The sequence below is a fragment of the Pseudomonas fluorescens genome, from assembly GCF_002837185.1.
GTDB lineage: Bacteria > Pseudomonadota > Gammaproteobacteria > Pseudomonadales > Pseudomonadaceae > Aquipseudomonas > Aquipseudomonas fluorescens_AM.
In genome coordinates this window covers 1-56,277 of the sequence record NZ_KZ478019.1, presented here as the reverse complement: position 1 = coordinate 56,277, position 56,277 = coordinate 1, and the positions used below count along the sequence as shown (strand labels likewise).

The following is a 56,277-nucleotide window of genomic DNA, read 5'->3' as shown; positions in this document are numbered from 1 at the left end:
GAACCCGAACGGCTGGTTGAACAGCAGTAAGGTCGGCACCGCGCCGATCAGCCCCAGCGGCGCGGTGGCGAAGACCATCAACATCACGCCGAAGGAGCGCACCTGGAACATGATCACGGTGAGGGTCAGCAGGATCATGATCGGGAACAGCGCCGCCAGGGCGACGTTGGCCTTGGCGCTTTCTTCCACCGGGCCGCCGATATCGATGTGGTAACCGGCAGGCAACTTGGCGATCAGCGGCTGCAGGTCCTTGTACACGGCCATTTCCACATCGGGCGGTTGTACGCCGTCGACGATGTCGGCGCGCACTTCCACCGTGGTCGCGCGGTTGCGGCGCTTGAGGATCGGTTCTTCCATCACCGCCTGGAAATGCCCGACCTGGGCCAGCGGTACCGAAGTGCCGGCGCTGTTGGTCAGGGTCATGTTGTTGAGGTTGCCCAGGTCCTCGCGTTGACTGCCCTGGGCGCGTGCCACCACCGACACCGTGCGGTTGCCTTCACGCACTTCGGTGATCGGGTTGCCGCTGAGCAGGGCGTTGAGCTGGGACTTGACCTCGTCGGGCGTGAAGCCGAGCAGGCGCAGGCGATCCTGATCCAGCACCAGGCGGTAGCCGCTGGCGCGCTCGCCCCACTCAAGGAAGGCGTCGCGGGTCAGCCTGTTGGCGGCCACCACTTGACGCACTTGCTCGGACAGCCCGCGCAGCACGTCCAGGTCCGGTCCGGACACACGGAACACCACCGGGAACGGCACCGGGGGGCCGAACACCAATTGTGTGACGCGCACCCGTGCCGCTGGAAACTCACCGGCGGCGATGCGCTCGCGCATGCGCACTTTCAACGCATCGCGTGCGTGGGAGTCCGGGGTTTGCACGATCAACTTGGCGAACGCCGGGTCCGGCATCTCAGGGTTCAACGACAGGAAAAAACGCGGAGCGCCGCCGCCCACATAGGTGTCGACCATGCTCGTCTGCGGTTCCTGCAGCAAGGCTTTCTCTACTTGCGCCGCCACCGCTTCAGTGCTTTTGAAGGCGCTGCCAGGGGGCATGTACACCTCCAGGATCAGCTCCGAACGGTCGGAGTCGGGGAAGAACTGTTTCTTCACCACTGCCATGCCCAGGCCGCACAGCACAAACGCCGCCACCACCAGCGCGGTCACCAGCCAGCGCCCGCGCACACAGGTCTCCACCAGGCTGCGCAGTTTCTGGTAATAGCGCCCGGCGTAAATCGCATCGTGCCCGCCGGGCACCGGCTTGATCTGCGGCAACAGCTTCACGCCCAGATAGGGCGTAAATACCACCGCCACCAACCAGGATGAAATCAACGCAAAGCCGACGATCCAGAAGATATTCCCGGCGTACTCGCCGGCACCGGAGCGCGCGAACCCCACGGGTAGAAAACCGATGATCGTTACCAGCGTGCCGGTCAGCATGGGCGCCGCCGTGGAGCTCCAGGCGTAGGTGGCCGCATGGATGCGGTCGAAGCCTTCTTCGAGTTTCACCACCATCATTTCAATGGCGATGATCGCGTCGTCCACCAGCAGGCCCAGGGAAATGATCAGGGCGCCGAGGGTCACGCGGTCAAATTCACGCCCGGTGACCAGCATGATCACGAACACGATCGACAGTGTCAGCGGCACTGCCGCCGCCACCACCAGCCCTACACGAAAGCCCAGGGCCAGCAGGCTGATCAGCATCACCACGGCCAGGGCGACGAAGAACTTGAGCATGAACTCGTTCACCGCCAGGCTGATGTTTTTTGCCTGATCGGACACCTTGGCGAAATTCACGCCCAGGGGCAGGTCGGCCTGGATCCGGGCTTCCTGGGCCTGCAGGCGCTTGTCCAGTTCCAGGCCGTTCCAGTGCTTCTGCATGATCACCCCGAGCATCAGCGCCGGGTCGCCCTGGTGGCGGATGCGGTAGCTGGGCGGGTCTTCATAGCCACGCCGGACCGTCGCCACATCGGCGATGCGCAGCACGCGGCCATTGACTTGCAAGGGCACGTTCTCGATCAGCGCCAGGCTGTCGAAGGCGCCATCGATACGGATATAGGCGCGGGCGCCGGCGGTTTCGACGAAGCCTGAGGGCGCCACGGCGTTTTGCGCGGCGAGGGCGGCGAAGATCTGTTCGGGTTTGATGCCCAGGGTCGCCAGGCGCTCATAGGAGAACTCGACAAATACACGCTGGGCCTGTTCGCCGAGGATATTGACCTTCTTCACCCCCGGCAGGTTGAGCAGGCCCTGGCGCAGCGCTTCGGCCATTTGCACTTGCTGGCGATGGGGCAGGTGTTCGGCCTCCAGGGCGTACAGCGCAAAGTACACATCCGAATACTCATCGTTGAAAAACGGCCCGATCACGCCCTTGGGCAGGTTCGCGGCTTCGTCGCTGAGTTTTTTACGGGTCTGGTAGAACAGGTCCTGTATCTCGCTCGGCCGGGTGGATTCGAGGAAGGTCATGCGCATCGAAACGAAACCCGGCTGGGCGATGGTCTCGACGCGGTCGTAGTAATCGAGTTCCTGCAGGCGCTTTTCCAGGCGGTCGGCCACCTGTTCCTGCATTTCCTCGGCAGTGGCGCCGGGCCAGGCGGCGGTGATGGTCATGACCTTGACCGTAAACGACGGGTCTTCGGCGCGCCCCAGTTTGCCGAACGCGAAGATCCCGGCGGCGATGATCGCGATGATCAGGAACAGCGTGACGGCGCGGTGCTTGACCGCCAGTTCCGAGAGGTTGATTCCACGCATGCTCATTGGTCCTGTTTACGGTTGAGGGCCAGCGCCTGGGCGGGCAGCAGGCGTACCCGGTCACCGCTGTGCAGCAGGTGCGCGCCGAGGGCGACGATGGTTTGGCCAGGCGTGACGCCGCTGTCGAGCAGGGCTTCTTCCTGGCCGAGACTGGCGACTTTCACCGGGGCGAAGCTGATCGTGTTGTCGTCACCGATCAGCCATACGCCGGTGCCTTGCCCCGCATCCTGCAACGCACCGATGGGCACACGGGTTTGCTGGGCCTGGCCGTCACCTTGCAAGCGCACGGTGATGGTGGAGCCGAGGGCGAAACGCTCGACCGCGCCGTGCAGCACGTAGCGCGCGCGGTAGGTGCGGGTGGTGGGGTCGGCGCTGGCGGACAGCTCGCGCAGAGACGCGGTAACGGCCTGGTCCGGCGCACCGAACGGGAAGGCCAGGGCGTTTTGCGCGGCCCGGGCGCGTTGCTGTTCCGGCAGGTTGACGATGGCTTCGCGGGCGCCGTCATGGGCCAGGCGCGCCACGATCTGCCCTTCGGCGACCACCTGGCCGCGATCGGCCAGCACTTCGGTGATGATGCCGTCGCCATCGGCCTTGAGCACCGAATAGGTGCGACGGTTCTCGATCTGGCTGGCATCCGATTGCGCCGCCGCCAGTTCCGCTTCGGCGACGCGCAGGTTGGTCGCCGACTGGTCGAATATCTGCCGCGATACCGCGCCGGTACTGGCCAGACGCTGGTAGCGGTTTTCGTCGTCACGGCGCTGGCGCAATTGTGCCTGGGCCGCGTTGACGCGGTTTTTCGCCGAGCGCAACGCCAGTTCGAAGTCGCCGATATCCAGCACCAGTAGCGTGTCGCCACGGGACACATGCTGGCCGGGATCGACCTTGCGTTCGATCACTTTGCCGCTGACCCGAAAGCCCAGGTTGCTTTCAGTGCGGGCCGCCACCACGCCGGTATACGCGCTTTGCTGGGTGCCGCCAGCCTCGACCTTGGCGGCCAGCACCGGACGCGGCGGCGAGACCTGGGTGGCGTTGTCGGCCTGGCTGTTGCAGCCACTGAGGATCATCAACACAGCCAGGGGCGTGAAAAGGCGCAGGTGCAGAGAGGGCATGACGAACTCCTGGGGGACCATGGGAAAAAATTATGGACATAATTTTTTGCTCATATTATGGTCGAAATATAAATTAATCCAGCCCCCGGATATTCCCCATGGCAAACGCCCCGGCACCTTCACGCAGCTTGTTGTTCTTGCTGGTCGCCCTCACCGCATTGGGTGAAGTGTCAACGCAATTGATCATCCCCGGTCTGGGTGCCATCGAGCAGACGCTGGCGGCGCCGCAAGGTTCGGCGCTGATGGCGCTGTCGGCGTTTGTCGTTGCGTTTGGCGTGGGGCAACTTGTGTTCGGGCCGCTGTCGGACCGTATCGGCCGCCGTCCGGTATTGATCGCCGGCCTGACGCTGTACGTGCTGGCGACGCTGTCGATGCTGCTGGTCACTGACATCCAGCAATTTATCGCCGCCCGCGTGCTTCAAGGCCTGGGCGCGTGCGCCGCGCTGGTTCTTGCGCGCACCGTGGTGCGTGACGTATGGAAAGCCGAGGCAGGCCCGGCCCTGGCGCTGACCATGATCGGCATGCTCTATGCCATCGTCGTGGCGCCGATGGCGGGCGGTTTGCTGATCAAGCTGTTCGGCTGGCATGCGCCGATCATTCTTGCCCTGCTGATCGGCAGCGTTGTGTGGCTGCTGGCGGTGCTGTTCTTTCGCGAGAGCAACCATTACCTCGATCCCGGGGCGGCGCATTGGCGCACCCTTGGCGGGCAGTACCTGGATTTGCTCAAGGGCCGCCCATACCGCGCCTATGCTGTGGCCCTGGCCTGTACCTACGGCGCCATGTTTGCGGTGATTGCCGGTTCGTCGGCGGTGTTTATCAACCTGCTGGGCCTGAGCAGCCTGGAGTACGGCATCAATTTCGGCCTGATCGTGTCGATGCTGATCGTCGGTTCCACCTATACCCGGCGCAACATCCTGCGCCTCGGGCCGCAGCGGATTGTGACCATGGGCGTGACGCTGGTGGCCGCAGGTGGGGTGTTGGCACTGCTGATTTATGCGCTGTTCGGGCTTTCCGTGGTGGGCCTGGATATTCCCATAGCCCTGGCCACGCTCGGCGGCGGGCTGGTATTGCCCGGCGCGGTTACGGGCGGGGTGATGCCCAATGCCCATCGTGCGGGGCTGGCGGCCGGGTTGATGGGCTTCGCGCAGATGTTCGGCGCCACCTGCAGCGGCGTGCTGTTGAGCCAACTACGCGATGGCAGCGCGACGCCGATGATCGTCATCCAGGCCGCCTTTGCCGTCACGGCCTTCGTCGCATTTCACCTGTTGCGTCAGCGCGCGCCCAAGGCACTGTCCTATACATAGGACGATCAAGGCCGCTTTTGCCGGCTAGTGCTCTGCGGCCTGGGGACTTATGGTGTAGGCACTTTGGAGGTACACCATGAAAAAACTGATCGGTCTCTACACCAGCCCTCGCGCTCACTGGGTCGGCGACGGCTTTCCGGTGCGCACGCTGTTTTCCTACGACACCATGGGCAAACACATCAGCCCATTTCTGTTGCTGGACCACGCCGGGCCGGCCGATTTCACCCCCACCGAAACCCGTCGCGGCGTGGGCCAGCACCCGCATCGCGGCTTCGAAACGGTAACCATCGTCTATGACGGCGAAGTCGAGCACCGCGATTCCACCGGTGCCGGCGGAAAAATCGGCCCGGGTGATGTGCAATGGATGACGGCGGCCAAGGGCATTCTCCATGAAGAATTCCACTCTGAGGCTTTCGCCCGCACAGGCGGGGCGCTGGAGATGGTGCAATTGTGGGTCAACCTGCCGGCCAAGGACAAAATGGCCGACGCCGGCTACCAGACCCTCGTCGATGGCGACATCCCGGTGCTGCCGCTGGCGGGCGATGCGGGGCAACTGCGCCTGATCGCCGGTGAATTCGCCGGTACTCAAGGGCCTGCCCGCACCTTCACGCCGATTGACGTGTGGGACTTGCGCCTCAACCCCGGTAAGGCGGTGACGTTGGACTTGCACGCCGGGCGCAACACCGCGCTGGTGATCCTGAGCGCAACTGTGCAGGTCAATGGCGAGGACGTCGCGCGCCAGGGGCAGTTGGCGTTGTTCGAGCGTGACGGTGACCGCCTCACCCTGGAGTCCAACGACCACGCCAAGGTGCTGCTGCTCAGCGGCGAGCCGATTGACGAGCCCATCGTCGGCCACGGCCCGTTCGTGATGAACACCGAGCAGGAGATCCACCAGGCGTTTGCCGATTTCCAATCGGGCAAGTTCGGGCGGATGCAGGCCTGAAGGCCGGTGGTTGAATAACCCCTTGTGGGAGGGGGCTTGCCCCCGATAGCGGTGGGTCAACCAACATCAGTGTTTGCTGGGCTGACGCCATCGGGGGCAAGCCCCCTCCCACATTTTGCTCTGCGCTATACCCGCCATCTTCATTTCATGCGATCTTTCTCGGCATTCGCCCTGGAGTCGCCTGGATGCCCTCATTTATCGCTGAAAACCCGATGGTGTGCGCCCTGGCGCTGATCCTTATCGACATTGCCGTATGGCGCCTTATCACCCCCGCGCTGGCCAACTGGAAACTCGCGGCGCGGCTGGTGATCTTTGCAGTGTTCAGCGCGGTGTTGTTCAACGACGGCATGAACCCCATGCAAGCGGCGCCCTATGTCGACGACACCGCCCGGCACCTGGCGGCCACGGCTTTGCAGATCGGCTGGTGGCTGTTCGCGGCGCGCACCCTGACGGTGTTGCTCGGCGCGGTGATGATGCAGCGGGTCGGTCACACCGGGCGCTTGTTGCAGGACCTGATGGGCGCGGTGATTTTCCTGATCGCCATCATCGCCGCCATGGCCTACGTGCTCGACCTGCCGGTCAAGGGCGTGCTCGCCACTTCCGGCGCCGTGGCGATCATCGTCGGCCTGGCGCTGCAAAGCACCCTGAGCGACGTGTTTTCCGGGATCGTGCTCAACACCACCAAGCCTTACCAGATCGACGACTGGATCTCCATCGACGGCACCGAAGGCCGCGTCACCGATATCGACTGGCGCGCCACGCGCCTGCAGACCTCCCAGGGCAGCCTGGCGGTGATCCCCAACTCCCTGGCGGCCAAGGCCAAGATCATCAACTTTTCGCGCCCGGCGGACATGTTCGGCCTGGCGGTCAGCCTGCAAGTCAGCCCCCATGCGCGCCCGCAAACGGTGATCGAGGCCCTTGAGCGGGCCATGCAGGGCTGCCGCGCGCTGTTGGCCAAGCCGGCGCCCAGCGTCGCGTTCAAGGCTTCGGTCAGTGGCGGCGTGGAATATGAAATCAGCGGTTTCGTGCCGGCCATGGGCCTCAAGCGCGAAGTGCGCAACCAGCTTTACGACCTGGCCTTCCGGCATTTGCAGGCGGCGGGCGTGGGGCTGTTGTCCGCCACCGAAGGCAGTACGCCCGCCACGGTCTCCGGCGCGCGGGCACTGCTTGAGCGGTCGTCGATCTTCTCCACCCTGCGTCAGGAAGAAAAAGACACCTTCAGCCAGAACATGACCCTGCACACCTACCGCGCCGGCGACATGATCCTGCCGGCGGGGGAGGTCAGCGATCACCTGTTCATCATCGAGTCCGGCGTGGTCTCGGTGATGCTGGTCAAGGGCGGCCACACGTTCGAGGCCGGGCGCATGGGGCCGGGTGAAGTGATCGGCGAATCAGGCATCCTGACCGATCAGGCCACGCTGGCGGATTTCACCGCCAAGACCTACTGCACGCTGTACCGCATCGAAAACGAATACCTCAAGCCCTGCCTGGACGCGCGCCATGACATCGGCGAAGCCATGAAGGCGCTGCTGGACTTCCGTGTGCATGCCGCCCAGGCGCTGACCGAAGACGCGCCGGTGGTGCCGGTGAAGAAAGGTTTCCTGCAGTGGTTGAGGAGCCGTGGCCTGTAGATTGGTCACCTGTTCTTCGCCCGGATTGGCTATTTCTCCAGACCGCCCAGGTGACTAATCTGCGCACCAATCCCCACCGTTCTGGAGTTCCACCATGCAAACCCGTACCGATTTCTACAGCGCTTCCCCGGACGCCATGAAGGCCATGCTGGCCCTGGAGGCGGCAGTCGGCAAGCTGTCCATCGAACTGCCACTGCTGGAACTGGTGCGCCTGCGCGTCTCGCAAATCAACGGCTGCGCATTCTGCCTGGACATGCACACCGCCGATGCGCGCAAGGGCGGTGAAACCGAGCGCCGCCTCTACACCCTGTCGGCCTGGCGTGAAACGCCGTTCTTCACCCCGCGTGAACGCGCCGCCCTGGCCTGGGCCGAAAGCCTGACCCTGCTCAGCCAGACCCACGCCCCCGATGAAGACTTCAACGCCCTGGCGGCCGAGTTCAGCGCGCAGGAACAGGTCGACCTGAGTGTGGCGATTGCCACCATCAACAGCTGGAACCGTCTGGCGGTGGGTTTTCGCAAGATGCCCCAGTAAGCGCTCAGCCGGATTTGAAATAGCCACGCGGCGTGGTCCCGGTCATGCCTTTGAAGAAGGCGATCAACGCACTGTCGCTGGCAAAGCCCAGTTCAAAGGCGCAGTAGCCCAGGCTGCGCCCGGTAGCGAGCAGTTCGATCACCCGCATCAGACGCCACTGTTGGCGCCACTGCTGATACCCCAGGCCGGTTTCCTTTAGGAAAATCCGGCCTATGGTCTTGGTGCTGGCGCCAATGTGCTTTTCCAGCGCCTGCAATGTGGGGGGCAGGCGGTCGAGCCGGGCCAGCAGCGGGGCCAGGCGCTTGTCCCTTGGCAACGGCAGGAGCAGCGGCTGTTCGGCGGCGTGGCGGATTTCATCAAGGCACAGGCCGAGCAAATGCGCGTAGCGGCCCGCGTGCCAATCGGTCTCGAACGGGGCCAGAGCCATCGGCTCCAGCACTGCCCTGAGCAGGGCACTCACTTCGATCACCCGCACCTGGGCCGGCAACTGCTCGGCCAGGGCTGCGCTCACATACACCGAGCGGTAATCCACGGCCTGCTGCATCACCGCGCGATGGGGCAAGCCGCCGGGTATCCAGGCCGCGCGCGTGGGTGGCAGCAGGCACAGTTGATTGTCCAGGGTGATCCGCGTGCAGCCTTGCTGGGTGAACAGCAGTTGCCCGCGCTGGTGCCGGTGCAGCCCGGAGTCGTGGTTGCCCAGCACCGCGGCGATGCCGATCACGGGCGCCGCGAATGCGTCGGGGTTGAACGATGCGGCGGCCTCAAGCCAAGCCATGGGATGTCCGATTTCAGGGATAAAGTGTCGAAGTCCGGATAATACCCCAGGCGGGGCGCTCTAGAATCCCTGCGGTGTATTTACGGATGGATCTGGTGATGAAGTCGAACAATCTGCTGATGCTGACCATGGCCCTGCTGATGTTCCCGCAATTGGCGCAGACCCTGTACAGCCCGGCCCTGGCTGATATCGCACGGGCTTTTGCGGTCGCGCCTGAACGGGCGGGGCAGACCCTGTCGGTGTACTTCCTGGCCTTCGCTGTGGGCGTAGTGGTATGGGGCCGTTTGAGTGATCGTTGGGGGCGGCGGCCCGTCATGTTGGCCGGGCTTGCGATCTATGTGGGGGCCATGGCGCTGGCGTTGAACGTGGCAACGTTCAACGCCTTGCTGCTGGCCCAGGCCGCTGCCGCCTTTGGAGCAGCCGTGGGGTCGGTGGTCACGCAGACGGTGCTGCGTGACCGTTTCCACGGTGCCGAGCTGGCCCAGGTATTTTCCGCGATGGGGATTGCGCTGGCGGCAAGCCCTGCCATCGGGTTGTTCAGCGGGGCGAGTCTGGTCGAGTATTTCGGTTATCGCGGGGTGCTCGGTGGGCTGTTGCTGCTCGCGCTGCTGCTGTGGGGCTGGAGCCTGTGGGCCCTGCCGGAAACGCGTCCGGCCTCGCTGCCCACGGCCGCCCTTGGTCAAACACTCGGCATGATGCTCAAGGACGCCGGGATCTGGCGCTCGGTCGGGTTGGTCGCGGCGTTCAATATCGCGTTGTTCAGCTATTACAGCGTGGGGCCGTTTATCTTCGCACAACAAGGGCGCTCCACCGCCGAGTTCGGCTACAGCGGCGTGCTGCTGGCCCTGGGTTCCGGGTTGGGAGCGTGGCTGAACAGAATCCTGCTTAGACGCGGGATGGACAGCGATCAGTTGGTATTCGTCGCTGCGGTGGTGGCGGTGCTCGGCAGCTTGTTAGTGTTGGGCCTGCAACACAGTGGGCTGCTGGTAGGGCCGATGCTGCTGGTGGTACTGGCATTCGGCATGGCAATTCCCAACGTGCTCGGGGCGGCGCTGGTCGATTATCGCGATCGCCTCGGCACCGCCGGCGCACTGTTGGGTTTGTTGTACTACCTGGTGATTGGCAGCGGTCTGAGCCTGGTGGCATGGGTTCAGGACCTGGGCTGGAGCCTGCTGGTGTGCGGTCTGGCGGCGCTGGGGCTGGCAACGCCGCGGCTCTTCAGAAGTTGACCGATGCACTCAAGCGCGCCGTCAGCGGCGCACCCTGGAACAGGTAGTCATCGCCCATGTATTCGCCCGCGTCGCGCCAGTAGCGCGTGTCGAACAGGTTGTCGACGCTCAGGCGAAACACCGTTTCATAGCCATCGACTTTAGTGGTGTAGCGGCTGCCGATATTGACCACGGCGTAATCCCCCACTTGCACATTGCCGGTGCGGTTGGCGTACTTTTTGGCGCTGTATTGCACGCCGCCGAGCACCGCCAGGCCATTGACCCATGGCAGCGCATAGTCGGCGTACAGGCTGGCGCGCAGTTTGGGCACGTTGATCGCCTGGTGGTCTTCGTAGCTCGGCGTGCCGCTGCCGCTCACCCGTGCCCGGATGGCGGCCACGCTGGTGGCGATCTGCAGGCGGTCGGTGGCCCAGCCGTTGGCGGACAGCTCCAGGCCGGTGTTCTTCTGGTGACCTTGCTGCACGTAGGTGAAGCCGCCACTGTCGGGCTTGGCGTACTGATAAGCCTGGCGTGTCTGGAACACGGCGGCGGCGAAGCTGATACGGCGCCAGTCGTATTTCACCCCGGCTTCGAGCTGGCGCGAGAGCGTTGGCGCCAATGTTTCGTCTGCGTTCTCAGCGAACCACGGCGCGGTGCCGCCCAGGGACAGGCCCTTGCTGTAACGGGTGTACAGCGACACGTTGTCCACCGGCTTGTAGATCAATGAGGCCTGGGGCAGGAACACGTACTGTTGGGTGTGGCGTGTCGGGTTGCCGGTGAAGCCGTCGAAGGCTTTTTCATCCAGGCGCACTTCGCGGCCGCCGAGGAGGGTTTGCCATTGCTCGTTGAAGCGGATGCGGTCGGTGACGAACAGCCCGTACTGGCGGCTGTCGAGGTTGCGGTGGCTGTCATTCAACCGTTTGTCGGTAGGGGTAAAGCTCGGCACCTGTTCGTCGATATTGGCGGTGCCGATGAATTCGTTGACCGACTTGCGCTTGTCGATCACTCGGCGAAAGGCGCTGGTGCCGAATGTCAGTTCATGGCCTAAGCCTGCGGTGTCGAACAGGCCGGTCATGGCCGCCTGGATTTCATCGTCGCGGCGCGTATCGTCGGGGCTGCGGTAGTCGTAGACGTCGTAATTGCCTTCGGGGCTGAAGTAGTTCGGCACGCTTGCCGAGCTGCAGCTGGTCGACCCGTAGCAGCCCCACGCAAATGAGCTGTAATCGTCAATCACCACTTTGCTGCGCGCCGCGCTGACACTGCCTTTCCACTGGTCGCTGAAACGGTAGTCAAATGTGCCGTTGAGGTTCAGCGAATCAATGCCCACCTGCTTGCCTCCGGTCTGATGCCCCAGCAGTTTTTTCGGCGAAGCGTCGTGAGGCACTTCAGTGCCGCCCAGCAATTGATAACCCGGCACCGAGCGCTGTTGTTTGTTCTGGTATTCGGCATCCAGTTGCAGCACCGCGTCGGGGCTGATGTTCCAGTCAAAGGCCAGGGACATAAAATCGCGCTGGCCGTCGGCATGCTCCACATAGGCATTGAGGTCTTCATGGGCGACATTGGCGCGCAGGCCAAATTGTTGCTCGCTGCCGAACCAGCCGCCGACATCGGTGGCGATATAACCGCTGCCGCGATCATCGGTGGACACCGTCACCGAACGCACATCCTCGGGGCGCTTGGTCACGTAGTTGATCACGCCGCTGGGCTCGGAAATGCCGCTCTGCAACCCGGCCAGGCCCTTGAGCACTTCGACCTGTTGCTTGTTTTCCAGGGCGACGTTCTGCTCGCCGGTGATGGTGCGCCCATTGATCTTGTAGCTGCTCGCCGCATTCAGCGAAAACCCGCGCACCACGAAGTTTTCGTAGTAGCCGATGGGCGCGTAGCTGTCGCCCACCGAGGCGTCGTTGCGCAGCACCTCGCTGAGCAGGCGGGCTTGCTGGTCCTTGATCAGTTCAGCGTTGATCACCGTTATCGAGGCCGGGGTATCGAGCAAGGGGGCTTCATTGAAGCTGCTGACGGAGGCTGTATCGGTTTGATAGCCGCCGCGCTCTTGGCCTTGAACCCTGATGGGCGTCAGTTCAATTTCGGCGGCCTGACCGACCTCCATTCCACAGCCGACAAGCAGGGTCGCGGTGAACAGCTCAAGCGCGCAGCGTGAGGCTGGCTTGCTGCGCAGGGAAGGTCGAGAACGATTAGCCATCAAGGGTTCCGTTATCAGAAAGAAGGTCGGATGCCAAAGGTGCATAAAGGGCGGGCGCGATCCTACCCTATTTGGCCAGGTCTTCATCGGCTGTCGGCTGAGGTTTCCGATTTTTTAGGTAGTCGGCCGACGATAGATTCGAGCCTCTTTCAAATCGCAAATGGAACTGCACACTATGACAGAGCAATTAATGGGTGCCGGACGCGCCTCATTGAACGAGGCCGTACAGGCCGGCGTTCCCCTGACTCCGAGCGCTCACGGCGCAAAACTGATCCGGCAGAAGTGGGGGGCGCATGTCGACCCGATGACTGCGCAGCTGGTCACCCTCGATTACGACTACCACGGTCATCCACCCATCGACGGTGTGCATCAAGGCAAAATTCGATTCCAGCAGTCGCTGGTGCAGGCCCTGCTCAGTGACTACCAGGCCGTAGCCGATGATCGATTCGGTGAGACGGCATTCGGTGTATATACCCCCCCTGCGGTCGGGCCGCGAATCAAACTTGTCGAGCATGTCGATGAGTTCGCCTATCGGGGCAGTGGCAATCACACCGACTATGAAGGCATCTACCGCCAGACCATCCCGCAGACCTACGGGCCTGAAACACAGATAGCCATTACACCGGCGGCGTTCAAGAAGTGGGTGTGGGCGCTCGAGTACAAGGATTTGTACAGAGACTACCTGGACGGCGTACTGCCCTCTGATGCAACGATCAAGGGCGTAGCGCCCTATGCTTTGCGCACCACCGTAAAGACGGCTTTCGTCATGGCCGCTTTTCTTCAAAAACGTGAAGGCAGTCTGTCGCTCCAAGGCTTGCAGCTCGCGCTGTCGTCGGCCGGGTTGGGGGAGGGGCAGATCGAGTTTGGTTTCGTCAACAACGCGCAACTGGAACACAGCACTCATCCCATGGCCCATGTCGAAGCCTCTCTACTGATGATTTATCGCTACACCGCAACGGATATCTGGGTGTTTCGTCATCGAACCAGCGGGCTGATAGTGCTGTATGTGCCGGGTAACTCGTCACCGTTGCATGAGTTTTCCAGTCTGGATGCAATGAGGGCATGGGTGGTGCAACAGGGCCAGGATTCAGTAAAGAGGAAAGCCCTCGCCCTGCATTTCGCCAAAGACGACCGCTTCGATACAACGTGGCACGCAGGCGTCATGACAGCCCTGACGGGAATGACCGAGTATCCGCGCATGCATCGCCTGAACCGTGATGCCGGCTTCTTCAATAACGACGGCTATTGGAACCCGGCCGATTACATCAGCCTGGATACTGTAGCTGGCAGCACCGACCCGTTCGTGGCGTTGGTCAAGGCGACCAAACAAGCTAACCTGCACGCCGCTGAAGAGGCGATCCGTGACGATGCGGATGTCAATCGTGCCAACTTGAGTGCGGTGATAGAGCCCGTGGTGGGTTGGCTTAACCGCTGGGGGGCCTTGGCGATATTTTTCCCCGGTGGCGAAGGCTTGCTGGGTCTGGCCGGGCTTATCGAGGCGGGATACGGACTCAACGAAATAGACAGCGCCGACAACCATGCTCAGGTGTCTGAGGGCATCACACGTACGGTCTTCGGTTTGCTCAATGCCTTGCCTTTGGTAGTCAAGGCCGGCCTCGGTGGGGCAGTGATCAAAGGCGAAATCGAGGTGACGACCAGCGCCGTAGATCCAGCACTGACTGTGGCTGAGGGCGCTCCCGATCCCGTTCCTTTACCGCGTGTGCCGGTCACTCGCCCCGCTGGCATCCTGCATCCGCCGCCCGGCACCGAGGGGCTTGCATTGACTGAGTGGACCCGTGCGCAATTGATGCGTGGTTTCGGCCCGCAGGTCGAAGCGTTGACCGATGAAACCCTGGAGCAAGTGCGTCAGGTCAGCGGTGTGTCTGACGATCACTTGCGATATTTGCATGCCGAAGGCCTCCCTCCCCAAGGGGTGTTGGCGGACACGCTGACCCGCTTCAAGATTGATCGTCAGATTCAGACGTATATCACGCAGTTGGCCACCGATGAGTCGATCCATGCCGACTTGCATCTGGTGCAGTGGTTGACCTCGGATACCGACTGGCCGGCGAGCGTGCGCATGGAATGGGTGAAGGGCGATCAGGCGATCTGGTCGTCTCAGGCAGCCACTGAGCCGGGTAAGGTGTTGCGGGTCGACGAGGACACCACGCTGTTCCCGGAGCTGGCCAGGGGCCTGGATGAGCAGCAGACGCGTGCGTTCCTGGGAAGCCAACTGCCCGTCGACCAGCCTTACCCGGACGTTTATACCCGTGCCCGGTTATTGCGCCAAAAAGCGCTCGGGATTGCCAAGGAACGGCGCACCGATCTGTTCGAGGAACATTATCAGGCGGCGGTAAAAACCGATAATGAGCTGCTGCTGGCGTTAAAACAGCAACACCCGACATTGCCTTACGTGGTACTTGAGGAGATGTTGAGTCGCCAGAAAATTGATCCGAACATCCCCCTGACACTGGCACAGACCAAGGAGGTTTTTCAGCGGCTGGAGCCTCTGGCTGAAGGTTACGGACAGGAAGTACGCCTCGCCAGGGCCTACGAAGGGGTATTCACAGATTCGGTGCGCAATCCCGACAGCGATGCCTTGTTGTTGCACAGCGTCCAACAGATGCCCGGATGGCCCACGGACGTTGCGATCGTCGTACGTGAAGGCAACATCAGCGGGCCGGTGCTGGATCGGATCGGATCCGCCAACTTATCCAACCAGCGCGTGCTGATTAAGACCGGTGAGCATTTCCAGGTCTACGCTGCGCTGCAGCCGCCTGGCTACACCCACGGTGACCTTGCCGACATGATTCTGCACAGTTTGACCGATGATGAGCGTGGCGCGATGAATGTGCGTGTCGATCAGGGACTGGAACATTTCAAATTCAAAATCCGTCGTAACTTGCTGCGTCGACCACAACTCTCAAGCGTATTGCATCGGCAATCATTGAGAACGCCGTTTTATGAGCCTGAGGAGGGCGGGCTGGCGGGTGGCAGCGCATCCTCGACGATAACCGAGCAGGGAACGCTGCTCCCGCGCATCACCCGAGGGCATGTCAAAGCCTATTTCCCTGACTCCACCGATCAACAGGTGGATGATTTGATTGCACGCTTTGACCATCTGGATGACCTGCAACGGGAGCTTGAACGTATCAGGCAGGCGTTCGTCGAGTTTGACCGCACCTTGAGCACGTGGGAGATGGTCAATGAGCAAGACGTGATGGAAGCTTTCGATCTGGTTGATATCGATTTGGCTGCTGACGGCGTGGATCCGGAGATCAGCAAGTGGGTGGAAGAAGAGCGCAGTCGGCGTACTGAGGTCGGGGCCACGTTACGCCGGTTGTTTAAATGGCAGGGTGAAGGCTCGGAAAATATTTACCGTGACGGCAAGTTGGTCGGCTTGCATCTGCAACTGGACGGGTCGCCGCAGACACCTTTCCCCTATGTCCACCCTCCCATGGATTCGGTGATTTCTCTCACGCTGTCAGGTGGTGCGCAAAGTGTTGACGGTATCCTGTCGGATTTCAGGCATGTTGAATCGCTACAGATGCAGATGCCTGAAGTGCGTGAACTACCCCGTGCCCTCGAGGGGATGACGAAGCTCACACACCTGAATCTGAGCGAGTGCCAAATCACATTGACCACTCATAATTCGGTCGAACGCCTTGCCCGGCTCACCCAGTTGGAGGAGTTGGACCTGGATTACAATCCACTGATCGTTGCGCCGGACGTGAGCCGTATGACGCGGTTGCGCTGGCTGAGTCTATCCGATACGCAACTCAGTGAGTTCCCTCGCGGTGTGACAGGCGAGATCCCACTAGGGCGGTTGGATCTCACGGGCAATCGAATCCAGTCAATCCCGACATCCGTCAGACTGCGCGCCGATATTGAACTGTCTGGGAATCCTATTTCCGATCCTGATTCCCTGAGTCGCCTGATCAGTTACCGCCGGCGCACCGGCAACGATCTCTGGCTCAATCCTCAAACCCAGCATTTGCCTCAACCAAGTGTTTGGCTGGCTGATTTACCGCCTGCTCAAATTGCCGGCAAAACGGGGCTGTGGAATCGATTGCTGAGCGACTCCGACACCAGCCTCTTCGCCAGGCGCTTCAGCGATTTGCCCCGCGCTCCCGAATATGCGTTAAACCGCCAGAGTCTGCAGGCGCGGGTGTGGAAGCTACTGGAAAAAATCACAAATGCCGATGGAGTGCATCGCGCCCACCTGTGCAAATTAGCCGCTCTGGACCCTAACGGGAGCGCGCCTGGGTTGCTGGAGACGCTGGAACATGAAACGTTGATGTATGAGGCCTGGCGCAAGGGACAGCCGGTGTATCAACTGCCCAAGCGTGCGCGACTGGAGTAGGGCGTTGCGTGAATATTTCGCTGGGCAGTTCGTGCAACAACGCCCGACAGCTATGCAGTGCGCTCTCCGCTGCTGGCGTTGGAGATGTTGTGGTATCGGTTGCGGGAGATGCTCTGATTCTTGATCCAAACGTGGGAGCATCCGTTAGATAGCGTCAGGATCAGTCAGTACCTTGCGAAACGTCTCCACCAGCGGCCGCAAGTTGATCCGATGCCATGCCGCCCACAGCGGTGTGGTGTAACTCAGCCACGGCAGTTCGCGCAGCACCACGCCGGGCGGTGCGTTGCGGCTCAGGCCTTTTTGCACCATTGCCACGCCCAGCCCGGAGGCCACCAGGCCCAATGCAGTGAAGGGCTCGCTGGCTTCCATGGGGATCTGGGGAGTGAAACCTGCGCGGATGCACGCGGCCACGAAGTCGTCAGCCGGGTTGGCGCCGGGTTTGCGTTGCACGCCGATCCATTGCTGGTCGGCCAGGTGCTCGGGCAGCAACTCGCGCTGGCGTGTCAGCGGGTGGTGTTCCGGCAAGGCCAGCAGCATCGGGTCATCGAGCACTTGCCGGGCGGTCAGGTCCGGGTCGTCGACCGCAGGCGGTTCGCCTACCAGGGCAATGTCCAGGCTGCGCTGGCGCAGGCCTTCCAGTTGTTCGAGGGAGGGCAGGTTATACAACTTGATATGCACGTTGGGCCGGTCATCGCGCAGAACGCGCAAGGCGTTGGGCAGCATACCGGCGTGCATGGCGTTCTCGATATAGCCGATGCACAAACCGCCTTCTTCACCCCGGCCCAGGCGCTTGCCCAGGGACTCCAGGCGGTTGGCGTGGGTCAGCAGCGCCCTGGTTTCGGCGAGGAAGGTCTGGCCGTCGCGGGTCAGGCGGATACGTTGCTGGCTGCGTTCGAACAGCGTCAGGCCCAGGCGTTCTTCAAGCTGGGCGATCTGCCGGCTCAAGGGCGACTGGGAAATGTGCAGGCGCTCGGCGGCGCGGCCGACGTGTTCCTCTTCGGCGACCACTTCAAAGTAGCGCAGTTGGCGTAGATCAATCATGTCAGACCTGCTGGGACTCAAGTTGGTCCCAGTATGTCTTGGACGGTCCGACCTAGGCAATCTAGGATCTGCTCAACGGTCGACGCGACCTTGAACCGATTGAGGAACCATCATGAGCTTGAAAGACAAACTACCCGGCGTATTGGGCTTTGGTACCGCACCGCTGGGCAATATGTTCCGCGCCATTGCCGAAGACGAAGCCCGGGCCACTGTCGAGGCTGCCTGGAATCATGGCGTGCGTTATTTCGATACCGCGCCGTTCTACGGTTCGGGGTTGTCGGAAATCCGCCTGGGCCAGGCGCTGTCGCACTACAACCGTGACGACTACGTGCTCAGCACCAAGGTCGGCCGGGTGATTCTGGACGAAGTCGAAGACAGCGCCCGTGACCTGGGCGAGAAAAGCGGTGTGTTCGAACATGGTCGTCCGAACAAAATGCTCAATGACTACAGTGCCGACGCCACCCTGCGTTCGATTGAAGACAGCCTGCAGCGCCTGCAGACCGATCGTCTGGACATCGTGTGGGTTCACGATATTGCCCAGGACTTCTACGGCGACCAATGGCTGGAATACTTCAACCAGGCTCGTACCGGTGCCTTCAAGGTGCTGACCCGCTTGCGCGAAGAAGGCGTGATCAAGGCCTGGGGCCTGGGGGTGAACCGCGTCGAACCGTGCGAACTGACCCTGGACCTGGCCGAAGCCCAGCCCGACGGCTTCCTGCTGGCCGGCCGCTACACATTGCTGGACCACGACCGCGCCTTGCAGCGCCTGATGGAGGCGGCACTCGCGCAGCACGTTGAAATCGTCGTCGGTGGTCCCTACAGCTCCGGCATCCTCGCCGGCGGCGCGCACTTCGAATACCAGCAGGCGAGCCCGGCGATCATCGCCAACGTCGAGCGGATCAAAGCGATTGCCCTGGCGTTTGGCGTCAGCATCAAAGCCGCTGCGCTACAGTTTTCCCTGGCGCACCCGGCCGTGGCGTCAGTGATTCCCGGTGCCAGTCGTCCGGGGCGTATTGCCGAAGACGTGGCGGCGTTGTCAGAGCAGATACCAGCAGCCTTCTGGCAGGCGCTGCGCGATGCGCAGCTGATTTCGCTTCGCGCGCCTCTGCCGCTTTGACTTCAGGAGTTCAACCATGAAAATCGATGTAAGCGGCAAAGTGGCGATCGTCAGCGGCAGCACGGCCGGGATCGGCCTGGGCATCAGCCAGGCCCTGGCGCAGTCCGGCGCCACCGTGGTGGTGATCGGGCGTGATACCGGGAAAGTTGACGATGCGTTGGCGAGCATTCGCCAGGCGGTGCCGGGCGCCCACCTGCGTGGGCTGGTGGCCGACCTGGGTACGGCCGAAGGCGCCGAGACACTGTTCGCCGCCGAACCTCGCGCCGACATCCTGGTCAACAACCTGGGCATCTTCAATGATGTGGATTTCTTCGAGGCCCCGGACAGTGAATGGACGCGCTTCTATGAGGTCAATGTGATCTCGGGCGTGCGCCTGGCGCGGCATTATGTGCCGGGCATGGTCGAGCAGGGCTGGGGGCGGGTGATCTTCGTGTCATCCGAATCCGGCGTGGCGACTCCGGCGGACATGATCAACTATGGCGTGACCAAAAGCGCCAACCTGGCGGTGTCCCACGGCCTGGCCAAGCGCCTGGCAGGTACCGGTGTAACGGTGAATGCGATCCTGCCGGGGCCGACCTTTACCGACGGGCTGGAACACATGCTCAGGGACGCCACGCAAAAATCCGGGCGCACCGCGCGGGACGAAGCTGACGTGTTCGTGCGCAGTGCACGGCCGACGTCGATCATCCAGCGTGCGGCGAATGTGGATGAAGTGGCCAACCTGGTGGCGTACATTGCTTCACCGCTGTCGTCTGCCACCACCGGTGCCGCGTTGCGGGTCGACGGTGGTGTGGTCGACAGCATGGCGATCTGAATTTTTTAATGCTCTGGAGTATTTACCGTGGCAACAGCCTCTTCTGTGATTGAAATCCCTGCGTCCGCGGACCAGGTCTGGAACCTGATCGGCGGCTTCAACAGCCTGCCCGACTGGCTGCCCTTTATCGCCAAGAGCGAGCCGGGCGAAGGCGGCCGCGTGCGCCACCTGCATACCGCCGATGGCGGTGAGATCGTCGAGCGGTTGCAGACTTTCGACAATGTGGCGCGCACCTACAGCTACACCATTGAACAGTCGCCGTTTCCGGTGAGTGCCTATCTGGCGACCGTGCAGGTTGAAGCCTTGACTGACGCGTCGGCGAAAGTGACCTGGTCCGGGGTGTTCACGCCGGCTGCGGGCACTACGGATGCGGCGGTGGAGGAACTGTTTGCCGGCGTGTACAGCGGTGGCCTGGAGGCCCTGCGCGGCAATTTTCCCGGCTGATATCTATCGGGGGCGGGAGCTGCGCTAACGCTCAACAGCTCCCATACTCGACAGATAGGCATGGGCTGCGGTGCCGGCCTGTTCGGGCGTCAACGCTGCCGTATCGAGCGTGAATGGCGGCGTGTCCCAGGCTTCATACTCATGCGCCAGCACCGATGGCCACGTCGGCGGCAGCAGGCCTGGAATATCGCCCTCACGGCTCTCCACTCGGCGCCGATGCGCCTGCTGATCAGAACACACCACCTGAATATCGATCAGTTCGACGCCCGCCGCCAGCGCCACGGCCCGCCAAGCCTCGCGGCTTTCCCTTACCGGGTTCACACAGTCAGCGATTACCCGCTGGCCCACGCGCAAATTACTCAATGCCAGCGCATTCGCCACGCCATAGCCGCTGGCACCCACATCGCCCGCCAGTACGCCCGACTCGCGCAGCGCGTGTTCGATCACATCGATGCGCAGGTATACCGCGCCCATCCGGCGTGCCAATTCCCTGGAAATCGTGGTTTTGCCGGTACCGGGCAGGCCGCTGAATACGATAAGCATGGTCCACCAACCTTCTGCAGGAGCGAGCTTGCTCGCGAAAAACGTCAACGATAACGCGTAGCGCCAGGTAAAAACCTGTTGTCCTTGCGCTTTTCGCGAGCAAGCTCGCTCCTACAGCGGTGTTAGAGTAGGGCTGCCGAGTTGACCACAGGACTGCCCATGACTTTACCTTTCGTGAAGATGCACGCCCACGGCGACGACTTCATCATCATCGACCGCCGTGGCCAGGATAACCCCATTACCCCCGAGATTGCCCGGCGCCTGGGTGATCGACACACCGGTATCGGTTTCAATCAGCTGGCCGTGATCCTCGACTGCGAAGACGCCGCCGCCCGCGTGCAGTTCTGGAACACGGACGGCACGCCCCTGCAAACCTGCGGCAGCGCGACACGGGGTGTGGCGGATCGCCTGATGCATGAGGCCGGTACCCACGCCATCGTGCTGCGTACCGACCGAGGTTTGCTGACGTGCGTGCGCGTCAGTGGCCAGCGCGTCTCGATAGACATGGGTGCGCCTTCGTTGGAATGGGCCGGCGTGCCGCTGGCCAAGGCAATTGACACCCGCGTGCTGCCTATCGACGGTGAGCCGGCCGCCTGCGGCATGGGCAATCCGCACTGCACGTTTTTCGTGGACGACATCGCCGCCGTCGATGTCGAAGCCGTGGGCCCGGCCCTGGAACGCCATCCGCTGTTCCCGGCCAGGACCAATGTGCATTTTGTGCAGGTGCTCGACCGCAACCGTATTCGTCTGCGCATCTGGGAGCGTGGTGGTGGCGTGCCTTTGGGCTCCGGGTCGTGTTGCTGCGCGGCGGTGGTCAATGGCGTTCGACGCGGGCTGCTCGATGACAAGGTAGAGGTCGAATGCGACGGCGGCACCCTGACAGTGCAGTGGGACGGGCAGGGCGGGGTGGTACTCACGGGCAGCGTCGAGCCGATCATGCAGGGTGCGGCGTACCTGCCTGGAACGTCACGCTGAAAGTGGTGCCGCGCGTCGCGCAGGAGTTCACCGCCACATCGCCGCCGTGCACCCTGGCCAGTTCGCGCACGATATACAGGCCCAGGCCCACGCTGCGCACATCGCTGCCCCGGTGGGTGCCGCGGGTCATGGGCTCGAACAGCCCGGCCTGCAACGCCTCGGGAATCGCCGCGCCGTAGTTGTGCACCGAGACCTCGGCGCCCCTGGCACCCAGGCGCGAAGTGATGGTGATCGGCCGTTGCAGGTCGCCATAGGCCACGCTATTGGCGACGAGGTTGCCGATCACCTGCTGCACACGGTCGGCATCCAGGCATGCATCGCCCCGGCCCTCGGCTTGATGCACCAGCGTGGCCTTGGGGAAGGCCACCCGCAGTTCGTCCACGGCGCGATGAATCACACTGTGCAAATCCAGCGGCTGGGCCCTGATGGTGATGCCCTGGCCGACCCGGGCCTGGGTGAAGTCCAGCAGGTCGGCGATCATGCGCTGGGCGCGTTCGGACGACTGGTCGATATGCCCGAGCAACTGGTGCTCCTTGGCCGTGCGCTCGCCGCGTCGAAGAAAGTCCGACGCCATGCGGATCGCGGTCAGAGGGTTCTTCAAGTCGTGACTGACGATCGCCACCATTTGTTCGGCGAACAACGCGCGTTGCTGGGCAATGGCATAGGCCTCGCTCAATTCGACCTGGGCTTGGTGCAGCGCCCGTTCGGTGGCGGTTTTTTCCTCAAGCAGCGCTTCGGCCAGCTTGCGCGCATTGAGCAGCTCGCGCTCGTACTTGTCGCGGTCGGTGGTGCCGAACAGCGCCAGGTCATACACCACGCCGTCGGCCTGCTGGCGCTGGCTGGCATTGAGCAGCACCGTGACTTTGTGCCCGTCGCGATGGCGAATGTCGAGCTTCACCTCGTTGACGCTGCCATGCATACGCAGCATCGGCGCCAGATGGGTCTGGTAGAAAATCCGCCCGCCCATGGTCAACAGGTCTTGAAAGCGTTGCCCGATCAGTTGCACCGCGCTGAGGCCGAGCCAGTCGCTCAAGCGCTGGTTGGCGTGCACAATCGTACCGTCTTGGCGGGTCACCGCCAGGGCACAGGCGGCGTTGTCGAACAGCGACTCAGCCGGCACTGACGCTTGCCCACGGCGCCAGGAACTGATCCATCGCCGCCGCGCACGCCTGGGGCGCACTCATATGCGGGCAGTGGCCGATGTTGTCCACCAGGTGATAGGTGCTGTTGGGCAGCACGCTGTGCAGGTATTCGCCCACGGCCACGGGCGCGATCAAGTCGTCGCTCGACTGCAGGATCAATACGGGCGTGGTCAGGCCGATCACATCCTGGCGGTTGTCCGAAAGAAAGGTCACCCGGGCAAATTGCCTGGCGATGTCGGGTTCGGTGCGGCAGAAACTCGCGGTCAGTTCGGCACTGAGTTCAGGTTGCTCCGGGGCGCCCATGATCACCGGGGCCATGCTGCTGGACCAGCCAAGGTAGTTGCTGTCGAGGGTGTCGAGCAGGTCGTCGATATCGTCGCGCTTGAAGCCGCCGACGTAACCGTCGGTGTCGATATAGCACGGCGATGGGCCAATCATCACCTGCGCCGCAACACGCCCCGGGGCGAGGCGGTCGGCGAGGGTGCCGATCATTGCGCTGACCGAGTGCCCCACCAGAATCACCGGGCCTTGGGCGTAGGTGTCGATAATTTCGTTGAGATCGCGGGCATAGCCGCCCAACGTGCCGTATTTGTCTTTATCGAACGCGCTGAGGTCCGACAGCCCGGCGCCCACCAGGTCATACAGAACCACGCGAAAGCGTTCGCGAAAATGCGGCGCCAGGGCATTCCACATCGCTTGGTTGCAGCCAAAGCCATGGGAAAACACCAAGGTCGAAGCGCCTTGGCCCATCACACTGACGTTGTTGCGGTGACGTAGGTCCATGGCGTTCTCGTAGATGGCTTATTGCTATGCAGCGCAGCCGCAGTTTAGAGAGTCGCGGGCCCTGGGTCACGCGTTTGCGCGCAGATAAGGTAAAGTCGGCGCCTTCAGGAAGAAACTTCAGGTAACAATACATGATGGCGATTCTACGGCAATCGGTCTTGAGCGTGCTGGTTCTGGTACTGGCCAGTCTGTCGATCACTGCCAGGGCCGACATCTCGCCCATCGGCGTTGCGCTTGACCAGCGGGTCATTGACCTGACGAACACCCTCGACTCCGACAGCGTCCAGCGCCTCAAGCAGCAACTGGCCGACCTTGAACAGCGCAAAGGCGCGCAGGTGGCCGTATTGCTGGTGCCCAGCACCGGTGACACCGGTATCGAAGACTATGCCAACCACCTGTTCCGCGCCTGGAAGCTGGGGCGCAAGGACGTCGACGACGGCATCCTGCTGGTGGTGGCCAAGAACGATCACACGTTGCGCATCGAGGTGGGCTACGGGTTGGAAGGCACGGTCACCGACCTGCTGGCCCATCGCATCATCGAAGAGCGCATCACCCCGGCGTTTCGCCAGGGCGACTTTGCCGGCGGTGTTCAACAGGGCGTGGACGCGCTGACGGTGCTGGTGGACGGCGGCGACCTGCCCGAGGTGGCCGCGCCCCGGATCAATCCGCAATTTTTTGCGCTGCTGGCGGCGTTTGTTCTGGGTGGCCTGCTGGGTGTACTGCTCGCTGGCGGCAAGTTGCATTGGCGCAAAGCCTTGATCGCCGCGGTGGCGGCGACGCTGTTGCTGACATTGCTGGGCGGGGGGCGGGAGTGGCCGATGTTTCTGTTTGTCATGCCGCTGACCTTGTTGATCGGCGGTGCCCTGTTTGGCGCATTGTGGCAGGTGCGGGCGCTGTTCTACGGCGTGATGGGGCTGTTGATCTATATCGCCGCTCTGGTGGTGGCGGACCGCTACGTGGACGTCAATTTTATCCATTGGCTGCTGTGGCCAGTGTGTGTGTTGGTGGTACTGGGGTTGTACCTGGTGCTGCTGCTGATCATGCGGCAAACCTGGCGAACCAGCCGCACCGGTTTTATCGTGCGACTGGTGGCGGCGGTCGTGGTGTATGGGGTGGCCGGGCTGGTGATCGATCACGGCCGCGACGGCTGGCTGCTGGCATTCCCTATCGCGTCGTTCGTCGCGTTGATTCTTTTCGGCAAGGTTGGCGAAGGGTCGGGCTCGGGCTCGGGCGGTGGCTCGGGTTCAAGTTCCAGCGGGTCCGGTTCCAGCAGCAGCTCGTCCGGTGGTGGTGGTTCCAGTGGCGGCGGCGGGGCGTCGGGGAGTTGGTAACGACGTAGAAGCTGCCACTGAAACCCAAATGTGGGAGGGGGCTTGCCCCCGATAGCAGTGGTTCAGTCAATTCATACAGTGACTGACACACCGCCATCGGGGGCAAGCCCCCTCCCACAGTTTTGACCGCGTTGGGCATGCCAGGCCGGTTGGCTGCAGTTCTTGCAAAAACAGAAAACCCACTGAGACTCTGTATCAAACCCCACTCACCCACTTCCCGCCGTCCATCCGGCGCTTATACGCGCTGTCCCGACTCGCCAGCCAGAAGTACAACGGCGACGTCACCACCAACCCCACCACCCACGACAGGTCCGCGCCGTTGATGTGTTCGGAAATCGGCCCGACGTACAGCGGCGTGTTCATGAACGGAATCTGCACCGCAATCCCCACCGCATATGCCAGCAACGCCTGGGGGTTGTACTTGCCATAGATGCCGCCATCTACGCGGAAGATCGAGGCGATGTCGTATTGGCCCTTGTGGATCGCATAGAAGTCGATCAGGTTGATCGCGGTCCAGGGCACCAGCACCACGAGCAGCACCAGCACCATGTCGACGAAGTGGCCGATGAAGTCTTTGGAGGCAAACACTGCCGCAATTGCGCAGGCCACCAGCACCACAATCGAGATCACCGCGCGGCTTTTTGCCGTGGGGATCCAGCGGTAGGCGAAGGTCTGCACCAGGGTGATGATCGACAGCACCGCGCCGTACAGGTTGAGGGCGTTGTGGCTGATCACGCTGAGCAAAAACAGCACCAGCATCAATGGGCCGATGGAACCGGTGGCGAGCTTGACTGCCTCCATGGTGTCCATGCCGACGGGCGTGGCGAGCACGGCGACGGCGCCGAAGATGAACGCCAGGCTCGAACCCAGGGCCGAACCCAGGTAGGTGGTCCAGAAGGTGGAGGCGACGGGTACATCGGCGGGCAGGTAGCGCGAGTAGTCCGAGACGTACGGCGCAAAGGCGATCTGCCACAACGCGGCCAGGGACACGGTGGCCAGCCAACCGGAAATGTTGAAGCTGCCGCGGGTCAAAAAGTCGCTGGTCTGCACATGGGTAAAGATGTAGCCGAAGCCCAGCACGATGCCGGCGCCGAGTACCCAGGTGCCGATACGGTTGAGCACATGAATGAAGCGATAGCCGATGATGCCGATGATCCCGGAGCCGATGGCGCCGATCACGATGCCGACCGGCACCGGTACCGCATCGACCACACCGTGCAGCGACTTACCGGCCAGCACAATGTTGGAGGCGAAGAAGCCGATGTACATCACGCCGGCAATCACCACCACCAACAACGCGCCAAGGGAGCCGAACTGGGCGCGGCTCTGGATCATCTGCGGAATGCCCATCTGCGGGCCCTGGGCCGAGTGCAACGCCATCAACACACCGCCGACCAAGTGGCCGACGAGGATGGCGACGATGCCCCACACCAGGTTGAGGTGGAACAGCTGCACGCCCAAGGCGCCGGTGACAATCGGCAACGGCGCGATGTTGCCGCCGAACCACAGGGTGAACAGGTCTCTTACCTTTCCATGGCGATCTTCCGGAGGCACGTATCCAATCGTGTGTTTTTCGATAAGCGGGGCGGAGGATGTTGCAGTGGTAACCATGACGAGCTCCAAGGCAAGGTGAGTACGTGGACGTACTTCGCTGTGCGCAGCAACGGCGGCGCTTTGTTGTTGGAGTGATCATCTGCAATGGACATGGGGAGGTAAATTAGTAAGTTTGTTGCTACAGACCTTAAAAAAAGTATCTCGCGGTGATTTTTGCTCCGGTATGTTGCATGGGCTTCATTCGTTAAAAAAAGCCGGTTCTTCCTGCACTAGTCTGGGGCAAAACACCCTGTTTTCCGGAGGCCTGATGGCTGCCTACAACCTGCGCCAACTCAGATATTTCGTCACCACGGCCGAATGCGGCAGCGTCGCCGAGGCGTCGCGCAAGCTGTATATCGCCCAGCCGTCGGTGTCCACGGCGATCAAGCAGTTGGAAGACAGTTTTGGTGTGCAGCTGTTTATCCGGCATCACGCCCAGGGCGTGTCCCTGACCCCCAGCGGCGCGCGGTTCTATCGCAAGGCGCTGGAGCTGTTGCGGGTGGCCCACGAGTTCGAACAGAACGCCTTGGCCGACAATGATGTGGTGGCCGGGCAGATCGATATCGGCTGCTTTGAAACCGTGGCGCCGCTGTACCTGCCGCGCTTGATCGCCGGTTTCAAGGCGCGCTGGCCGGGGGTGGAGATCCGTATTCGCGACGGTGAGCAACAGGAGCTGGTGCAGGCGTTGACCGCAGGCACCATCGATGTGGCGATGCTGTTCGAACACGACCTGGGCGGCTCCATCGAGACCACGCCGCTGATGCCGCCGCAGCAGCCGTACGCGTTGTTGCCGGCCGGCCATCGCTTTGCACGGCAGGCCAAAGTGTCGTTGGCGGACCTGGTATTGGAACCGATGATCCTGCTGGACGTGCTGCCCAGCCGTACCTACTTCGTGAGCATTTTTGAAGAGCGCGGGTTAACGCCGAATATCGTGTTCAGCTCGCCATCGATCGAAATGGTGCGCGGGATGGTGGGGCGTGGGTTCGGCTTTTCGATATTGGTAACCAAACCGTTCAGCGAGTACACCTATGATGGGCAGCAGGTGGTGTGTATTCCGTTGGTGGAAACCGTGACCGGCTCCGGATTGTCGGCGGTGTGGCTCAAGCGCGCACCGTTGACCAAGCCGGTGCAGTTGTTCGTCGATTACTGCAGCGAAGAACTGGCGCGATTACTCGGATAAAAACACAAGGTCCACTGTGGGAGGGGGCTTGCCCCCGATTACGGTGGATCAGCTACAGATAAGTTGACTGATACACCGCTATCGGGGGCAAGCCCCCTCCCACATTGGATGGCTGGTGTATTTAGATGCGGAGCGAGTCCAGCATCCGCTGCAACATCGCATCGCAGCCCTTGAGCTGTTCCAGGCTGACAAACTCATCCGGCTTGTGCCCCTGGTCCATGCTCCCCGGCCCGCACACCACGGTGGGGATGCCCACTGCGTCAAACAGCCCGCCCTCGGTGCCAAACGCCACGGTGCCAAACGCCCTGGAACCGGAAAACGCCGCAATCAGCTCGGCGGCCTGGCTGCGCTCATCGGTGACCAAACCCGGGTAGGCCGACAACTCGGTGAACCGGATCGAACTCTGCCGGCTCACGGCCTGCATGCGCGGCAGTACCTCTTGCATGGCGTAGGCTTGCAATGCCTCGGCCACTTCGCCTGGATCCGTCGAAGGCAGGGCGCGGACTTCAAAATCAAACCGGCAATCGGCTGGCACGATATTCAGCGCCTTGCCGCCGCTGATCACTCCGGTCTGCACGGTGCTGAATGGCGGATCGAAGCGCGGGTCCTGGCGCGCGCGCAAGCGTTGGCCGATGCGCCCCAGTTCACCGATCAACTCGGCGGCGTGCTCAATCGCATTCACGCCGGACGGTGCATACGCCGAGTGACACGCCTCGCCATGCACCTCGCAGCGCATCGCCAGCTTGCCCTTGTGGCCGAGCACGGGTTTGAGCTCGGTCGGCTCGCCGATAATGCACAGCAACGGTTTCACCGGCCGTTGCTCCAGCACGCCGAGCAGCGAGCGTACACCGAGGCAGCCGACTTCTTCGTCGTAGGACAGGGCGATGTGCACCGGCAGGCGCAACGGCGCCTTGACCAATTCCGGCACCAGCGCCAGCACGCAGGCGATATAGCCCTTCATGTCGGCAGTGCCACGGCCATACAGTCTGCCGTCACGTTCGGTCAGTTGGAACGCTGGCAGCGTCCAGGGCTGGCCATCCACCGGCACCACATCGGTGTGCCCCGACAGCACAATGCCGGGCAGTTCCACCGGGCCGACGCTGGCGAACAGGTTGGCCTTGCTGCGCGACGCGTTGTAGATCAGCTCGCTGGCCACGCCGAAGCCGGCCAGGTAATCGCGCACGAATTCGATCAACTGCAGGTTGGATTCGCGGCTGGTGGTATCGAACCCCACCAGCGTCTGCAGCAGTTCGCGGCTGCGGCTCATCGCTCGTCCCCGGCCACGCCGTAGCCAGGCGAGCGGTCGGGGGCGAGGGCGCGATCGATGTAGTCCTGCACTTGCGGGCGGTAAGCGTCCCAGAGCTTTTGCAGTTCACCAATGGGCGCGTCATCGGCCCAGTCCACGCGCAAGTTGATGATCGGCCAGGTCAGCTCGCCCACCACCACCAGCGCAGCCGAATGCACCGGGCCGGCTTCGCCACCGGCGGCGAAGCCGGCATGCATGGCCGCCAGTAAGCGGTCCGCCAGTTGGCCTTCGCCGTGTTCGAAGGCCTGGACCATCGCTTCGATCACCCCTCGGTCAGCGAGCATATTGCCCGCCGCTACGCACTGTTCGCCCGACACGGCGTTGTGGGTACCCAGGGTCTCGCTGCCGCTGAAATGCACGCTGCGGCCCAGGTGATCGATCGCGGTGAGTTGCCGGTATTGGCTGTAGCCGTTGCGCGTCAAGGCGGTGTCGATGGCATCGGCAGGCGTGAGGCCTTGCTCGAGCAAATCGAGCACGTCCGGTCCAAGGGCCGGCAACGTGATGTTCTGGGTGGCGACCGCGCCCACACCGGGGCGCAGCCATGGGCAGCGGGCCCCGACGGCGATGCTCGATGAGCTGATGGCGATGCCCAACTGGCCGGTTTCCGCGCAGCGTCCGACGATTGAAAAGGTCATGGGTGGCTCCTTATTCGGGAATAACCGCGATCACATCGATTTCCATCAGCCACTGCGGCTGGCCCAGGGCCGAGACCACCAGCCCGGTGGAGATCGGAAACACGCCCTTGAGCCACTTGCCGACCTCCTGGTACACCGGTTCGCGGTAGCGCGGGTCGATCAGGTAGGTAGTGGTCTTGACGATATGGCTGAGGTCGCTGCCGGCTTCTTCCAGCAGTTGTTTGACGTTGCGCATGGCCTGTTCGGCCTGGGCCCGCGGGTCGCCAAGGCCCACCAGTTGGCCATCGAAATCGGTGCCCACCTGGCCGCGCACATACACGGTGTTGCCGGCGCGCACGGCCTGGCACAGGTCGTTGTCCAGGCTCTGGTTGGGGTAGGTTTGCTGGGTGTTGAACATGCGAATACGGGTGTGAGTAGGCATCGTGAAAAACTCCGGCAAGGGGATCAGGCGCTGACAGGGGACGGGCGAGCCACCGGGGCGGCTTCGCGGTACTCAAGGTATTGACGCTGAATGGCGATGTGGTCAGCCACGTACTTGGCGTCATGCCACACGCCCCAGATAAACGACGAGCCACGGCGTGATTGCCAGGGCAGTCCCAGGAAATAAATCCCGGCCTCGCTGGAGACGCCGCGCTGGTGGCGGGGCTTGCCGGCCGCATCGAACGTATCCACCTGGAGCCAGCTGTAGTCCACGGCAAAGCCGGTGGCCCAGATGATCGAGGTGATGCCGGCCTGGGCCAGGTCCAGTTCCAGGATCGGATGCTTGATGCAGTCGGCATCCGGGAATACGCGGCGGGCGTCGGGCTCCAGGGGCAGGTCGAGGCCGTTGCGCTCGATGTAGGCATCCGCCGCATCCAGCAGGGCCAGGTAGTTCTCGTCGCCACGGGCCAGGTTGTCCACCAGGTTGGGTTGGAAGCTTGCCACGTTGCCACTGAAGGAGTGAGTGAGGCCGACCAGGATCATGCCTTGCTGGGCCAGCTCACGAAAATCGATGGTCTTGCCGCCGTGGGCGCCACTGACTGCGATGGTCACGTGCTCACGGCCAGGTTTCATCGCCGCCTGGTCCCATTCGCCCAGCACCCCCAGCCACCAGCAGAAATCCCGGTTGCGATAAGCGCGAGGGGGGCGGTCATGGGCGCCGACCGACAGGTATACCTGGCGACCGGCGCGCTGCAATTCGTCGGCGATCTGCACCCCGGAAGAACCGGCACCCACCACCAGCACGGCACCTGCCGGCAATTGCGCAGGGTTGCGATAATCGGCGGAATGAATCTGGTGCAGCGCGGTGTCTTTCGGCGCGATGGCCGGGATCACCGGCTTCTGGAACGGCCCGGTGGCGGCCACCACGCGGTTGGCTTCGATCACGCCTTCGCTGGTGTGTACGGTAAAGCCTGGGCGACCGTCGTTGCGCACCACCGAAGTGACTTCCACACCCGTGCGAATCGGCGCATTGAACGTGCGTGCATACGCTTCAAAGTAATCCGCTACGCGCTCTTTGGGCGCGAAGCCATCGGGCGCCACATCATCGAATTCCAGTCCGGGAAAGCGGTCGTGCCAGGCCGGCCCATTGGCGACCAACGAGTCCCAGCGCCCGGTGCGCCAGCGCTCGGCGATGCGGCTGCGTTCCAGCACCAGGTGCGGCACGCCGTGCTTGCTCAAGTGCTCGCTCATGGCCACGCCGGCCTGGCCGGCGCCCACCACCAGGGTGTCTGTTTTTGTTATTGCTTGGGTCATGTGTCTGTCCTTGCGTAATGCAGTTGGATTCAGCTTGGGCATGACTTCAAGGCTAGGGGGAGGGTGGGGTTTAATAAAATATTATTAAGCTTGGGAGTGAGCATAAATATCGGATGCAGAGACGTGGACGCCACAATGGGATAGAGCTTGCTCGTAAATGCAGCGTGACAGCGAGAAGAAGTCGATGAGCATAAGCCGGTATATTTTATGCGTTAACCGCCAAACTCGAGTCAAGTGAGACCGAGTCGCAAATAAAAATAGATTGCAAATACTATCTAGATTTTAAATATGATATGGATATCAGCAGAGTTGAAGAGCTGGTGGCCCGGCTTATCAAATGGATTCGCTAACAAAAAGCGCTTAAATTACAGTCCTTGCAACTCCTTGAGCTTATGCAGTTTTTTCTAAGAGTTGTCGGTGAAGAAAGCAATTTGCCATCTCGAAAAGTGTGCTCTCTCCCATCGTCTGAAACAACAAAACTCGTACCGGAAGACAAGACGTGCCCTTGATCAACAGCATTTGACACTCATAGCGGTAGGGTCTATTACTTTCCATGCCATTTCGGCACATACACACTCAAGGAGTTAACTATGGACAGTCAACAAGCAACTCAACTTGAACTGGATGAACAGTTGGTCGAAGTAGATCTTCACGCAGAAGTTGACGATGAACTGGTGTTCGCTATCTCAGCTCCAACGTCAAACAAAGAATGGCAAGAGTAATATAGCTTTTGCTTAATCCCAAAGCTAGGGCGCCCTAGCTTTGGGTACAAGGATGAAGTATGAAAAGCACACATGAAATTTTTGAGAAGCTTACACTCGTCGATCAATTAGAAGTACGCCCGGCATCAATAGTCGAGTATTACACTCGCAACAAAGTTCATCTTGCACCCTCCATGCCGCTGCGTGGCGGCGAGTTTTATACTGAAGCGTTCTGGCAAAAACAAATGCTGAATTATAAGTTGTCATTGGACGCTGACAGAGAGTTGCGCTTTATGATGTTGGATGGCGACGCTGTCATTGGCAGTATCCATTACGATCAGATCATTAAGGGGCCCTTTCAGGCCTGCTATCTGGGTTATAGCATCGATAGAGACTATCAGGGCAAAGGACTGATGCGAGAGGCATTGTTACACACCATCAGTCAGACACTATCAACGTTCGGGTTGAATCGGATCATGGCAAATTATGAGCCGTCTAACCAACGAAGCGGTAGATTACTCAAGTCATTGGGTTTTGAGCGAGAGGGCTATGCGAGAAAGTACCTTAAGCTAAATGGCACTTGGAAAGATCATATATTGACAAGCTATATTTCAGACTAGATTTCACGTGAGGTCTTACATGGACGTTATGCGTGCGCAGGAAATAAAGAAAAGGCTAGAACGTCGAGTCAAGGAAGTTGATGCATCTACTGTGTTGGCCCTGCTGGCGCCTGATAGCAATGTCATTGATATACGTGAGGACGAAGAAGTTATTCATGGCATGATACCGGGCGCTAAACACGTTAAGCGTGGAGCCCTGGAATCCTGGCTGGAAGATCATGTGCGCGATGTGGAAGATATTATAGTTTTATACTGCGAGTCAGGGAAGCGCTCAGTATATGCTGTTAACGCGCTGATGAGTTTGGGCTATAAAGATGTATCTTCGCTGCGCGGCGGTATAAATAACTGGAAGGCCCTTGGGCTACCGATTGAACAGCCTTCGAGTTTAAATAAATGCGATTTCACCCGATACGCTCGGCAAATGATGCTGCCCGAAGTCGGAATTCGAGGTCAGGAAAATCTGGCGGCTGCAAAGGTATTAGTCGTCGGAGCGGGGGGGCTTGGGTCGCCTTGCTTATATTACTTAGTCGCTGCAGGGGTTGGGACGGTAGGCATTGCAGACCACGACATTGTCGATCAGAGCAATCTTCACCGACAGATATTATACGATCAATATGATGTCGGCACACGTAAGGCCATTGCGGCAGAACGAAAAATCAAAAATCTGAATACTCATGTTAAGACTAATCTCTATATAGACGCCGTCACCGAAAATAACGCCGCCGACATAATTGCTTCTTATGATCTAATTATAGACTGCACTGACAATTTTGCAGTTCGGTATGCATTAAGTGATGCCGCAGTTAAAGTAAATATCCCTATAGTGCATGGCGCGGTGCATCGCTTTCAAGGCACGGTTGGAGTCTTTAATTTGCCAGGTGGGCCGTGTTACCGCTGTGTTTATCCTGAACCTCCTCCCAAAGCCCTATCTCCGAGCTGTACTGACGCCGGCGTATTAGGTGTAACTCCGGGCGTTATAGGCGTACTCCAGGCAGCCGAGGCAATTAAGTTAATTCTGTCGCCAGGCGCCGGCCGACATCACGCCTTGTTGAGATATAGCGGTACGAGCATGTCTTTAACGTCGGTGGAAATCGCAGCCCGTCCAGACTGTCCTTGTCAGTTGAGTAAGAAGAGTGAGGCACCGCAATGTCAAACACTTTTGTAGAAATACTCGATAATTTCTATCCTGACCCCTTAACTATCAGGAATCTAGCACTTTCGTTGGATTATTCCCCTAAGCTGGGTGCTAATTATCCTGGTGGCGAGGCTTATAGTGATACCGTTGATTGGGCGCCAGTCAAACAGCGGGTCTTCTCATGTGTGCAGAGTAAAAACGAAGAAAAGCCAATCCCCGGTAAAAATTTTCTACAAGGAAAATTCCGGCTTGCGAACAGTGCAGATAATGAAACCCGACCTGACGGGGTCCATCAAGACCAACAAAGATACTCGGCGGTTATCTACCTTTCTCGTAATCAAGACTTGTCCGGCGGAATAGGGCTGTATAAGTGTAAAGGCAGCGGGGAGTTGGCGATGACGACCAAGTGGGTTCAGATGATATCGATCAGGTCAAATGCCGTACCCGGCGATGAAGCGTTCACGGCTTATCTGAAATCCTACATGCGTGATTGGGACAACTGGCAGCAGATCGGAGAACTCCCTATGCAATTCAACAGGGCGATCATATTGATGTCCAGGTGTTTTCATGCGTCTACAGGCCTATTTGGCTCATCAAAAATTGACGGCCGCTTAACCCAGCATTTTGAATATTACATTTAGTTATAGGAGGGTGAATGGTCCATATCACACTGAGGTTGCCTGATACTGTCTCATCTGAACCTGAACTGGAAATGAACGCAGAACACTATCAGGATATACCCGCGCAACTAAAAAGAATTGATCGCGACACTTACGAAAATCTGTATATGGAAAGAGCTGGAAAAACCACGCTGAAGCCATTTGCAAGTGTGTTTATAAATAATAAATTATATTTTGAGTGCGCTGAGCAACTGAACGACGGAGACGTCGTTGAGATAACCATAGCCATCGCAGGAGGCTAAAGTGGATACAAAAAGACTGCAGGCGCAATATGTCAGGCTTCTGTATTCCGGAAATACAGCGGTTCTGGATGCCTCAGAAGAGGCGAATTATCTTCTCGCTCACCTTGATCACGCAAGGTTGGAAGTCGAATATAAAGCCAGAATCAGAAATTTGCGAACGACACTTCATGCAGATATGAAATTTCTGAATCGCTTCATAGATAAAGTTTCGTTATTAGAAGCGGTGGAATCCTATTGCGGTTCTGATGACTTCTGGAAACACCAGGGCCGGACGTTGCTTGAGGATTTTTGTTTGTTCTACTGCAACAATCATAGCCACGAGCCCAGATTGAGAATGCTGGCCGAGATAGAAGGCACCGTCTCCGGCATGTCGATTGGAAATGTTACGACGTCTCCTTGGGTTGGCCATCAACAAAAGATGCAAAACACCGTCGAGGTGTTGGCCGCACATTACATAAAAAATATAAAACAGTTGCAAACCGCAACCAGCATAGATGACTTTTCACCCACGCCTGATGGCGGGTTTTTTGAGCTCACCAAGGATGCGAACTCTATACGGATAAAAATGATGGGGGGGCTTAAATGAGCAATGTCGGCCTAGGCTTGGATTTTCAGCACTTGGGAAGCTACGGCGTTTCTTTTGAGAACTTGATTTCAGCCTGCGAAAGTTCGTTGTCCCATTACTCGATCGTAGCCATCACTAATTCAGAAGAAGCCAAACGATTTAAAAAGATGTCAAACGGTACTCCCTTGATACATCATTTTACCGGCGTGGCGCCTGGAGGAATAGAGGGCGTGAACCGACGGCAATTGGCCGTTCAATCAAAAATTTCAAGCATTCTCGAGGCCAAGTGGTGCCTGGAAGACTTGGGTATATGGAACATTGGCCCTTACAGCATACCTTATTTCGCACCACCGGTTTTATGCGCTGCCACACTAGAACGTACCATCCAGGAAATTAAGGTTCTACAAGCAGAATCAGCGCTTGAGTTTCTGCCAGAAGTCCCATCCTGCAGTTTTGTAGTCGGTGACATTGGCTTGGGCGTCTTTTTTAAAAAAATAGTAGACGCATGCGAGTGCAATATAGTCTTGGATATCAGTCACGTGTTTTCTTATGCGATTTATTATGATATTTCATTGAAAGAAGCATTGATGAGTTTTCCGTTGAATGCCGTCAAGGAATTCCACGTGGCTGGTGGTTCTGTACATCCGGAACATAAATGGAGATACAGAGATACACACAGTGAACATATTGTTCCGGCTGTCCTGGAGCTTATGGAGTTCGCCATTCCCTTGTGCTGCAATTTAAAAGCGATTACTTATGAGATCGGTATTGGCCTGCCCCTGGAGTTGCTGTCCGTGGAAATCGGAGCACTTAACGCGATATGTGAAAAAGTGGGGTTTGTTAAGGGTATTTAACTGACGTGCAGTTATACATTTGAAGGGATATCAACGATGAGTGAAGATAGCGGATGTCTTGAATATGACGCAAAGTGTTTGGTTGCAATCTATGATGATGGTGTCGCGGGCGTGGTTTCACCTGTAAACGCATCGGCCACGAGCGCCGACCACTCGGTAAAAGTTGCCAATGTCAAACTCCGTGACTCCAAAATAACGCTGTCCCTTGTGGCGAACGTTTTGTCGGTGAGTTACACCGATTGTATGCGATCAGGCTATGACAAAATAAAAGAACGGCTCGTAAGTGAGTATGGCCAAGTTACCATCGAGGCACATGCCTACTCAGCGCCTGAAAGTGCTAAATTGGAAAAATTTCATAAGCAAATTAGAACGTATAGCCGCGATGAGAAACTTCGGAGTTTAATAATTTGTTCGCCTGGGCATACCCAGGGACACATGCGCTTTCCTGCGACGGTCGTCGGCGTTCATTCTGTTGGTTTGATCACAAGCGATAATCAAATTATTGGAGAGGCGGCTAACGGGGAGCTAAAACCAACCTTTCTCGTACGTGATGAGCCTTTCGAGACTAATGACAAAAATGGCCATCCCCAAGTGTTTCGAGGCACGTCGGCTGCAGTGGGCTATGTAGCCGCCCTGGCGGCGGTTGCTTTTCAGAACCTGAACAATCGGGATGATGCAGTGAATTCGCTGTTTGCGGCGTTGATCTTAATCTCGAGAAAGTATCACGGAAGTTATCTGATCGATAGCGAACGTTTGCTTCATGATTCGCTAAGTGTTATCGAGGTTCCTAAAAAAACTACAAAACGAAGAGTGCTTGATTTGATTTTCGTCAAAGGGAAGGGGCGCGATGGGCGCTTGGCGGTAGTTGCACAGCACTCTAATACACATCATGGTTGGGCCCCTCGTGACATAGCGATATCGGCGACGTTGAACGGTGGATATTCTAAAACAGAAAATAACGCTACGAATGTGTTCATTGATGGCAGCTTGGAAGGCCAGGAAATTAAAATTGAAATCACGCTTGAGGGCGTGTGTGATACTGTAAGTATAGTCGCAAGTGGCGGCACCGCTGTGCTCAAAAGCGAAACCAGCCATTTGGTAAAAGCGCCAGATGATTTGGTCATTGTTGGGCTTTCCGCAAGTCATGATGCATCAGCTTGCGTCATGATAAATGAAAAAATAGCGACGGCGGTACAATTGGAGCGGCTCTCGAGAGTTAAACGTGATGGTGCGGTGTTTCTTCAAGGTGATGATGCGATAGACTATTGTTTAAGTGCTAATGGATTGACATTGGAAGACGTAGATTATTTTGCGTATAACATACAATCATTAACACCCGAATATGTGGGCTTGGGCCAGCCTGTTTCCAAGGGATTGAATGCTTTCGATCCACTCGGTGCAAATGCCATTTACACCAGCCATCACCTTTGCCATGCATTTGCTGCGCTATCTGGATCCAGGTTTTCATACCCGACAGTCGTAGTCGCCGATGGCTCTGGCGGAGTGACTGTGGGTGAACATGACCTGATTATGAACGGTCCGGCGATGGCAGCGTATCTTCACAGGGGGCTGGGCGTAGATAACATCCGCCCGATGCTTCACACCTTTTCCGTGTACGAGTTTTCCCCGACAGGATATAAAATTACGCACAGAGAGTGTTCACCGTCGTTTAATACACGCAGCGGTAGCAGGAGTATGGGGGAAACGTACGCTGCCGTCAGTCAATATATATTTGGGTCCTGGCAAGCGTCTGGAAAACTAATGGGGTTGGCGCCTTATGGTAATCCGGAGGTTCATGGCAATTTGGTGTCAAAAAATGAACAGGGTATATATAACTTCGATTATCAGTGGAAACTGAACCATTCAAAAGTAATTGACCCTGATGCTTATAGGGAATGTGCTGACTTGGCCGCTTCGGTTCAAAAGGGTTTGGAGTGGTCACTTCAAAGTCGTTTTTCCTTATATGTTAAGGGCGATGCTCCAATCGTATTCACTGGCGGCATCGCACTAAATTCTGTTGCCAACCATAAAATAAGAAAACAATTTCCAGCTCAAGATTTTTATTTCTTTCCAGCTCAGCATGATGCGGGAGTCTCAATAGGTGCTGCTGTATCGGCTCACTTTCATATCACAGGGAAGATAATTAATGATGCATTTGACAATGACCATCTCGGATACCTGTACGGCCGAGGAGATGTCAGCAGGGCATTGAATAGGTATTCAAATCTAATAAAATACAGACCTATACACACGGATGAAATCGCCAGAAAGTTGGCGGGCGGGGACGTGCTTGGTTTTTTTTCCTTGGAAAAAGGTAGTGAGTTTGGCCCCAGGGCACTGGGCGCGCGTTCAATTTTGGCTGATCCAAGGCATTTGAAGACGTGGGCTTTTATAAATCGCTGGGTAAAATTCAGGGAAGATTTCCGTCCTTTTGCGCCCATGATTGCGAAGGAGCATGTGGGCCAGTATTTTGAGGAAGAGGGCGATTATCCATATATGTTGGAAGTCATTCATGTTCGACACGCCTACCGAGATCAACTATCAGCCATTACGCATGTGGATGGCACCGCCAGAGTACAAACAGTAGATAAAAGCGACAACGCGTCTTTACACCGCTTATTGATAAGCTTCATGAACGTTGCTGAGTTCCCTATTTTACTCAATACCTCGTTCAACGTGAGAGGGCAGCCGATAGTTGAAACTCCTTGCCAGGCAATTGAAATGCTTTTAAGTACCCATCTATCTGGTGTTGTCATGGGTGACTATTTATTGGAATTAAAAAATAGTGTTGAAACGCTGACAGGAGAGGATGTTCTAAATTTATCACCTGGGACAAAAATTATTTCGGAGCGGACTTCGACCTCCCTCAAAAGAAAGATGATAGTCGGTCACCAGGGTAAAACTGTTGGAATACCAAATTCTCTATACAGGATACTCGAAAGCATAGACGGAGAGAGAAATATTGCTTCGCTTAGCGGCGGCGACGTATCAGCTTTGGAGCCTGAGGTGTTGGAAAAATTGAGCAGATTCGTAAGGCTTAAATATCTAAATGCGTCTGGAAGGTAGCACATCATGGAGGATTCGAACGTAGGCTTGATACCCTCTCGCTTGCTTGGCGCGAAGGAAGTGGTAGCAAAAGTAATGCCGCTTACCGGCTTATTGGGTATTTCTCGTATAACTGAGACAAACAGTTACGTAGATATTGGGGTCTCAATCGTCTCGGCCGTAAGACCGGGTATTAAATTTGAGCAAGTTTCTTCAACACAAGGCAAAGGGTTTACGCTCAGTCAAGCCATCGCAGGTGCAATCGTAGAAGCACTCGAAAGGTATTGTGCGGCAAACATTGACCAGCGTTCACTATTTTCGGGTACAGGCAATTTAAGCCCGGAAGGCGATACGTTGGGCCTGGAATTTGGATATGGACAGGATTTCTACCCCTCCAGATGGATCCGAGGGGTGGATTTATATAGCAATCTACCTGCATGGGTTCCCGCGCTGGAGGTGGCTTTTCCTTATAAACGGTGTGGCTCCGATCCTCCCTATATACGGCCGAACACATCGGGCCTAGCGGCGGGCGGAGATATCGTCGAAGCCAGTCTATTTGCCATGCTGGAGGTTTATGAACGTCATGTAACGTCTCTTTTTTATCGTCATGTGCGATCCGCGAACATGGGGGCTGTCATTGACCCTTGTAGCGTTGATGATGTCAAGTCCAGTGCCTTGTTAAACGATCTTCGCTCGAAAGGTTATGAACTGCTCATTTTCAGAGTTACGGCTATTTTTCCCACTTATTATGTGGCGGTATTAGACACGTTGGGTTTAGCGCCTAAATTCATGATTGCGGGGACAAGCACTGCGCTTTCAGAAGAAGACGCGTTAAATGGTGCGTTGTTGGAGTGTATACAAGGTCTGGTGACCGGCCTGTCAGGAGGTCGTGAAGATCTTGTCCGTTCCGCCCCCAAGTATAAAAAACAAGTGTATTCAAAAACTAATAATTTTTACAAAATCAGAGACCTATTAATTACCCAAAATGGATTAGAGAAATTTCCCCGGCAGCCATCGAAACCGGTAAGTTGCGAGTGGGCCCTGAAAAGAATCTTGAATTCGCTACAGGACATAATCAAGGGCCCGTGCGTCATGTGTGATCTTAGTCATGACACGCTACCACTGAAAGTTGTAAAAATTGTCGTGCCGGACTTAAATGACTTTCTGGTTAATCCTGGAAGAAAAACACATGCTGATTTCACCAAGGTATAAGCCCATTGTATTCGGCGGTCCATCGCTTGAGCTTGCAATGGAAAAATATGGAAAATATTTCGATTTTAGACCCCCTATACGGCGCGGAGACCTTGAGGCGTTGGCAGGTGATAAACGGCGCTCCGGCTGTGTTCTAATTACAGATGGTGTATTTGGAAGTACGTTGAGTGTTAGTCCGGTTGAGTGTCTTCGCGTACTACAAAAAGGCTGGCTTTTGCTTGGGTCGTCCAGCATGGGCGCACTGAGGGCCGCCGACTGTAATAGCGCAGGCATGGTAGGCGTTGGACATGTCTACATGGGGTATCAACTGGGTTACTATAAGTCTGATGCGGATGTTTCAGTCGTCTATGCGGGTGTGCCGAGTAAAGAGATAACGATATCCTATGTTCACGCAGACTACATAGGACGCATTCTTCAACGCTCGCAATCGCTGTCATCGGTCAATCACCGGAAATTTTTAAGCTTCCTCAGGCGAACGCCCTGGTATGACCGGAACAGGAAAAGTGTAGCGTCAGAATTTTCTATCGCGCATGGGAAAGGGGAGCTCGCTGAAGTTTTTTTGGATATGAGTCATGACGCGAGTTGCCACCCAAAAAAGCTGGATGCTTTATTAGCGTGTGATTATATATGGGGTTTATATAAAAAAAGGGGGCTGCATGAGTGATTTAACACGTACGGTGGGATACCTGCAGAATATTTCCAAGGGGAATGAGTCTGCCGCCGCTCAAATGGCTCATTTGATTATAGGCGTTTTTGGAGGGTTGCCCGCTTATGCCGTTTCTCTTAGAGTCACGATTGCGTTTTATGTATCCTGCATACTGGAAGTTCCAAGTGGTGTGGTGGCTGACATCATAGGGCACGCGCGATCCATGGTGTATGCGTGCATATTTTATTCTATGGCTTGCGTTTTTATCGTCGTGGCTGTCGTGGCATCAAGTGATGATTTCAGTTTAATAATGGTGGTCATAAGTAGTGTGCTTTCCGCGTTGGGTGGGGCGCTTTCTTCCGGGTCATTTCAAGCTTTATTACAAGATTTAATTGATAGGGAAGCTCTTTCCATACCTGCCGTAGAACGCACGAGTTTCAAAATTAGGACACTTTCTCTTTCTCAAGGTCATGGCGCATATTTTGCGTCTTTTTTTCCAGTGGTCGTAATGGCGATTCTGTTTTTCTGGGCCAGGTATTGGGAGGGAGAAGAATATATATTGTTTTTGCCAGCCGTAGCATTTGTCGGTTTTGCTATGTATTTTCAGAGCTTGGTGCCGGATCAGGGATACGTTCTTCAAAAGAATAGAGTCAGGGTGGCATGCGCGTCTTACATTGCAGAGTTAAAGCATCTTAAGTCATGGCTTATTAGCGGAGCACTTGATAAGCGTATCTATTTTTATGGGTTTTCATTATTGATGGTTTTTTCAACACTGCTAATGATTCACGTACACACCTATCTTATGATTTCACAATTGCGCGAGGTCGATATTAGGGCGGTTGATGTCAAAGGCGGCGCAATAATTTTTCTGATGCTGGCCTCTTTTGATTTGGCGCATTTGGTAAAGGGCTGGCTCGTCCCGTTCTTGACGAGAAAATTCGCTGACATAGCGTTGCTTTTCATTTCCTATTTTAGCGTGGCGTCGCTGTCTTTTTTGGCATGGCTTGGCTGTTATTATGAATATCAATTGCTTTCTTTAATTGTTTTTGTTCTTTTTTTTCGTGCATTTCTTACGCTGGGTCAAAATATCATCCAGTCAACCGTTCTTGTGATGCTTCCGGAAAATAATCGTGCCACTGCTCTGAGTGCGATACAGGTAATTGTGATAATTATTTATGCTTCTTATTCTCTCTACTTGACATTTGTAGGTATTGAAAGCCCTCCGGAAATACTCATGGAGGTACTGGTGCTTAGTATGTGCTGCCTGTTAGTTGCTCTGATTGTGTATGTTTGCTGTGGTCAATTTAATTTCAAGGATTTAGCGGGTGACTCGGTATGATATGCAGTTGTTTTTCTGATTTCATCCGGCATTAATGTGCCACTGGTATTTGCTCCATTGACGGTCCACCCAAGCATTCTATAAATACAAAGTCCCGCACCCGTCCGGATATTGATCTGCATCAATCGCAACTCACGTTGAGGCATGCGTCACGCAGACGCCTAGAACTCCCCGGAGTATTTCACCGCCGCCGCTGCCCGCGTCGTGACCTTCAAGCTGCGCAGCAACGACGACACATGAATGCGCACGGTAAACGGTGAAATATCCAGGGCCTTGGCGATTTCCTTGTTGGTCTTGCCTTGGGCAATCAGGCGCAGCACGTCCTGCTGGCGGGGGGTGAGGGTATGGGTGTCCAGCGGCAGCAGGCCGGAGGGAGCGAACTTGACCAGCACTTCACCGTCGCGGATCGCCAGCAGCGCCTGGCCGATCTCGTTGGGGGCGATGTTCTTGCCGATAAAGCCGTCGACGCCCAAGGTCATGACCTGTTCGATCAGTGCCGGATCATCCACCATCGATACAACGATTAATGTGGTACGCCGCAGTTGCCGGCGCAGGTCGGCGAGCTGGCTGATGCAGGTCAGGCCGGGAAAGCGCAGGTCGAGGATCAGGGTATCGATGTCGCTTGGGTCGAGCAGCAACCCATGCACCGCATCCAGGTCACCGGCTTCCTGTACCCGGGCCTCGGGTAGCAGGCGTTGCACAGTGCGCGCCATGGCCTCGCGAAACATCGGATGGTCGTCGGCGATGATAATCCGGCCGGTCATGGTGAGCTCCTTGCTGGGCATGGCTGTGTGCAGGCATGCTGTTTTATTATCGGGCCCAATGCCCGCCTCGCTCGTACAAAGGGCCAGGGCTATGACAACAAGGACGTAACCCATGGGTCTCGAGACCAACTCCGAACTCGACCAGGCTAACCTGCGCATTGTGGTGGCAACTATCGCCATTGTGTATATAAGCGTGCTGGGTTTTTTGCCTGGGCATTCGCTGGACACCTACCTGCCGGTGATCCTGTACATCTTCCTGTTTCTGCTGGCGTCCATTGCCTTGCGCCAGGTGATCGCGCGTTGGCCCGGGCATTACCCGGCGCGACGGATTTTCGGCATGCTCCACGACTACACCGGCACTTCGTTCGGCCTGGTGGTGGGCGGTGAGGCGGCGTTGCCGCTGTATGCAGTGATGGTGTGGGTCAACCTCGGCAACGGCATGCGCTACGGATCGCGCTACCTGGCGATTGCCACGGGGCTGGCGTTGCTGGCGCTGTTGATCGTATACCAGCTCACGCCGTGGTGGCAGGCACAGCCCTTCATGGTGCTGATGCTGATGATCACCAGCACGGTGATTCCGGTATACGCGCATATCCTCCTGGAGCGCACGCGCAAGGCCTCCGAGCAAGCCATCGCCGCCAACCTGGAAAAATCCCGCTTTCTCGCCCAGGCCAGTCATGACCTGCGCCAGCCGATCCACTCCATCGGTCTGTTCACCGCCTGCCTGCGCGAAGCCCGCCTGGGCGATGACGAGCGGCGTCTGGTGGACAATATCGATCGCTCGCTGCTCAATGTCTCGCAGTTGTTCCGTTCCATTCTCGACCTCTACACCCTGGACAACGGGCGTCTGCTGCCCAAACACCAAGTGATCCACTTGGGCGATTTTCTCGCCGACCTGGTACGCCAGAACGCCGAAGCCGCACGCTGGGCGGGCGTGGAGTTGCGCTTGCGACCTTGCGCCCACTGGGTGCTGGTGGATCCGGGGATGCTGGCGACCATGGTGCAAAACCTGCTCTCCAATTGCTTCAAGTATGGCGCGCAACGGCCAGTGCTGATCGGTGCGCGTATTCGTGATAACCGCCTGGTGGTAGAGGTGCATGACCAGGGCCGGGGGATTGCGGGGGAGCATCTGGCCAAGGTCTTCGAAGAGTTCTATCGCGTGCGCCAACTGCGCGACAAGGACGTCGAGGGCGTTGGCCTGGGGCTGTCCATCGTCAAGCGCCTGGGGCAGTTGATGGGGCTGCAGGTGAGCCTGCGTTCGCGGGTGGGCCGTGGCACGTCGGTAAGTCTGCATGGCCTGGCCCTGGCCACTGCGCCGGCTCAACCGGCATTGCGTGACGACGCACGCCAGGCTGGCCTGCTCAGCGGTTTGAAAGTGTGCCTGGTGGAAGATGACCACAACGTGCTGCTGGCCACCCAGGCCCTGCTCGAACGCTGGGGTTGCGAGGTGCAGGCCGAGTCCACGGGACAGGGCTTGGTCAGCGACTGCGACATCATCGTCGCCGACTATGACCTGGGCAACCACGCCACCGGCATCGAATGCATCGACCACCTGCGCCGGCAACGCGGCTGGGCGGTGCCGGCGCTGATCCTCACCGGGCACGACGTGGAGAAAATCCAGGCGGCGTTGCACGACCGTCAGATCGCCATTCTGTCCAAACCGGTGCGCCCTGCGGAACTGCGCGGCGCCCTGCGTGAGCTCAGTCAGGGAAAAACTATTGCATGAATGGCGTCAACCCATTGCCTCGCGCACCCTTGGGCATGCAATAGGCTGCGGGTTTCATCAGGCCAAAGCTGGCAATCGCAAACAAGCCGCCGCTTGCACCGCTAGGCACTGAGCAGTTGTACTCGCCGGACGCAGTGTTGGCCACGTAGTAGGTGCTCATGGAGTCGCTGCGTACATTGGAGACACGTTTGACCGGTTCGCCCAGGTTGGTCTCTGAGAGCTTCTTGAGATGGTCCTCGGTGGGTTTGATATTGCTGCATCCGGCGACAACGATGATCAAGGCGCCGAGCAGAGCAAGGCGCGTTACAGGGGATGAGGGTTTCATAATGCTTCTTCCTTGGGATTGTTTTGGTTTTTCCAGCGCGCAACGATCCCTCGCGCATTGAAGGCGCGGTGTTGGCTGAGCGTTGGAAGTGCCGGGGAATATAGCGCCGGTGGAGGGGCGGGTCGATTAGCACACATGGGCTAATGGCACATTGAGCTCATGGAAGGAGAGAGCTGTGTTGCAGATAAAACGAGCTACGCCAGATGATGCCGACAGCGCGTTCGAGATTCGTCGTGAGGCCATTCTCGGCCAATGCATCGGCGCCTGTACCGCAGAGCAAATGGCGCTATGGACGCGTGGCAGTGCGAGCGATGGTTACAGCGTGCTGATGGAAAAGCACTTCTACCTGGGCTGTGTGAACGGCGAGCCAGTCGCCACCGGCATGCTCGATCTTGCCAACCATGAAGTCGGCGCTTTGTTTGTACGCCCCGCATTCACTGGACGAGGGTATGGCAAGGCAATGCTCGATCACTTGGAGACGGTCGCGCGTCACATCGCTGTTGAAGAAGTGGTATTGGATGCGACGCTCAATGCGGTGAGTTTCTACAAGGCATGCGGGTATGTCGGGGATGAGCAGGCGGTGTATCGCTCGCCGTCGGGGTTGGTGTTGGCGTGTGTGCCGATGGTGAAGCGCCTGCGGCTCATGAGTCAGTCTTGAACCAAATGTGGGAGGGGGCTTGCCCCCGATAGCAGGGTGCCAGTCACCGTATAGGTGGCTGATATATCGCCATCGGGGGCAAGCCCCCTCCCACATTTCTGACCGAGCTGGGCTTCAATGCATCTTGCTATGGTCCATTTGGCTATGATCCATCCCATCCAAACCACGCGCTGGCGCCTTCACTTCAATGGTCTGCTCAGCGCCCTTGGGGTCTTTCACCACAAGGGTCAGCGGCACCTGGTCGCCTTCCTTGATCTGGCCGGTCAGGCCCATCAGCATCACGTGGTAGCCATTCGGATCGAGCTTGACGGCTTTGCCTGCGGGCAGGGCTACCGAGTCCACCGGGCCCATGCGCATCACGTCGTCCCGCATGCTCATTTCATGGATCTGCACGTCCTTGGCCACCGGTGATGCCACGCGCAGCAATTGGCTGTCGCTGTCGGCGGTGATGGTCATGAACGCGCCGCTGGAAGGCTGGCCCGGCACGGTGGCACGCACCCAGGCGTCGCTCACTTGCACCTGGGCGCTGGCGTGGGCGGCAAGACCCAGCAGGGTGAGGCCGAGGGTGAGACGCTTGAAGTGTTGAACGGCAGTCATTAGCAGACCTCCATGACGGTGAGCAGGTCTTCTGCGCACTCTTTAGCGGTAAGGGATGCCTGCAAGCCAAGGCGCAGGTTGCCACGGGTATCGAACACGAAGCTGGTGGCGGTGTGGGACAGGGTGTAGGTGTCGCCGGCAGGAGTCTTTTCATAAAAGATCCCGAATTCCTTGGCGGCCACGGCGATTTCTTCCGGGGTGCCGTAGAGGGCTTCGAAACTGGGGTCGAAGGCCTTGACGTATTTGTCGAGTATCTCGGGGGTGTCGCGCTCGGGGTCCAGGGTGATGAACACCACCTGCATGATTTCACCGTCGCGGCCCATCAGCTTCTTGGCCTGGGCGGCGCGCGCCAGGGTGGTCGGGCAGACCGCCGGGCACTGGGTGAAGCCGAAGAACACTACGGGCATCAGGCCACGGTACGAGCTCAGGGTGACGGTTTCGCCGTCTGTGTTCTTGAGCTTGAAGGTGCGCCCCATGATCTTGTCACTGAGGTCCTTGCCGTACTTGAAATTCAGCTTGGGGCTGTAGTCACAGCCGCCCAGCAGGCTGCCCAGGCCCAACAGGCCCATACCGGTCAGCACTTTGCGGCGGGTGAATAACGTACTCATCAACTGTGCATCCTGTGAAACGCCTGAATGGCTCTGGAGTTGCCCACCCGGCTTTGAAAAGGAGTAACGAGAAGGGTGCAGAGTCTAGCAACCCTGGGCACCTCGCGTAATCTGCGACGTTCTGCCACAGGGGTGCGCTGCGCTTCATCCTTTTGTGGCTTCGGTGGTAGAGTCGCGGCCATGAAATCGAGCTGCCCCGACCGTGCGCTGATTGCCTGGGCCCTGTACTTCTGCGTACTGGTGAACCTGTTCGTATGCGGTTTGGGACACGGGCAGATGATGGGCCAACAGCTCAATGGGATCGGTGGTCAGTTCTGTTCGGTGGACGGCGGCCAGCCGGCAGTTTCCGACAAAGGGTTGGCTGACCCGTCTACCAGCAACATCTCGAACTACTTTGCCTGCCCGATGTGCAGCGCCGTTACGGTCGCCGTCGTATTTCTGATCGGCCTGGCGTGGTTGCTGAGCCTCAAGCAACGCCCGCGTCCTGCCCATGAGCGGCGCAATAAGGCACCGCCGCGTTATACCTGGCCATCGGCCAATCCCCGCGCTTCCCCCACCGTCTGACGTGTGTCCTGGGCCTCCTGTAACCGGGAGGCATTCTATCGTCACGACTGTGAGTGCGTTCCATGAACCATCAGTTGCCAGCGCGCGCCCGTCGCTTGGTCAGCAAGCCCGCCGGGCGTTCGCGTGCCGAACCGGCGTTGCCTGACTACCCGAGTAATGCGCGCTGTTTCGTGCATCTGGATGCACGCTTGCTACCCCACTGGCACACCGTGTTCGATGTGTGCCCGGCATTGCTCAAGCTTGATCCACCGGAGGGCTTGAACCTGTTCCGCAGTTTCATGACCTGGGCCTATCGCCACCAGCTACCCCTGGATTGGACTTATCATTTGAACCTGTGCCGCTGGCTGCTGAGTTCACCCTACCGCGCTCGGATCGCTGCTGAATTTATCGACGCCTTGATGGCCGCCGCTGCCGCGCGCTGGGTCCTCACGGACGACAGTGAGGCGGCGGGGATCGTCCTGAGCTGGCGAGGTTCGTTCGTGTTCGATTGGAAAGGGCTCGTCCCGGGCGCTGCAGAGCAGCCCGCGTTACCCGCACCTGGCTGGGATTTCGCCTGGTGTGCCTTGAGTGAGCGAGGGACGTTTAGTAGGTGGTTGCCGGTGCCGTGAAGCGGCCCGCGCTTGGCAGTTGCGATGGATAACGCGACAGGGCCTGTAAACAGGCCCTGTCGCTTGCGCCGATCAAGCGCAGATAAAGCCGCCAATAGGCCCTACGCAGCCAACGGCTTACTCGTCATGGCCTTTTTATGGGCCGCTTTCATCGCTTCCATTTCAGCCCCGAGATCATCCAGCATTGCCTTGCCCAGCAGTTTCCTGGCCTGGGGAAACATCTCGGTTTCTTCTTCTTCGATATGGTGTTCCAGCAGTTCCTTCACCACTTTGACGCGACCGGAAAACTCGGTGGTGGACGGGTCGGTCTGCTTCAGGTCGGGCAGCACCAATGAGTCGACGGTGCGGTGCTCTTCCTTGGCTTCGTGGTACATGATGTCCTGTTCCTTGCCGCCGGCTTTTCTGAAAGCAGGGTAGAGAATTTCTTCTTCCAGCCTGGTGTGCAAAGTGATTTCCATCTCCAGCTTGGCCAGCAACTCGGTACGTTTTTTCACCCCGCGCTCGGTGGATTCGCTCAGTTGGGTCAGCAGGGTCTTGACGCGTTCATGGTCAGCTTTGAGAAGGTCGATGGCATTCATGTGGAACCTCACGGGTAATGGTCGGGCATGTCGAAACGCACGCCTCGTGAGTAAGCACAGTGCATCACGCGTACCAACTTTTGCGTATGATAAATTATGTTTAAAATCAAATTGATAGCGTGCTGTCGTCGGTTCGCTGTCGTGCAGCTTGCATGATCGGACATTGCCGGGATTGCACAACGCACAACCGCCGCGACGGGCGAAGTGCGCTGCTGAACAATCCGATGGAACCCCTGACGCATTTACTTGACCTAACCCTTAGACTTCAGGAGGTGAAGCATGCAAATTGAATATATCTGGATCGTACTGGCGGTGATTCTGCTGCTGCTGGAACTGTGGGCCATCAACATCGTGTTGCGCAGTACCGGTGGCTGGGAAACCAAGGGGCTGTGGTTGGTGGTGCTGGTCTTCGTACCGTTGCTGGGGCTGATCGCCTGGGCGATGTTCGGGCCCAAGCGGGAGATGGCGCAACAACGCAAACACTGAAGTATTGAGCTAAAAAAAAACAGGCGCCCCATGGGGCGCCTGTTTTTATTTCGGTGTAGAGATCAGCCCGCGACAGCCTGGGCAATCGCCTCATTGAACGCGGGTAAATCGTCCGGCGTGCGTGAGGTGATCAAGGTCCAGCCATTGGCCTTGCATTCCTGCACCTGGGCGTCGACCACGCTGGCGGCGCCGGCGTTTTCCAGGTCGATACGCACGCTTTTAAACGCGGTCAGGGTCTTGCCTTTGACCACGCCCGCGTCGATCAGCGTCCACGGGCCGTGGCAGATCGCCGCAATGGTCTTGCCGGCCTGGGCGAACTCGCTGATCAAGCGCAGCGCGGCGCTATCCTGGCGCAGGGTGTCGGCATTTACGGTGCCGCCGGGGATGACCAGCGCATCGAAGTCGGCGCCGACCACGTCTGACAGTTGCACGTCGGACGCCACGGTCTGGTCCTTTTCCGTATCGCCCACGAAGGTCTGGGTGATGCCGCCTTTGCTGGAGGCGTGCGTCACGGTCGCGCCGTAGCCACGCAGGGCTTGCAGAGGCTTGAGCAGCTCATCGCGCTCGATACCGGTGTTGGAGGTGATGATCAGGATTTTCTTACCGTTGAGTTGCGCACTCATAAGCGGATATCTCCTGTAGAGGTGGGTTACTTGGCGTATTTGCTTTGCAGCGCCTTGGCCTTTTCCAAGTGAGCTTCAAGGGTCGGCAGGGTCTTGGTGGCGAAAGCTTTCAACTCGGCGTTGTCCGAAGACTCTGCTTCCTTCTTGAACAGTGCGACGGTTTTCTCATGGGCGTCCACTTGGTTGTTGGCGTAGGCCTTGTCGAACGATTCATCGCGCATTTCCAGAATGGCTTTCTTCGCCTTGTCAGTCAGGGCAGCGTCATCCGGCACTTCGATATCGAGTTTTTTCGCCAGCGCCATCAGGTCCTGATTGGCCTTGGTATGGTCAGTAATCATGTGTTGCGCGAAGGTTTTCACATCCGCCGAGCCGCTTTTTTCCAGTGCCAGCTTGCCGGCTTCCACTTCGGTGATACCGCCCTGGGCGGCATTCTCGACAAAGTCGTTGGAGGTGGCGGCCATCGCGGTGGAAATCGAGCCTGCAACCAGTGCGAATGTCAGGCCCATGTGTTTCATCAGTCGAGTCGTCATGGTGTCTCTCCTTGGAAATGGCGTGATGCCGTTACGTGACTGTTGAACCGATGCCCGGGCAAAAGGTTTAAATTTTTTTTACGCGCAGTGACTGAACGGCAGGCGTGGCAATTTCCTTGAACTAATCCAAATTCGCCGGGTTCTGCTGCATAGGGTCGCCGCTGTTGGTGACCTGCCATTACCAGGAGATTGCACTGTGACTGATCACACACCCGCCGATAAAACCCCCGAGCCCATCAGTTCCGAAGACGCGCAAAAGGGCAATGCCGACGGCACCAAAGGGCCGACCCTGGAACGTCCGAACCCCAAGACCGAAACCATCGACAAAGTGGTGACACCGACCTCGATCAAGGACCTTGAGCGCCAGACAAACGCAATCAACGAGAAGCTCAGCAAGGGACAGTGAGCATGGCCCGTTCCATCAGCGCGTCGGAACTGGGGATCGAGCTCCAGCCTGACGACGACAGCAGCCTGTTCAAGTGGTTTATCGCCAGTTTCCTGATGGGCAAGCGCATTCAGGCGCCCATTGCCGCGCACGCCTACAAGGTGATTGTTGAAGAGGAGGGCCGCGACACGCCGCGTAAGCTGCAGCACTGCACGTCGCGGGAGCTGGTCGCCATGTTGGGACGCGCGCATTACGTACGTTACGACGAAACCACGGCACAGCGTCTGTTGGACCTGAGTGCCAAACTCAATGCTGATTACGGCGGCAAGATGACACGGATTGTTAAGTTCAGCGATGACCGCCAGGCGTTCGAAAAGCGCCTGGGTGAGTTCGATGGCGTCGGGCCCAAGACCATCGAGATTTTCATGCGCGATGCCGCCACGGTGTTGTTTTGACCGCAGCGCTGTATGTGGGCTGTGCCGGCTGGAGCCTGCCCCGCGAACAGTGGCCGGCCTTCGTTGAACAAGGCACGCATTTGCAGCGCTACGCCTCGCGTTTCAGCGCGGTAGAAATCAACAGCTCATTTTACCGGCCCCACTTGCCAAGAACCTATGAGCGCTGGCGGGAGTCGGTGCCTGCGGGGTTTCGCTTTTCGGTCAAGATGCCCAAGCGGATCACCCACGAGCTGCGCTTGCAGCAGTGCAGCACCGCCCTGGACGAATTTCTTGCGCAATGCCTGCAACTGGACGAAAAGCTCGGTTGCCTGTTGGTTCAACTGCCGCCGTCCCTGAGTTATGAGCCGCTGGTGGCCGGCGCCTTTTTCGACGCGCTGCGTCAGCGTTTTGCCGGTGCCGTGGTGCTGGAGCCGCGCAATGCCAGTTGGCTCGCGGCTGGGAGTCTGCTGCAGGCATTCGAGATCGGTTGGGTCAACGCCGACCCCGCGGTGATCGCAGCAGGCGATGCCTGGCACGGCGTGCGTTATTGGCGCCTGCACGGCTCGCCACGCATTTATCACAGCGCCTACGGGCCCGCGCGGGTGCAGGCATATTCCCAGTTGTTGCGCCAATCGATTGAAGAGGGCATTCCCACCTGGTGCATCTTCGATAACACCGCCAGCGGCCATGCGGTCGCCGATGCTCTCGACTTGCTAGACCTCCACCCGGCGCACCTCCAGCCCTAATTGCTCATAAGCCTCCACGTTCGGCGCATCCCATTCGGTAATCAGCGTATGGATACGGCTGCACGGCGCCACCACGAACGGTTCCACCGCGCCAAGTTTGTCCGAGGTGGTCACGGCCACCACGTGGGACGCGCTGTCGAGCAAGGCTTGCTTGACCGCCACTTCAGTAAAATGCAGGGACGTCATGCCCACTTGCGGGTGCAATGCGCACACGCCGGTGAACAACAGGTCGGCCTTGATGCTCTGGATCAGACGTACCGCTTCATGGCCGCCGGTGGAAAGTGTGGTGGGGTTGAGTTGGCCCCCCGCCAGAATCACGGTCACATGTGGGTGGTCCGCCAGGGCGATAGCGATCATCGGCGAGGGGCTGATCACGGTCAGGTGGAGCGAGTGCGGCAATGAGCGGGCGATCTGCAGGGTGGTGGAGCCGGAGTCGAACAGTACGATCTGGCCATCCTCGACTTGATCCGCAGCCAACTGTGCCAGGCGGCGCTTGGCCTCATTGGTCTGGTCGACACGGGTGAAGAAGTCCTTGCCAGTGTCCCTGGGCCGGGGCAGGGCGCCGCCGTGCACGCGTTGCAACAGACCGGCAGCGGCGAGTTCGCCGAGGTCGCGGCGGATGGTGTCCGGGGACACGGCGAAATGCTCGACCAGCTCGGATGCCGTGACCTTGCCGTCGCGCTCAAGCAGCAACAGGATCTTTTGTTTGCGCAGGGAAGGCAGGTCGATGGCGTGATGGGTGCTTTGCATGTTTGTGCGCTTTGTTGCGGGTTTGTGCGAGATTAAGCGTCGGTCGATATAAACGCAATGGCTGGTTGCCTTGGCGATCGCCGGTTACTCTCTGGGTTCAGTTCAGGGAGAGGTGACCCGATGTCGTTGATCACAACCATCGAAGACTTACGCAAGCTTGCGCAAAAACGTGTGCCGCGCATGTTTTACGACTACGCCGATTCCGGCTCCTGGACTGAGAGCACCTACCGGGCCAATGAAAGCGACTTTGCCCGCATCAAGTTCCGTCAGCGCGTGGCGCGCAATATCGATGAACGTTCGATCCGCGCCAGCATGATCGGCCAGGACATGGCCATGCCGGTGGCCCTGGCACCTACCGGCCTTGCAGGCATGCAGCACGCCGATGGCGAGATCCTGACCGCGCGCGCCGCTGCGGCTTTTGGCCTGCGCTATACCTTGTCGACCATGAGCATCTGTTCGCTGGAAGACATCGCCGAGCACGTCGGCCAGCCCTTCTGGTTCCAGTTGTATGTGATGCGCGACCGCGGCTTTATCGAGCGCTTGATCGAGCGTGCCAAGGCGGCGGGCGTTGATGCGTTGGTGTTGACGCTGGACCTGCAGATCCTCGGGCAGCGTCACAAGGACTTGATCAATGGCCTGTCGGCGCCGCCCAGGCTGACCCTGCCGAACATCCTCAATATGATGACCAAGCCGCGCTGGGTGATGGGCATGCTCGGCACCCAGCGTCGTGGTTTCGGCAATATCGTCGGGCACGTGACGGGCGTGGCCGACATGAGTTCGCTGTCGGCGTGGACCGCCCAACAATTCGATCCGCGCCTGAGCTGGGACGATGTGGAGTGGATCAAGAAGTGCTGGGGCGGCAAGTTGATCATCAAGGGTATCCTCGATGTGGAAGACGCACGCCTGGCGGCCAATACCGGCGCCGATGCGTTGGTGGCGAGCAACCACGGTGGCCGTCAGCTCGATGGCGCGCCGTCGAGCGTCAGCCAATTGCCGGCGATTGTGGAGGCGGTGGGCAATCGGATTGAGGTGTGGCTCGATGGGGGCATTCGCTCCGGCCAGGACGTACTCAAGGCCATGGCGCTGGGCGCCAGGGGCACGATGATCGGACGCCCGCATCTGTATGGCCTGGGGGCGATGGGCGAAGCGGGCGTGACCAAAGCGCTGGAGATCATCGCCCGTGAGTTGGAGGTGTCGATGGCGCTGTGTGGCTATAACGATATACGCGATGTGAATCGCGAGATCCTGCTGCCGGGCACCTTTCCTGACGGCGTTTGATGCGCAAAAAAAAACAGGAAAAGTAAAAAGAGTTGTCCACGGAAACCGTGGGTATCTCTGTGGATAACTTTGCAAGGCCCCGGCAGCATTGGCGATTTAACCTGCGATCAATATTTGATCAACTTTCAATGACGGCCAATATGGCCAGGGTTTGCGCTTGACAGGCCTTGGCGAAGCCAGTGCCGAAAAGTGCATTTATGAGTCACCCCCTCTGCCTGTGGAGGGGGTGACCACCGGTGACGGCATCGTCGCTTGCATCAGCTTGTCCAGCGCCACGCCATAATTGCGCCCGGCCAGGCTCATGCTGTTGTTATGGCCGGCACCCGGCACCAGTAACAACCGCTTGGGCTCCTGGGCGGCTTCGAATAATTGCTCGCTGAAGCGCGGTGGAACGTAGCGGTCATCAAGGCCATGCACCACCAGCAGTGGCATGTGAATATCGGCCATCTTGTCGATGGAATCGAATTTCTGCGACAGCAACCAGCGCACCGGCAGTGAGGTATTGGCAACGGCGGTGGCGACATCCCCCAGGGACGTGAACGTGGATTCGATCACCAGCCCGCGCACCGGCAACGGTACCTGCCTGCTCAACTGCGCGGCGAGGTCGATGGCCACCGCGCCACCCAGGGAATGGCCGTAGATCAGGCGTTTGCCGGGGTCCGGTTGCAAGGTTTGAAAGCGCTCCCAGGCGACGCGCGCGTCCTCATACACCGTGGTTTCCGAAGGCAGGTCGCCCCGGCTTTTGCCAAAACCGCGATAGTCGATGGCCAACACCGAATAGCCCAGCGCGTGCAGCTGTTCGATGCGAAACAGCTGGCCGGTGAGGTTCCAGCGCACGCCATGCAGATAGAGGATGGCAGGCGCATCCTTGCGTGCGGCCGGGTACCACCAGCCATGGATATTCTGGCCGGATTTGAACGTGGCGGGCTTGATATCGAACTCCTGAACGGCGCTGGGCAGGCCGGTGTACCAGCCCGCGGTGCCCGGCTCGATGCGAAACACCAGTTCGCGCTCCTTGTGTTGCAGCACGGCGCAGCCGACCGGCAGGCCGACGATCAACAGGGCCATGCACAGCAGCACAAACCGGTGCAGGCCGCGGCGGGGTATGGAAAAAGATGACATGAAGGTTCCAGTACAAGGGCCAAGTACGGGTTGTACCAGATGCCCCGGGCAGAGCAGAAATTAAAGCGACGGCCGTGACGCAGGATTGCTTGCAAAGTTTTGCAGCGAGCTCGGGGGCAACCGGCTTGACGCTGCATGGCCTGCACGAGATGCTCCGCTTCTTTGAGCAAAGGCCCGACCATGGACAACAGCCCCGTGCGCATCACCGCCGAAGAAACCCTTTCGGACAACTGGTACCTCTTGAAGAAATACAGCTTCGATCTGCGCCGTCGCGACGGCAGCTGGCAAGCCCAGACCCGCGAAGTGTATGACCGGGGCAACGGTGCGACCATCCTGTTGTACAACCGCGAGCAGCGCACGGTGCTGCTGATCCGCCAGTTCCGCATGCCGACTTTCGTCAATGACCACGAAGGCTACCTGATCGAAGCGGCGGCCGGGTTGCTCGACAATGCCAGCCCCGAAGAGCGCATCCGCCTGGAAGCCGAGGAAGAGACCGGCTATCGCGTGGGGCATGTCGAAAAAGTCTATGCGGCCTTCATGAGCCCGGGGTCGGTGACCGAGCGTATTCACTTCTTTATCGGCGAGTACCAGGCGGGCGACCGGGTTGGCGCCGGCGGCGGCCTGGCGGAAGAGGGCGAGGATATCGAAGTGCTGGAACTGGGGTTCGAGCAGGCGCTGGGGATGGTGGCCAGTGGGGAGATCGTGGATGGCAAGACCATCATGCTGTTGCAGCACTTGGAACTGCGGATGTTGAAAGAGCGCTGGTAGAGGCATCGCACCTGATGAGCAAAATGTGGGAGGGGCGGTGCGACGATTCGACTTGCCCCCGATCGCCATAGGTGTCTACACAACGCTGTAGCGCCCAACCGTAACCACGATGCGAAGCGAGTCGCTCTTGATCTGGCTTTTGATCTTGATCTGCTTTTGATCTAGGCGCCCCGTCAAACCACGCTGGCCGAACGCAGGCTTGAATCCGTGGGTAACCCGGCAGGACGCCGGGTTAGCCGCACTGGGCCA

The 56,277-nt window shown here is 58.7% G+C and carries 55 protein-coding genes (1 of these 55 only partly in view); 33 read left to right on the top strand and 22 right to left on the bottom strand.

The window, feature by feature from the left end; all coding sequences use genetic code 11:
- Both CIB54_RS23315 and CIB54_RS23310 read right to left on the bottom strand, forming a co-directional pair.
- On the bottom strand, positions 1–2,736 hold the 5' portion of the coding sequence (locus CIB54_RS23315; RefSeq protein WP_101221092.1) for an efflux RND transporter permease subunit. The gene continues 339 nt to the left of window position 1, outside the view; only the first 2,736 of its 3,075 coding nucleotides appear in the window; its start codon is at positions 2,734–2,736; its stop codon lies beyond the left edge, outside the window.
- A gap of 2 nt (positions 2,737–2,738) precedes the next feature.
- Positions 2,739–3,845, bottom strand: coding sequence for an efflux RND transporter periplasmic adaptor subunit (locus CIB54_RS23310; protein WP_101221091.1), 1,107 nt, complete (start codon positions 3,843–3,845; stop codon positions 2,739–2,741).
- 98 nt (positions 3,846–3,943) lie between these two features.
- Between CIB54_RS23310 and CIB54_RS23305 the strand changes: the two genes are divergently transcribed.
- From CIB54_RS23305 to CIB54_RS23290, 4 genes are all read left to right on the top strand, one after another.
- On the top strand, positions 3,944–5,149 hold the full coding sequence (locus CIB54_RS23305; protein ID WP_101221090.1) for a multidrug effflux MFS transporter: 1,206 nt from the start codon (positions 3,944–3,946) through the stop codon (positions 5,147–5,149).
- A 76-nt stretch (positions 5,150–5,225) separates the two neighbouring features.
- Positions 5,226–6,092 (top strand): pirin family protein, encoded by an 867-nt coding sequence (locus tag CIB54_RS23300; protein ID WP_101221089.1) that lies wholly within the window; start codon positions 5,226–5,228, stop codon positions 6,090–6,092.
- Between the two features lie 185 nt (positions 6,093–6,277).
- The gene (locus tag CIB54_RS23295; protein ID WP_101221088.1) at positions 6,278–7,723 is read left to right on the top strand and encodes a mechanosensitive ion channel family protein; all 1,446 of its coding nucleotides are present in this window, start codon (positions 6,278–6,280) and stop codon (positions 7,721–7,723) included.
- A 94-nt stretch (positions 7,724–7,817) separates the two neighbouring features.
- Positions 7,818–8,255 carry a carboxymuconolactone decarboxylase family protein gene (locus tag CIB54_RS23290; protein ID WP_065951022.1) on the top strand — a complete coding sequence of 146 codons (438 nt, stop codon included), beginning with the start codon at positions 7,818–7,820 and terminating at the stop codon, positions 8,253–8,255.
- Positions 8,256–8,259: 4 nt separating this feature from the next.
- Here the strand turns inward: CIB54_RS23290 and CIB54_RS23285 are convergent, their stop codons facing one another.
- On the bottom strand, positions 8,260–9,030 hold the full coding sequence (locus tag CIB54_RS23285; RefSeq protein WP_065951021.1) for an AraC family transcriptional regulator: 771 nt from the start codon (positions 9,028–9,030) through the stop codon (positions 8,260–8,262).
- A gap of 98 nt (positions 9,031–9,128) precedes the next feature.
- Between CIB54_RS23285 and CIB54_RS23280 the strand changes: the two genes are divergently transcribed.
- Positions 9,129–10,259: an MFS transporter gene (locus CIB54_RS23280; protein WP_101221093.1), complete on the top strand. Its 1,131-nt coding sequence runs from the start codon at positions 9,129–9,131 to the stop codon at positions 10,257–10,259.
- Here CIB54_RS23280 and CIB54_RS23275 read toward each other — a convergent pair.
- Complete coding sequence (locus tag CIB54_RS23275; RefSeq protein WP_101221087.1) at positions 10,249–12,438, bottom strand: TonB-dependent siderophore receptor; 2,190 nt, start codon at positions 12,436–12,438, stop codon at positions 10,249–10,251. The genes CIB54_RS23280 and CIB54_RS23275 overlap by 11 nt on opposite strands.
- 175 nt (positions 12,439–12,613) lie before the next feature.
- Between CIB54_RS23275 and CIB54_RS23270 the strand changes: the two genes are divergently transcribed.
- The gene (locus CIB54_RS23270) at positions 12,614–16,801 is read left to right on the top strand and encodes a leucine-rich repeat domain-containing protein (protein ID WP_157829751.1); all 4,188 of its coding nucleotides are present in this window, start codon (positions 12,614–12,616) and stop codon (positions 16,799–16,801) included.
- A 144-nt stretch (positions 16,802–16,945) separates the two neighbouring features.
- On the opposite strand, the gene CIB54_RS23265 is transcribed toward CIB54_RS23270, so the two are convergent.
- A complete protein-coding gene (locus CIB54_RS23265; RefSeq protein WP_101221085.1) occupies positions 16,946–17,842 on the bottom strand; it encodes a LysR substrate-binding domain-containing protein in 897 nt (298 codons plus the stop codon).
- 112 nt (positions 17,843–17,954) lie between these two features.
- Here CIB54_RS23265 and CIB54_RS23260 point away from each other — a divergent pair, with 112 nt between their 5' ends.
- Genes CIB54_RS23260 through CIB54_RS23250 form a run of 3 tightly spaced genes read left to right on the top strand, consistent with a single transcriptional unit; the run spans position 17,955 to position 20,217 of the window.
- Positions 17,955–18,959: an aldo/keto reductase gene (locus CIB54_RS23260; RefSeq protein ID WP_101221084.1), complete on the top strand. Its 1,005-nt coding sequence runs from the start codon at positions 17,955–17,957 to the stop codon at positions 18,957–18,959.
- A 16-nt stretch (positions 18,960–18,975) separates the two neighbouring features.
- Complete coding sequence (locus tag CIB54_RS23255; RefSeq protein ID WP_101221083.1) at positions 18,976–19,773, top strand: SDR family NAD(P)-dependent oxidoreductase; 798 nt, start codon at positions 18,976–18,978, stop codon at positions 19,771–19,773.
- A 27-nt stretch (positions 19,774–19,800) separates the two neighbouring features.
- Positions 19,801–20,217: an SRPBCC family protein gene (locus CIB54_RS23250; RefSeq protein WP_065951016.1), complete on the top strand. Its 417-nt coding sequence runs from the start codon at positions 19,801–19,803 to the stop codon at positions 20,215–20,217.
- Positions 20,218–20,241: 24 nt separating this feature from the next.
- On the opposite strand, the gene CIB54_RS23245 is transcribed toward CIB54_RS23250, so the two are convergent.
- Entirely contained in the window at positions 20,242–20,760 is a 519-nt protein-coding gene (locus tag CIB54_RS23245) for a P-loop nucleotide/nucleoside kinase family protein (RefSeq protein WP_101221082.1), read from the bottom strand.
- Positions 20,761–20,919: 159 nt separating this feature from the next.
- On the opposite strand from CIB54_RS23245, the gene dapF reads away from it, so the two are divergent.
- Positions 20,920–21,735 carry a diaminopimelate epimerase gene (gene dapF / locus CIB54_RS23240; protein WP_101221081.1) on the top strand — a complete coding sequence of 272 codons (816 nt, stop codon included), beginning with the start codon at positions 20,920–20,922 and terminating at the stop codon, positions 21,733–21,735.
- On the opposite strand, the gene CIB54_RS23235 is transcribed toward dapF, so the two are convergent.
- Positions 21,695–22,855, bottom strand: a complete 1,161-nt coding sequence (locus CIB54_RS23235) for a PAS domain-containing sensor histidine kinase (protein ID WP_101221080.1) — start codon at positions 22,853–22,855, stop codon at positions 21,695–21,697. The two genes, dapF and CIB54_RS23235, sit on opposite strands and share 41 nt — an antisense overlap.
- Positions 22,845–23,660: an alpha/beta fold hydrolase gene (locus CIB54_RS23230; protein ID WP_101221079.1), complete on the bottom strand. Its 816-nt coding sequence runs from the start codon at positions 23,658–23,660 to the stop codon at positions 22,845–22,847. Before CIB54_RS23230 ends, CIB54_RS23235 begins: the two co-directional genes overlap by 11 nt.
- 131 nt (positions 23,661–23,791) lie before the next feature.
- Here CIB54_RS23230 and CIB54_RS23225 point away from each other — a divergent pair, with 131 nt between their 5' ends.
- Positions 23,792–24,991, top strand: coding sequence for a TPM domain-containing protein (locus tag CIB54_RS23225; RefSeq protein WP_101221078.1), 1,200 nt, complete (start codon positions 23,792–23,794; stop codon positions 24,989–24,991).
- A 195-nt stretch (positions 24,992–25,186) separates the two neighbouring features.
- Here CIB54_RS23225 and CIB54_RS23220 read toward each other — a convergent pair whose 3' ends face one another.
- A complete protein-coding gene (locus tag CIB54_RS23220; protein WP_101221077.1) occupies positions 25,187–26,602 on the bottom strand; it encodes a purine-cytosine permease family protein in 1,416 nt (471 codons plus the stop codon).
- A 250-nt stretch (positions 26,603–26,852) separates the two neighbouring features.
- Between CIB54_RS23220 and CIB54_RS23215 the strand changes: the two genes are divergently transcribed.
- Positions 26,853–27,764, top strand: a complete 912-nt coding sequence (locus CIB54_RS23215) for a LysR substrate-binding domain-containing protein (RefSeq protein WP_101221076.1) — start codon at positions 26,853–26,855, stop codon at positions 27,762–27,764.
- Positions 27,765–27,885: 121 nt separating this feature from the next.
- Here CIB54_RS23215 and argE read toward each other — a convergent pair whose 3' ends face one another.
- From argE to CIB54_RS23195, 4 genes are read right to left on the bottom strand one after another with little or no spacing between them, the layout of a single operon-like run.
- Positions 27,886–29,031, bottom strand: coding sequence for an acetylornithine deacetylase (argE, locus tag CIB54_RS23210; RefSeq protein ID WP_101221075.1), 1,146 nt, complete (start codon positions 29,029–29,031; stop codon positions 27,886–27,888).
- Positions 29,028–29,705, bottom strand: coding sequence for a DUF1028 domain-containing protein (locus CIB54_RS23205; protein ID WP_101221074.1), 678 nt, complete (start codon positions 29,703–29,705; stop codon positions 29,028–29,030). The genes argE and CIB54_RS23205 overlap by 4 nt, the downstream gene beginning before the upstream one ends.
- Positions 29,706–29,715: 10 nt before the next feature.
- Complete coding sequence (locus tag CIB54_RS23200; protein ID WP_065951006.1) at positions 29,716–30,126, bottom strand: RidA family protein; 411 nt, start codon at positions 30,124–30,126, stop codon at positions 29,716–29,718.
- Positions 30,127–30,149: 23 nt separating this feature from the next.
- The gene (locus CIB54_RS23195; protein ID WP_420094169.1) at positions 30,150–31,481 is read right to left on the bottom strand and encodes a flavin-containing monooxygenase; all 1,332 of its coding nucleotides are present in this window, start codon (positions 31,479–31,481) and stop codon (positions 30,150–30,152) included.
- A 548-nt stretch (positions 31,482–32,029) separates the two neighbouring features.
- On the opposite strand from CIB54_RS23195, the gene CIB54_RS27870 reads away from it, so the two are divergent.
- From CIB54_RS27870 to CIB54_RS23145, 11 genes are read left to right on the top strand one after another with little or no spacing between them, the layout of a single operon-like run.
- Complete coding sequence (locus CIB54_RS27870) at positions 32,030–32,161, top strand: hypothetical protein (protein ID WP_256544580.1); 132 nt, start codon at positions 32,030–32,032, stop codon at positions 32,159–32,161.
- 59 nt (positions 32,162–32,220) lie between these two features.
- A complete protein-coding gene (locus CIB54_RS23190) occupies positions 32,221–32,760 on the top strand; it encodes a GNAT family N-acetyltransferase (protein ID WP_065951004.1) in 540 nt (179 codons plus the stop codon).
- A gap of 19 nt (positions 32,761–32,779) precedes the next feature.
- Positions 32,780–33,925: a ThiF family adenylyltransferase gene (locus tag CIB54_RS23185; protein WP_083217971.1), complete on the top strand. Its 1,146-nt coding sequence runs from the start codon at positions 32,780–32,782 to the stop codon at positions 33,923–33,925.
- A complete protein-coding gene (locus CIB54_RS23180; protein WP_065951003.1) occupies positions 33,907–34,536 on the top strand; it encodes a DUF6445 family protein in 630 nt (209 codons plus the stop codon). The genes CIB54_RS23185 and CIB54_RS23180 overlap by 19 nt, the downstream gene beginning before the upstream one ends.
- Before the next feature lie 14 nt (positions 34,537–34,550).
- Positions 34,551–34,817 (top strand): ubiquitin family protein, encoded by a 267-nt coding sequence (locus tag CIB54_RS23175; RefSeq protein ID WP_065951002.1) that lies wholly within the window; start codon positions 34,551–34,553, stop codon positions 34,815–34,817.
- 1 nt (position 34,818) lies between these two features.
- A complete protein-coding gene (locus CIB54_RS23170; RefSeq protein WP_065951001.1) occupies positions 34,819–35,403 on the top strand; it encodes a hypothetical protein in 585 nt (194 codons plus the stop codon).
- The gene (locus tag CIB54_RS23165) at positions 35,400–36,236 is read left to right on the top strand and encodes a multinuclear nonheme iron-dependent oxidase (RefSeq protein ID WP_101221072.1); all 837 of its coding nucleotides are present in this window, start codon (positions 35,400–35,402) and stop codon (positions 36,234–36,236) included. The genes CIB54_RS23170 and CIB54_RS23165 overlap by 4 nt, the downstream gene beginning before the upstream one ends.
- A gap of 36 nt (positions 36,237–36,272) precedes the next feature.
- The gene (locus tag CIB54_RS23160; protein WP_101221071.1) at positions 36,273–39,302 is read left to right on the top strand and encodes a carbamoyltransferase C-terminal domain-containing protein; all 3,030 of its coding nucleotides are present in this window, start codon (positions 36,273–36,275) and stop codon (positions 39,300–39,302) included.
- Positions 39,303–39,308: 6 nt separating this feature from the next.
- On the top strand, positions 39,309–40,493 hold the full coding sequence (locus CIB54_RS23155) for a YcaO-like family protein (RefSeq protein ID WP_101221070.1): 1,185 nt from the start codon (positions 39,309–39,311) through the stop codon (positions 40,491–40,493).
- On the top strand, positions 40,438–41,157 hold the full coding sequence (locus CIB54_RS23150) for a TfuA-like protein (RefSeq protein ID WP_083217970.1): 720 nt from the start codon (positions 40,438–40,440) through the stop codon (positions 41,155–41,157). The genes CIB54_RS23155 and CIB54_RS23150 overlap by 56 nt, the downstream gene beginning before the upstream one ends.
- Positions 41,150–42,478 carry an MFS transporter gene (locus tag CIB54_RS23145; RefSeq protein WP_083217969.1) on the top strand — a complete coding sequence of 443 codons (1,329 nt, stop codon included), beginning with the start codon at positions 41,150–41,152 and terminating at the stop codon, positions 42,476–42,478. Before CIB54_RS23150 ends, CIB54_RS23145 begins: the two co-directional genes overlap by 8 nt.
- A gap of 161 nt (positions 42,479–42,639) precedes the next feature.
- On the opposite strand, the gene CIB54_RS23140 is transcribed toward CIB54_RS23145, so the two are convergent.
- Positions 42,640–43,242, bottom strand: coding sequence for a LuxR C-terminal-related transcriptional regulator (locus CIB54_RS23140; RefSeq protein ID WP_101221069.1), 603 nt, complete (start codon positions 43,240–43,242; stop codon positions 42,640–42,642).
- A 112-nt stretch (positions 43,243–43,354) separates the two neighbouring features.
- Between CIB54_RS23140 and CIB54_RS23135 the strand changes: the two genes are divergently transcribed.
- Positions 43,355–44,968, top strand: a complete 1,614-nt coding sequence (locus CIB54_RS23135) for an ATP-binding response regulator (protein WP_101221068.1) — start codon at positions 43,355–43,357, stop codon at positions 44,966–44,968.
- On the opposite strand, the gene CIB54_RS23130 is transcribed toward CIB54_RS23135, so the two are convergent.
- On the bottom strand, positions 44,958–45,293 hold the full coding sequence (locus tag CIB54_RS23130; RefSeq protein ID WP_065950994.1) for a hypothetical protein: 336 nt from the start codon (positions 45,291–45,293) through the stop codon (positions 44,958–44,960). The two genes, CIB54_RS23135 and CIB54_RS23130, sit on opposite strands and share 11 nt — an antisense overlap.
- A gap of 175 nt (positions 45,294–45,468) precedes the next feature.
- On the opposite strand from CIB54_RS23130, the gene CIB54_RS23125 reads away from it, so the two are divergent.
- Positions 45,469–45,951, top strand: coding sequence for a GNAT family N-acetyltransferase (locus CIB54_RS23125; RefSeq protein WP_101221067.1), 483 nt, complete (start codon positions 45,469–45,471; stop codon positions 45,949–45,951).
- A gap of 114 nt (positions 45,952–46,065) precedes the next feature.
- On the opposite strand, the gene CIB54_RS23120 is transcribed toward CIB54_RS23125, so the two are convergent.
- Positions 46,066–46,548, bottom strand: coding sequence for a copper chaperone PCu(A)C (locus tag CIB54_RS23120; RefSeq protein ID WP_101221066.1), 483 nt, complete (start codon positions 46,546–46,548; stop codon positions 46,066–46,068).
- Positions 46,548–47,156: an SCO family protein gene (locus CIB54_RS23115; protein ID WP_101221065.1), complete on the bottom strand. Its 609-nt coding sequence runs from the start codon at positions 47,154–47,156 to the stop codon at positions 46,548–46,550. The genes CIB54_RS23120 and CIB54_RS23115 overlap by 1 nt, the downstream gene beginning before the upstream one ends.
- Positions 47,157–47,336: 180 nt before the next feature.
- Between CIB54_RS23115 and CIB54_RS23110 the strand changes: the two genes are divergently transcribed.
- Entirely contained in the window at positions 47,337–47,720 is a 384-nt protein-coding gene (locus tag CIB54_RS23110) for a DUF2946 domain-containing protein (RefSeq protein WP_065950990.1), read from the top strand.
- Positions 47,721–47,782: 62 nt separating this feature from the next.
- Entirely contained in the window at positions 47,783–48,328 is a 546-nt protein-coding gene (locus tag CIB54_RS23105; protein WP_101221064.1) for a putative natural product biosynthesis protein, read from the top strand.
- A 101-nt stretch (positions 48,329–48,429) separates the two neighbouring features.
- On the opposite strand, the gene CIB54_RS23100 is transcribed toward CIB54_RS23105, so the two are convergent.
- Positions 48,430–48,906 carry a hemerythrin domain-containing protein gene (locus CIB54_RS23100; protein WP_065950988.1) on the bottom strand — a complete coding sequence of 159 codons (477 nt, stop codon included), beginning with the start codon at positions 48,904–48,906 and terminating at the stop codon, positions 48,430–48,432.
- A gap of 279 nt (positions 48,907–49,185) precedes the next feature.
- Here CIB54_RS23100 and CIB54_RS23095 point away from each other — a divergent pair, with 279 nt between their 5' ends.
- Positions 49,186–49,392, top strand: a complete 207-nt coding sequence (locus CIB54_RS23095; protein WP_065950987.1) for a PLDc N-terminal domain-containing protein — start codon at positions 49,186–49,188, stop codon at positions 49,390–49,392.
- Positions 49,393–49,454: 62 nt separating this feature from the next.
- On the opposite strand, the gene CIB54_RS23090 is transcribed toward CIB54_RS23095, so the two are convergent.
- Both CIB54_RS23090 and CIB54_RS23085 read right to left on the bottom strand, forming a co-directional pair.
- Positions 49,455–50,015 carry a type 1 glutamine amidotransferase domain-containing protein gene (locus CIB54_RS23090; RefSeq protein WP_065950986.1) on the bottom strand — a complete coding sequence of 187 codons (561 nt, stop codon included), beginning with the start codon at positions 50,013–50,015 and terminating at the stop codon, positions 49,455–49,457.
- Positions 50,016–50,041: 26 nt separating this feature from the next.
- A complete protein-coding gene (locus CIB54_RS23085; protein ID WP_065950985.1) occupies positions 50,042–50,545 on the bottom strand; it encodes a DUF4142 domain-containing protein in 504 nt (167 codons plus the stop codon).
- Between the two features lie 196 nt (positions 50,546–50,741).
- Between CIB54_RS23085 and CIB54_RS23080 the strand changes: the two genes are divergently transcribed.
- From CIB54_RS23080 to CIB54_RS23070, 3 genes are read left to right on the top strand one after another with little or no spacing between them, the layout of a single operon-like run.
- On the top strand, positions 50,742–50,951 hold the full coding sequence (locus CIB54_RS23080; RefSeq protein WP_065950984.1) for a hypothetical protein: 210 nt from the start codon (positions 50,742–50,744) through the stop codon (positions 50,949–50,951).
- A gap of 2 nt (positions 50,952–50,953) precedes the next feature.
- On the top strand, positions 50,954–51,385 hold the full coding sequence (locus tag CIB54_RS23075) for a DNA methylase (RefSeq protein WP_101221063.1): 432 nt from the start codon (positions 50,954–50,956) through the stop codon (positions 51,383–51,385).
- Positions 51,382–52,110, top strand: coding sequence for a DUF72 domain-containing protein (locus CIB54_RS23070; RefSeq protein ID WP_232790602.1), 729 nt, complete (start codon positions 51,382–51,384; stop codon positions 52,108–52,110). Before CIB54_RS23075 ends, CIB54_RS23070 begins: the two co-directional genes overlap by 4 nt.
- On the opposite strand, the gene CIB54_RS23065 is transcribed toward CIB54_RS23070, so the two are convergent.
- Positions 52,078–52,860, bottom strand: coding sequence for a DeoR/GlpR family DNA-binding transcription regulator (locus CIB54_RS23065; protein WP_101221062.1), 783 nt, complete (start codon positions 52,858–52,860; stop codon positions 52,078–52,080). The two genes, CIB54_RS23070 and CIB54_RS23065, sit on opposite strands and share 33 nt — an antisense overlap.
- Before the next feature lie 120 nt (positions 52,861–52,980).
- Between CIB54_RS23065 and CIB54_RS23060 the strand changes: the two genes are divergently transcribed.
- Positions 52,981–54,138, top strand: a complete 1,158-nt coding sequence (locus CIB54_RS23060; RefSeq protein ID WP_101221061.1) for an alpha-hydroxy acid oxidase — start codon at positions 52,981–52,983, stop codon at positions 54,136–54,138.
- Positions 54,139–54,333: 195 nt separating this feature from the next.
- Here CIB54_RS23060 and CIB54_RS23055 read toward each other — a convergent pair whose 3' ends face one another.
- Positions 54,334–55,260 carry an alpha/beta hydrolase gene (locus CIB54_RS23055; RefSeq protein ID WP_101221060.1) on the bottom strand — a complete coding sequence of 309 codons (927 nt, stop codon included), beginning with the start codon at positions 55,258–55,260 and terminating at the stop codon, positions 54,334–54,336.
- Positions 55,261–55,440: 180 nt separating this feature from the next.
- Here CIB54_RS23055 and CIB54_RS23050 point away from each other — a divergent pair, with 180 nt between their 5' ends.
- Positions 55,441–56,028: an NUDIX domain-containing protein gene (locus CIB54_RS23050; protein WP_101221059.1), complete on the top strand. Its 588-nt coding sequence runs from the start codon at positions 55,441–55,443 to the stop codon at positions 56,026–56,028.
- Positions 56,029–56,277: the final 249 nt, after the last annotated feature.

Coding starts and splice junctions, on each gene's coding strand:
- CIB54_RS23310 (WP_101221091.1), bottom strand. CDS start 3,845: ATGCCCTCTCTGCACCTGCGCCTTTTCACGCCCCTGGCTGTGTTGATG.
- CIB54_RS23305 (WP_101221090.1), top strand. CDS start 3,944: ATGGCAAACGCCCCGGCACCTTCACGCAGCTTGTTGTTCTTGCTGGTC.
- CIB54_RS23300 (WP_101221089.1), top strand. CDS start 5,226: ATGAAAAAACTGATCGGTCTCTACACCAGCCCTCGCGCTCACTGGGTC.
- CIB54_RS23295 (WP_101221088.1), top strand. CDS start 6,278: ATGCCCTCATTTATCGCTGAAAACCCGATGGTGTGCGCCCTGGCGCTG.
- CIB54_RS23290 (WP_065951022.1), top strand. CDS start 7,818: ATGCAAACCCGTACCGATTTCTACAGCGCTTCCCCGGACGCCATGAAG.
- CIB54_RS23285 (WP_065951021.1), bottom strand. CDS start 9,030: ATGGCTTGGCTTGAGGCCGCCGCATCGTTCAACCCCGACGCATTCGCG.
- CIB54_RS23280 (WP_101221093.1), top strand. CDS start 9,129: ATGAAGTCGAACAATCTGCTGATGCTGACCATGGCCCTGCTGATGTTC.
- CIB54_RS23275 (WP_101221087.1), bottom strand. CDS start 12,438: ATGGCTAATCGTTCTCGACCTTCCCTGCGCAGCAAGCCAGCCTCACGC.
- CIB54_RS23270 (WP_157829751.1), top strand. CDS start 12,614: ATGACAGAGCAATTAATGGGTGCCGGACGCGCCTCATTGAACGAGGCC.
- CIB54_RS23265 (WP_101221085.1), bottom strand. CDS start 17,842: ATGATTGATCTACGCCAACTGCGCTACTTTGAAGTGGTCGCCGAAGAG.
- CIB54_RS23260 (WP_101221084.1), top strand. CDS start 17,955: ATGAGCTTGAAAGACAAACTACCCGGCGTATTGGGCTTTGGTACCGCA.
- CIB54_RS23255 (WP_101221083.1), top strand. CDS start 18,976: ATGAAAATCGATGTAAGCGGCAAAGTGGCGATCGTCAGCGGCAGCACG.
- CIB54_RS23245 (WP_101221082.1), bottom strand. CDS start 20,760: ATGCTTATCGTATTCAGCGGCCTGCCCGGTACCGGCAAAACCACGATT.
- dapF (WP_101221081.1), top strand. CDS start 20,920: ATGACTTTACCTTTCGTGAAGATGCACGCCCACGGCGACGACTTCATC.
- CIB54_RS23230 (WP_101221079.1), bottom strand. CDS start 23,660: ATGGACCTACGTCACCGCAACAACGTCAGTGTGATGGGCCAAGGCGCT.
- CIB54_RS23225 (WP_101221078.1), top strand. CDS start 23,792: ATGATGGCGATTCTACGGCAATCGGTCTTGAGCGTGCTGGTTCTGGTA.
- CIB54_RS23220 (WP_101221077.1), bottom strand. CDS start 26,602: ATGGTTACCACTGCAACATCCTCCGCCCCGCTTATCGAAAAACACACG.
- CIB54_RS23215 (WP_101221076.1), top strand. CDS start 26,853: ATGGCTGCCTACAACCTGCGCCAACTCAGATATTTCGTCACCACGGCC.
- argE (WP_101221075.1), bottom strand. CDS start 29,031: ATGAGCCGCAGCCGCGAACTGCTGCAGACGCTGGTGGGGTTCGATACC.
- CIB54_RS23205 (WP_101221074.1), bottom strand. CDS start 29,705: ATGACCTTTTCAATCGTCGGACGCTGCGCGGAAACCGGCCAGTTGGGC.
- CIB54_RS23200 (WP_065951006.1), bottom strand. CDS start 30,126: ATGCCTACTCACACCCGTATTCGCATGTTCAACACCCAGCAAACCTAC.
- CIB54_RS23195 (WP_420094169.1), bottom strand. CDS start 31,481: ATGCCCAAGCTGAATCCAACTGCATTACGCAAGGACAGACACATGACC.
- CIB54_RS27870 (WP_256544580.1), top strand. CDS start 32,030: ATGGACAGTCAACAAGCAACTCAACTTGAACTGGATGAACAGTTGGTC.
- CIB54_RS23190 (WP_065951004.1), top strand. CDS start 32,221: ATGAAAAGCACACATGAAATTTTTGAGAAGCTTACACTCGTCGATCAA.
- CIB54_RS23185 (WP_083217971.1), top strand. CDS start 32,780: ATGGACGTTATGCGTGCGCAGGAAATAAAGAAAAGGCTAGAACGTCGA.
- CIB54_RS23180 (WP_065951003.1), top strand. CDS start 33,907: ATGTCAAACACTTTTGTAGAAATACTCGATAATTTCTATCCTGACCCC.
- CIB54_RS23175 (WP_065951002.1), top strand. CDS start 34,551: ATGGTCCATATCACACTGAGGTTGCCTGATACTGTCTCATCTGAACCT.
- CIB54_RS23165 (WP_101221072.1), top strand. CDS start 35,400: ATGAGCAATGTCGGCCTAGGCTTGGATTTTCAGCACTTGGGAAGCTAC.
- CIB54_RS23160 (WP_101221071.1), top strand. CDS start 36,273: ATGAGTGAAGATAGCGGATGTCTTGAATATGACGCAAAGTGTTTGGTT.
- CIB54_RS23155 (WP_101221070.1), top strand. CDS start 39,309: ATGGAGGATTCGAACGTAGGCTTGATACCCTCTCGCTTGCTTGGCGCG.
- CIB54_RS23150 (WP_083217970.1), top strand. CDS start 40,438: ATGACTTTCTGGTTAATCCTGGAAGAAAAACACATGCTGATTTCACCA.
- CIB54_RS23145 (WP_083217969.1), top strand. CDS start 41,150: ATGAGTGATTTAACACGTACGGTGGGATACCTGCAGAATATTTCCAAG.
- CIB54_RS23140 (WP_101221069.1), bottom strand. CDS start 43,242: ATGACCGGCCGGATTATCATCGCCGACGACCATCCGATGTTTCGCGAG.
- CIB54_RS23135 (WP_101221068.1), top strand. CDS start 43,355: ATGGGTCTCGAGACCAACTCCGAACTCGACCAGGCTAACCTGCGCATT.
- CIB54_RS23130 (WP_065950994.1), bottom strand. CDS start 45,293: ATGAAACCCTCATCCCCTGTAACGCGCCTTGCTCTGCTCGGCGCCTTG.
- CIB54_RS23120 (WP_101221066.1), bottom strand. CDS start 46,548: ATGACTGCCGTTCAACACTTCAAGCGTCTCACCCTCGGCCTCACCCTG.
- CIB54_RS23115 (WP_101221065.1), bottom strand. CDS start 47,156: ATGAGTACGTTATTCACCCGCCGCAAAGTGCTGACCGGTATGGGCCTG.
- CIB54_RS23110 (WP_065950990.1), top strand. CDS start 47,337: ATGAAATCGAGCTGCCCCGACCGTGCGCTGATTGCCTGGGCCCTGTAC.
- CIB54_RS23105 (WP_101221064.1), top strand. CDS start 47,783: ATGAACCATCAGTTGCCAGCGCGCGCCCGTCGCTTGGTCAGCAAGCCC.
- CIB54_RS23100 (WP_065950988.1), bottom strand. CDS start 48,906: ATGAATGCCATCGACCTTCTCAAAGCTGACCATGAACGCGTCAAGACC.
- CIB54_RS23095 (WP_065950987.1), top strand. CDS start 49,186: ATGCAAATTGAATATATCTGGATCGTACTGGCGGTGATTCTGCTGCTG.
- CIB54_RS23090 (WP_065950986.1), bottom strand. CDS start 50,015: ATGAGTGCGCAACTCAACGGTAAGAAAATCCTGATCATCACCTCCAAC.
- CIB54_RS23085 (WP_065950985.1), bottom strand. CDS start 50,545: ATGACGACTCGACTGATGAAACACATGGGCCTGACATTCGCACTGGTT.
- CIB54_RS23075 (WP_101221063.1), top strand. CDS start 50,954: ATGGCCCGTTCCATCAGCGCGTCGGAACTGGGGATCGAGCTCCAGCCT.
- CIB54_RS23065 (WP_101221062.1), bottom strand. CDS start 52,860: ATGCAAAGCACCCATCACGCCATCGACCTGCCTTCCCTGCGCAAACAA.
- CIB54_RS23060 (WP_101221061.1), top strand. CDS start 52,981: ATGTCGTTGATCACAACCATCGAAGACTTACGCAAGCTTGCGCAAAAA.
- CIB54_RS23055 (WP_101221060.1), bottom strand. CDS start 55,260: ATGTCATCTTTTTCCATACCCCGCCGCGGCCTGCACCGGTTTGTGCTG.
- CIB54_RS23050 (WP_101221059.1), top strand. CDS start 55,441: ATGGACAACAGCCCCGTGCGCATCACCGCCGAAGAAACCCTTTCGGAC.